Here is a 57,243-nt window from a genome sequence, read left to right on the forward strand (position 1 = left end):
TGAGCAACAGGTCGCCGACATGGTGGCCGAAGGCATCGTTGACGGGCTTGAAGCCGTCCAGGTCGATGAACATCAGCGCGAAGCAGCCGCCCTGCTCCGCCACGCGGCCGACGGCCTGGTCGATACGGTCGGCCAGCAGCGTGCGGTTGGGCAGCCCGGTCAGGGTGTCGTGCAGGGCCAGCTGGGTCAGTTCCTGGTTGGCCAGGGTCAGCGAGCGCGCCAATTCCGCCGTGCGCGCCTCCAGCCGGGCGTCGAGCACCGAAGTGAGCAAAGCCACCGCCAGCACCGCCAGGGTGGTGATCAGCACCAGGTAATCCAGGCCGTCGCCCGCGAGCCCCGTGGCCAGTGCGCCGCAGAAGCTGCCCGCCGGGAAGTTGGCCGCCGCCATGCCGGTGTAGTGCATGCCGACGATGGCGATCCCCATCACCACCGCCGCCACGCCACGGATCTGCCGTACATAGGGCGTGTGCTGGCGCAGGCGGAAGGCTATCCATAGCGCCGCCGCCGAAGCCCCCACCGCAATGGCCAGGGAGGCGCCGAACAGCGTCGGGTCGTAGTCGATGCCCGGTTGCATGCGCAGCGCGGCCATGCCCATGTAGTGCATGCAGGCGATGCCGGTGCCCATGATCAAGGCACCGAAGGCCAATTGCAGCCAAGGTAGCTTCGGCTGGCTCACCAGCCACAGGGCGAAACCCGACGAAGCCACCGCGATCAGCAGCGACAGGCCGGTCAGCGCAGTGTCGTAACCCAGCTCGATGGGCAGGCTGAACGCCAGCATGCCGATGAAGTGCATCGACCAGATGCCGATGCCCATGGCCAATGCCCCGCCGCCCATCCACAGGTACACCGCCCGGCCCTTGGCCGTGGCGATGCGCCCGGTCAAGTCCAGGGCCGTGTAAGAGGCAAGGATGGCCACGCACAGCGAGATCAACACCAGCGAGGAGGAGTAGCTACCGATCAGCATTCGCACTTCCAGGAACGAACCGGGGAGGCCCGGGAAAAGCCGATGATTGTACTCAAGCTTTGCTGAAACGCACGGGGTTTTCGCGCTTCTCGATGGATCCAAAAGCTGCTCGCAAGCCCCGCAGTGAAGGGGTTAGAGCCTTTGCGCGAGTAGCTGAAGGCATAATGCCACTTGTCGTTTGCTTCTGCTCATGGCGTTGATCACGGGCAAACCCCTCGATCAGGCATCCCTGACCATGAGAAACACCAAGCCAAGCGAAGCGACTCCGGCTAAGCTCAACACACCACCACGCCGTTCTCGGAGCCTGCAATGGCCACCCTGCCCCGGCATGCAGTGCCGCTCGCCCTGCTCGCCATCACTCTGTCCTTCTCGACCGGTTGTTCGAACAAGCACGCCAGCACCCGCTACGCCGCCCAAGGCTCCAACTGCTATGCCAAGGCGCTGCCCAGCAGCGGCGAAGGCGGCCTGGCATTCGGTCCGACACTGGCCATGGCGAGCAGGAAGTCGCTGGACAGTTGCATGCGCTACGCCGGCAGGTCCGGGGGCACGCCGCGGACCTGCCAGGTCGTCGTGGCCAAGTGCAAGAGCTGAAGCTGAACTAGCCCAGTGCCTCCTCGATCAACGCAGCAACCTCCCGTGCCCGCGAAGCCAGCGACGCATGGCTGGCATCCAGGGTGATGACCTTGCGCGCCTGCAAGCGCGCCGACATCATCTGCTGGTTGGCCGGGGCGATCATGTGGTCCTGGCTGGAAATCTGGTACCAGGCGGGCTTGTGCTTCCAGGCCGGGTCGCTGATGGTGTCGCCAAAGGTGCTCGCCAGCGGCGCCTTCTGCGTCACCGCCATGACCCATGCCTCATCCGCCGACAGATCCTGGCAAAAGCTTTCGTGGAACTTGTCGGCCTTGATCCATAGATAACCATCGCTGTCCGGGGCAAGGTTCGCTGCCGCGACAGGCGGATGCTGCTGCGTCAGCCCACCTGGGCTTTCGCCCGCGTCGGGGGCAAAGGCCGCGATAAAGACCAGCCCCTTCACGTTCGCGGCGTTGCCGGCCTCGGTGATTACCGCCCCACCGTAAGAGTGTCCTACCAGCAGCACCTCGCCTGGCACCTGCGCCACCATCTTGCGGGTGCGCTCGGCATCGTCAGCCAAGGAGGTCAGTGGCAGCTCCACGGCGCGCACGTCTTTGATGCCCTTGCGCGCCAGTTCGACAATCACCTTTCCCCAGTGGGCGGCCCCGCCCCAAAAACCGTGTACAAGCACGACAGTAGGCTTGCTCATGAGAATACCTTCGCGAGAAAACAAGGGTGTGGTTTCGCCCCAACAGCATAGGTGCAGGTAGATGCGGCCTTAGATCAAAGGGATCGGGCGAGGCGCGGGCTAATGCCGCGAACGATTCACTTGCCGGCCTGCTGACGCTGCCAGCGCTCCAGGTTTTCGGCCACCAGTTGTTCGGGCAAGGGCCCTGCCACCAGCTCCCGCATCTTGCGCGCCAGTTGTTCGCGCAGTGCCGGCTGGTTGCAACCCGACTTGTGCGACAGCGCCAGGTACAGCCCTTCGCTGGAGACCGGCGGTTCAAGTACTTCGAGCTCATTTTCCTTGCCCAGCGTGCGCGCCAGGGCCATACCGGGATACTGCTCGAAGATTACGTAGTCGCTGCGCTTGAGCAGCAGCTTCTGGAAGGCCTGGGTAACGCTGGGCACCGCTTCGAGGTCGAGCTGCGCCCGGGCGTAGTCATCGAACGCCTGGCCATGGCTGTTGTTGACCAGCGTCCCGCCACGTCGCCCTTTCAGGTCGGACCAGTCGCTGTAGGCGAAGCCTTCACCCTTGCGCACCCAGACCACGCTGGAATTGAACAGGAAGGGCGGGCTGATGAAGTCGGTCAGCAGTTCGCGCGCCTGGGTGCGAAAGTAGCCGGCGAGCATGTCGATGCGCCCGCTGCTCACTTCCTCCTGCGCCCTGGACCACGGCCCGACATACACCACATCCACCACCAGGCCGAGGTCCTTGGCCACCTGCTTCAGCAGGTCGGCATTGGCGCCGATCAGTTGCGCGGGGTTATGCGGGTCGCGCCAGAGATAAGGTGGGTATTCCGGGTTGCCGGTGGCGGTGAGGTGCTGGCAGTTGTCCGCGGCAGAACCGTGCAGCGGAACCACGGCCAGCAGGCACGACAACCACACAGACAGGCCCAGACAACGTCCGCTCATGGCGTTCCTCGTGCAATGGATTACGCCACCGATAACGTGGCCTTACACAGTTTGCACGAGAAATGGCCGAACGCCACGTGCCATGTGGCGATCTGTGATGCGGTGCAGCGTCACGGGCAAAGACGCCAACAGCAGGTCACTGCTCGGCCAACTCCGTGCGAGCGTCCCAGCCACCGCCAAGTGCCGCGATCAACTGCACGCTCGCCACCAGCCGCCCCTGCAATAGCGTCAACACGCTGCGTTCGCTGCTAAGCGCCGTGGTCTGCACGTTCACCACGTCCAGGTAACCGATCAACCCGGCCTTGTACTGGTTCTCGGTCAAGCGCAACGACTCCCGCGCCGCCTCGAGCGCTTCCTGCCGGACAACGGCTTCGTCGCCGTACACCTTGAGCTGCACCAGGTAGTTCTCCACCTCCTTGAACCCATCGAGCACCGTCTGCCGGTACTGCGCCACGGTCTGGTCGTACACCGCCACGGTGCGGTCGACCTCGGCGCTGCGCTTGCCGGCATCGAACAGCGTCAACGCCAACTGCGGGCCGACGGACCAATAGCGGTTGGGCAGCTCGATCCAGTTGTTGAAGCTGCTGCTGGAATACCCGCCATTCATGCTCAGGGACAGGTCGGGGAAATACGCCGCCCGGGAGACGCCGATATTGGAGTTGGCCGCCATGACCTTGCGCTCGGCCGAGGCGATATCGGGCCTGCGCTCGAGCAACTGCGAAGGCAGCGACACCGGCACCGGCGGCAACGCCGGAATGTCGCGGCTCGCGGCCAAGGCGAAGTCGGCCGGCGCCTTGCCCATCAGCACGGCAATGGCGTTCTCGTACTGCGCGCGTTGCCACGCCAGGTCGATCAGGTCGGCCTGGGTACTCTTGAGCTGGGTACGCGCCTGGGCTACGGCATCCGGCCCGGCAACCCCGGCGCGGTACTGGTTCTCGTTCATCTGCAACGAGCGCTCGTAGGCCGCTACCGTGGCCTCGAGCAGGCGCTTCTGCGCGTCGATCACCCGCAGTTGCAGGTAGTTCTGCACCAGCTCCGACTGCTGGCTCAGGCGAATGGCCGCCATATCGGCGAGGCTCGCCTCGGCACTGGCCTCGTTGGCGTTCATGGCTTCACGCAGCTTGCCCCACAGGTCGATCTCCCAGCTCACACCGAGTTGCGCGTTGTAGGTGTTGCGGATGCCGCTGCTGTTGTTCGACAGGCTCGAGCTGGAGCTCCCGGTGCCCTGGGCCGAACGGTTCTTGCCAGCGGTGAGGTTCAACGAGGGGAACAGCGCGGCGCGGCTGCTGCGCACCAGCGCCTGGGCCTGGCGGTACTGCGCCTCGTACTGCGCCACCGTCTGGTTGCTGCGGTTGAGCTCTTCCACCAGGGCGTCGAGCTGCTTGTCGCCATACAGCTCCCACCATGCCCCGCGGGCGATGGCATCGGACGGGTTGGCCTGGGTCCAGCCCTCGGCCTGCTTGAACTGCGCCGGGGTGCTGATCTCCGGGCGGTGATAGTCCGGGCTCAAGGTACAGGCGCTGAGCATGGCCACGCACAACCCGGCGCTGACCAGGCGCGAGCCGCGCCCTTGGGTCAGCAGCCTGAGGGCACGATGGATTCGGGTGTGGGCAAAGTTCATAGCGGGGTATCCAGGGCAGCGTCGGTGCGCACGCCGCGCCAGCGGTTGAACCGGTGGCGCAGGCGATCGAGGTACAGGTAGACCACAGGCGTGGTGTAGAGGGTGAGGATCTGGCTGAAGACCAGGCCGCCGATGATGGTCAGGCCCAGCGGCTGGCGCATCTCGGCGCCCTCGGCGCGGCTGAGCAGCAGCGGCAGCGCGCCGAGGATCGCGGCCAGGGTGGTCATCAGGATCGGCCGCAGGCGCAGCAGGCAGGCACGGCGGATCGACTCCTCCGGCGACAGGCCTTCATGGCGCTCCAACTGCAGGGCCAGGTCGATCATCAGGATGGCGTTCTTCTTCACCACGCCGATCAGCAGGAACAGCCCGAGCAACGAGATCAGGCTGAATTCGCCACCGGTCAGGTACAGCGCCAGCAAGGCGCCGACCCCGGCCGAAGGCAATGTGGAGAGGATCGTCAGCGGGTGGATGTAGCTCTCGTAGAGGATGCCCAGCACCAGGTACACCAGCACCAGGGCGCCGAGGATCATGAACGGCTGGCCTTCGGCGGTCTTGGTGAAGGCGTCGGCATCGCCACCGAGCTTGGCGATCACCGATTCGGGCAGGCCAAGCTTGGCCACCGCCCGCTCCAGCGCGGCCAGGGCCTGGTCGGGGCTGTAGCCTTCGGCGACATCGAACGAGATGTCCTCGGAGGCGAACTGCCCTTCGTGGCTGACGCGGTCGTTGGCCAGGCTGTTCTCGTAGCGGGCGAAGGTGGACAACGGCACCCGGGCGCCGTCGGCGGTGATCACCTGCACCTGCTCCAGGGTACTTGGGTCCCAAGCGTATTTCGGGTTGATCTCCAGCACCACCTGGTACTGGTTGAGGCTGTCGTAGATGGTCGAGATCTGCCGCTGGCTGTAGGCGTTGTTGAGCACCGCGGTGACCATGTCCATGTCGATACCCAGGCGCTTGGCCTGGTCACGGTCGACCACCAGGGTCACTTGCTGGGTGCCGGCGCCGTCGTGGGCGTCGATGGCGGTCAACTCGGGCAACTTGCGCAGCTCTGCGGTGACCTTCGGGAACCACTCGCGCAAAGCAGCCAGGTCGCCGCTCTGCAGGGTGTAGAGGTACTGCGAGGTGGTCTGGTCGCGGCCGCCGCCACCGAGTTGCAGGTCCTGGTCGGCCATCAGGTACAGGCGCCCGCCGGGGATTTTCGGCAGGTCCTTGCGTAGGCGGTCGATGACCTTCTGCGCGTTTTCCTTGCGCTCGGCGATCGGCTTCAGGCGCACCAGCACGAAGGCGTTGTTGGTACCGCTGTTGCCGCCGATGAAGCCGGCAACACTTTCCACCGCCGGGTCCGCGAGCAGGGCGCGGCGGTAGATCTCCATCTTCGGCTGCATCACCGTGAACGACAGGCCGTCGTCGCCACGGATGAAGCCTTGCAGCTGGCCGGTGTCCTGTTGCGGCATCAGGGTCTTGGGCACCACCACGTACAACGCGATGTTGAGCACGATGGTGGCCAGCAGGCTGAGCAGGGTCAGGCGCCTGTGGCGCAGCGCCCAGCCCAGGCTCTTGTCGTAGCCGGCGACCATGCGCTGGTGGATGCGGTCGCTCCAGCGTTGCAGGCGGGTCTGCTGCTGCGGGCCATGGACCTTGAGCCAGCGCGAGCAAAGCATCGGCGTCAGGGTCAGCGATACCACCAGCGAGACGATGATCGCCGCCGCCAGGGTGATCGAGAACTCCTTGAACAACCCGCGCACTATACCGCCCATGAACAGGATGGAGACGAACACCGCCACCAGCGAGACGTTCATCGACAGCAGGGTGAAACCGACCTCCTGCGCGCCCTTGTAAGCGGCCCGCATCGGGCTCTCGCCCTTCTCGATATGCCGGGAGATGTTCTCCAGCACCACGATGGCATCGTCCACCACCAGGCCGGTGGCGAGGATCAGCGCCATCAGCGACAGGTTGTTCAGCGAGAACCCGCACAGGTACATCACCGCAAAGGTGCCCACCAGCGACACCGGCACCGCCAGGCTGGGGATCAGCGAGGCGCGGAAATTGCCGAGGAACAGGTACACCACCAGGATCACCAGCACCACGGCGATCAGCAAGGTGTGCTCGGCCTCCTTCAGGGTGGCCTTGATCACCGGCGAGCGGTCCATGGCCACGTTGAGCTTGACGCTGGCCGGCAGCAGTGACTGCAACGCCGGCAGCTCGGCCTTGATCTGCTCGACGGTCTGGATGATGTTGGCGTTGGTCTGGCGGTTGACCACCAGCAGCACCGCGCTCTCGTCATTGAAGAAGCCGCTGTTGTAGCGGTTCTCGACGCCATCGCTGACCTTGGCCACGTCCGACAGGCGCAGGATCGAGCCGTTCTGCTGGCGGATGACGATGGGCTTGTAGTCCTCGGCCTTTTCCAGCTGGTCGTTGGCGCGCACCTGCCAGTTGCGTTCGCTGTCCTCGACGAAGCCCATCGGCCGGCGCTGGTTGGCGTTGGCCACCGCAGTGCGCACGTCGTCCAGGGACAGGCCGTACTGGTTGAGCAACTGCGGCTCGAGCTCGATACGCACCGCCGGCAGCGAACTGCCACCGATCTGCACTTCCCCTACCCCGCTGACCTGCGACAGGCTCTGGGACAGAATGGTGTCGGCCAGGTCATACAGCTTGCCCTTGGACAGCACCTGGGAGGTCAGCGACAGCACCATGATCGGCGCCTGGGACGGGTTGATCTTCTTGTAGGTGGGCATGCTGCGCATGCCGCTGGGCAGCAGGTTGCGGGTGGCGTTGATGGCCGCCTGCACCTCGCGTGCCGCGCCATCGATGTCGCGGCCTAGCTCGAAGCCGATGATGACCCGGGTCGAGCCCTGGTTGGAACTGCTGGTCAGGGTGGTAACGCCGGCAATGGCGCCGAGCTTGCGCTCCAGCGGCGTGGCCACGGTGGACGCCATGACCTCGGGGCTGGCCCCGGGCAGGCTGGCCTGCACCACGATCACCGGGAAATCCATCTGCGGCAGCGGCGACACCGGCAGCAGGCCGAAACTCACCCCACCCAGCAGCATGATCGCCAGGCTCAGCAGCATGGTAGCCACCGGCCGGCGAATGAACGGTCCGGACAGGTTCATGCTTCGGCCTGCCGCGCATCGTCAAGCGGGCGCCAGCGACGTGCCAGGCGGTCGAAGTACAGGTAGATGACCGGCGTGGTGAACAGCGTCAGTACCTGGCTCACCAGCAGGCCGCCGACCATCACCAGGCCCAGCGGCTGGCGCAGCTCGGCGCCGGAACCGGTGGCGAGCATCAGCGGCACCGCGCCGAACAGCGCAGCCAGGGTGGTCATCAGGATCGGCCGGAAGCGCAGCAGCGCAGCCTGGTAGATCGCATCACTCGGGCTCATGCCCTGATGACGCTCGGCCTCGAGGGCGAAGTCGATCATCATGATCGCGTTCTTCTTGACGATGCCGATCAGCAGGATGATGCCGATAATGGCGATCATGCCCAGGTCGTTGCCGCTCAGCAGCAACGCCAGCAACGCCCCCACCGCCGCCGAAGGCAACGTCGAGAGGATGGTTACCGGGTGGACGTAGCTCTCGTAGAGCACGCCGAGCACGATGTACATGGTCACCACGGCGGCAAGGATCAGCAGCAAGGTACTCGACAGCGAAGCCTGGAACGCCTCGGCGGCGCCCTGGAAGCGGGTCTGCACGCCGATCGGCATGCCGATCTCCTGCTGCACTTGCTCGATCACCTTGACCGCCTCGCCCAGGGACGCGCCATGGGCCAGGTTGAACGACATCATCACCGCCGGGAACTGGCCAATGTGCGAGATGGCCAGCTGGGCCTGGCGCTGCTCGATGCGCGCCAGGGCCGACAGGCGCACCTGGCCACCGTCGGCGGCCTTGACGTGGACCGCCTCCAGGGCCTGCGGGCCGAGGCTGGCCGCGGTCTGCGACTGCAGCACCACGCGGTACTGGCTGGCCTGGGTGTAGATGGTCGAGATCTGCCGCTGGCCGAAGGCGTCGTACAGGGCGTTGGTGATCTGCGCCACGGTGATGCCGAGGCGGCTGGCCATGTCGCGGTCGATCACCAGGTACACCTGCAGGCCCTTGTCCTGCAGGTCGCTGGCTACGTCCTGCAGCTCCGGACGGTCCTTCAGTGCCTGCACCAGCTTGCCGCTCCACTCGGCAAGCATGTCGGCATCCGGCGAGCTGAGGCTGAACTGGTACTGGGTGCGGCTGACCCGATCCTCGATGCTCAGGTCCTGCACCGGCTGCATGAACAGGCGGATGCCGACCAGCTTGTCGAGCTGCGGCTGCAACCGGCTGATCACCTCGGCTGCCGTCACGTCGCGCTCACCATGGGGCTTGAGGTTGATCAGCAGGCGGCCGCTGTTGAGAGTGGCGTTGTCACCATCCACGCCAATATACGAAGACAGGCTCTGCACCGCCGGGTCCTGCAGAATCACCTCGGTCAGGGCCTGCTGGCGTTGACTCATGGCGGCGAACGAGGTCGACTGCGGTGCCTCGGAAATACCCTGGATCACCCCGGTGTCCTGGGCCGGGAAGAAGCCCTTGGGCACCATCAGGTAGAGCACCACAGTCAGCGCCAGGGTGGCCACGGCCACCAGCAGCGTCAACGGCTGGCGCTTGAGCACCCAGGTCAGGGCACTGGCGTAGTGCTTGATCAGCCAGTCGATCCAGGCGCCGCTGGCACGGTAGAAGCGGCCCTGCTCCTCCTCCTTGGGCTCGCGCTTGAGCAGCCGGGCGCACATCATCGGCGTCAAGGTCAGCGACACCACCAGGGAAATCAGGATGGCCACCGCCAGGGTGATGGCGAACTCGCGGAACAGCCGCCCGACCACGTCGGCCATGAACAGCAGCGGGATCAATACCGCGATCAGCGAGAAGGTCAGCGAGATCAGGGTGAAACCGATCTGTTTCGCGCCCTTGAGCGCGGCCTGCAGCGGTGTCTCGCCCTCTTCTATATGCCGGGAGATGTTCTCCAGCATGACGATGGCATCGTCCACCACGAAGCCGGTGGCGATGGTCAGGGCCATCAGCGTGAGGTTGTTGACCGAGAAGCCGGCCAGGTACATCACCCCGAAGGTGCCGATCAGCGACAGCGGCACGGCGATCGACGGGATGATCGTGGCCGAGACCCGGCGCAGGAACAGGAAGGTCACCATCACCACCAGAGCAATGGCGAACAGCAACTCGTGCTGCACGTCGCGCACGGCGGCGCGGATGGTCTGGGTGCGGTCGGTGAGGACGCTGACATCCAGGCCCGCCGGCAGGTTGTCGGTGATCGACGGCAGCAGCTCCTTGATCCGGTCGACCACCTCGATGACGTTGGCGCCGGGCTGGCGCTGGATATTCAGGAGCACCGCCTCATTCTGGTTGGCCCAGGCGGCCAGGCGCTCGTTCTCGGCGCCGTCGACGATTTCGGCGACGTCCTTCAGGCGCAGCGGCGCGCCATTGTTGTACTTGAGGATGAGGTTGGCGTACTCGGCCGGCGAGCGCAGCTGATCGTTGGCGTCGAGCATCGACACCCGGGTCGGGCCATCGAAGTTGCCCTTGGGCTGGTTGACGTTGGAGGCGCCGATCAGGGTGCGCACGTCGTCCAGATTGAGGCCGTTGGCCGCCAGGGCATCGACGTTGACCTTGATCCGCACCGCCTGGCGCTGGCCGCCGGCGATGCTGACCATGCCGACGCCGCTGATCTGGGCGATCTTCTGCGCCACGCGCGTGTCGACCAGGTCGTTGAGCTTGGGCAGCGGCATGGTCTTGGACGAGATGGCCAGGGTCAGCACCGGCGTGTCGGCCGGGTTGACCTTGTTGTACACCGGTGGCGCCGGCAGGTCGCTGGGCAGCAGGTTGCTGGCGGCGTTGATCGCGGCCTGTACCTGCTGCTCGGCGACATCCATGTTCATGTCGAGGTTGAAGCGCAGGGTCAGCACCGAGGCGCCGCCGGAGCTGGTCGAGGCCATCTGCTCGAGGCCCGGCATCTGGCCGAACTGGCGTTCCAGTGGCGCGGTGACGGCGCTGGTCATCACCTGGGGGCTGGCGCCGGGGTACAGGGTCATGACGCGAATGGTCGGGTAATCGACCTGGGGCAAGGCCGCCACCGGCAGCAGCTTGTAGGCGATCAGGCCGGCCAGGACGATGGCCAGCATGCTCAGCGTGGTGGCGACCGGCCGCAGGATGAACAGGCGCGAGAGGTTCATGCGCCCGCCTTGGAGCCTGGTTCACCGGTCTGCGCCGAGCCCTTGGCGCCCTGCCCCTGCAGGTGCTGGCCTGGGGTGGTCGGCACTTGCGAGCTGTCTTCGACCACCTCGACCTTGGAGCCTTCGCGCAGGCGGTCGGTGCCTTCCAGCACCAGGCGGTCACCGGCGGCCAGGCCCTTGAGGATCACGCTGTTCTCGCCATCGCTGGCTCCGACCTTGAGCGGGCGGATGTTGATCGTGCTCTCGGCGTTGACCACATAGGCGAAGGTGCCGTCATTGCCGAACTGGATGGCCGCGGCCGGGGCCAGTACCACCTGCTTCAGAGTGTCGGCCAGCAGGCGCACATTGACGAACTGGTTGGGGAACAGCGCATGGTCGGTGTTCTGGAAGGTGCCCTTGAACTTCAGGGTGCCGGTGGCGGTGTCGATCTGGTTGTCGAGGCTGCCAAGCACGCCAGTGGACTGCAGCTTCTGATCGCCACGGTCCCAGGCCTCGACCGGCAGGCTGGCGCCGCTGCGGTAGCGGGCGAGCACGGTGTCGAGCTGGGTTTCCGGCAAGGTGAAGGCGACGCTGATCGGCTCGGTCTGGGTGATGATCACCAGCGCCGTGGTGTCGTTGGCGGCGACCAGGTTGCCCAGGTCCAGCTGGCGCAGGCCCAGGCGACCGCTGATCGGCGCACGGATCTGGGTGAACTCCAGGTTCAGGCGGGCATCGTTGACCTGCGCCTGGTTGGTCTTGACCAGCCCCTGGAATTGCCCGACCTGTGCCTCGGCGGTGTCCAGGGTCTGCTTGGCGATGCTGTCTTCGGCATACAGGCCTTTATAACGGGCCAGGTCGACCTGGGCGTTCTTCAGTTGCGCCTGGTTCTGCGCCAGGGTGCCCTCGGCCTGCTGCAGGGCGATGCGGTAGCTGCGCGGGTCGATCTCGGCGAGCAGGTCGCCGGCCTTGACCTGCTGGCCTTCCTTGAAGTGGATCTTGACCAGCTCGCCGGCCACCCGGCTGCGCACGTTGACCGTGTTGGTCGCGGTCACGGTGCCAAGGGCCTTGTAGTACAGCGGGAAGTCACCCACCCGCGCAGGCTCGACGCGCACCGGCACCGCTTCGGTGGAGGCGCCGAAACCCGGCCGCCCGCCCATGCCTTTGCCCGGGCGATGCCCGCCACCCTCATTATGGGCGGTCGTTGCGGGCCACAGCCACCAGGCCAGCAGGGCCACCAGCAGCAGGATCAGCAGGCCGAACAGCCAGCGACGAGGGGAACGGGAATTGGAGGCTTGCATGGGTCGAACGAACCTTGTTCAGAGAATGACGGCGTGGAGAGCGTGAACGATAAGCACTGGCATCGTTTTAGCAAAGGGGCTTTACCAGTGCTTTACCTTCGGCTGACGTTGGCAAAGGCGTGAACTTTAAATGAAAACGGCCTGGAACAGGGTCCAGGCCGTTACCGGGTGTTACCTGGCTCGCCGGCAAGCCGGCGAACACTTACTTCAAGACAGCCAGCGCCGCCTCGTAGTTCGGCTCGTCGGCGATTTCGCCAACCAGCTCGCTGTGCAGCACCTTGTCGTTTTCGTCCAGCACCACCACGGCGCGGGCGGCCAGGCCGGCCAGCGGGCCATCGGCGATGGCCACGCCGTAGTTTTCCAGGAACTCGCGGCCACGCAGGGTCGACAGGTTCTTCACGTTCTCCAGGCCTTCAGCGCCGCAGAAGCGCGCCTGAGCGAACGGCAGGTCGGCGGAGATGCACAGCACCACGGTGTTGGCCACGTCATTGGCCTGGGCGTTGAACTTGCGCACCGAGGTGGCGCAGGTCGGGGTGTCGACGCTTGGGAAGATGTTCAGCACCTTGCGCTTGCCGGCGAAGTCGGCAAGCGACTTGTTCGACAGATCGCCAGCAACCAGGGAGAAGGCAGGTGCCGCGGCGCCTTGCTTCGGCAGTTCACCGCTGACTTGAACCGGGTTGCCTTTGAGAGTCACTTGAGCCATGGCGGAAATCCTTATGCAGGTTTGGAAAAAGACCTCGAGTTAAGCATGAAGCCGCGCAAGTGCCTATAACCAAACATGAAATTGTTGCATTGCCAGACAATTCTTGTGGACAAAAAAATGCCCGGATCGCGACAAGCCATCCGGGCACACTGCTTTCAGCGACGCATCAGGCCAACAGGCCGTACACCACCGAGGTCAAGGCCACCAGGCCGACCACCACCACGAACACGTTGGACAGCGCACCACTGTACTTGCGCATCGACGGCACGCGGCGGATGGCGTACATCGGCATCAGGAACAGCAGGACCGCGATGATCGGGCCGCCGAGGGATTCGATCATGCCCAGGATGCTCGGGTTGAGGGTGGCGACGATCCAGCACACCACCAGCATCAGCGCGGCAACGATGCGGTCCAGGGCCTTGGCGCCCGGACGCATGCCGGTCTTGACGATCATGCCCTTGAGGCCTTCGCTGGCACCGATGTAGTGGCCCAGGAACGACTTGGCGATGGCGATGAAGGCGATCAGCGGCGCGGCGAAGGCGATGGCCGGCTGCTCGAAGTGGTTGGCCAGGTAGGACAGGATCGACAGGTTCTGCGCCTTTGCTTCAGCCAGCTGGGCGCTGCTCAGGGTCAGCACGCAGCTGAACACGAAGAACAGCACCATCAGCACCATCAGCAGATGGGCACGGCGCAGGATCTGGCCGCTGCGCTCATCGGCGTGCTCGGCGTAGCGGCGCTTCTGATCAACGGCAAAGGCCGAGATGATCGGCGAGTGGTTGAACGAGAACACCATCACCGGAATGGCCAGCCACACGGTGTGCAGGAAGGCCGAGCCGGACGGCACCTGGGTAGCGGTGTCGAGGATGCCGCCGGTCCAGTGTGGCACCAGGTACAGGGCCAGCAACGCCAGGGCGACGATGAACGGATACACCAGCAGGCTCATGACCTTGACCGTGGCCTGTTCGCCGCAGCGCACGATGGCCAGCAGGCCGAGGATCAGCACGAACGACAGGATCGCCCGCGGCGGCGGCGCGATATGCAGCTGGTGCTCCATGAAGCTGCTGACGGTGTTGGTCAGCGCCACGCTGTAGATCAGCAGGATCGGGAAGATGGCGAAGAAGTACAGGACGGTGATCAGCGCGCCGGCGGTGATGCCGAAATGCTCCTCGACCACGTCGGTGATATCGCCGCCCTTGCTGCCCGAGAGTACGAAACGGGTCAGCCCGCGGTGGGCGAAGTAGGTCATGGGGAAGGCCAGCAAGGCCAGGACCAGCAGCGGCCAGAAACCGCCAAGGCCGGCGTTGATGGGCAGGAACAGGGTTCCGGCGCCGATGGCCGTGCCGAACAGGCCCAGCATCCAGGTGGTGTCTTGACGCGACCAGCTGCCGAGGGTGGCGGGGGTCGATTCTACAAAGCGTTGTTCAACGCTTGGGGCCTGCTCATTCATTCCGGGTGACGCTCCACTCGCAAGACTGCAACAGGCTGAGAATGGCGAAATAGACGATTCGCCCAACTCAACCGGGGAAGAGGGGCGCGATTGTGCATGCAAAGGTTGCACTTGGGGAAGCCCCGCCCGAGGGACGGTTGCACTTGTCTGTACAAGAAAGCGGGTTTTCGGGTTGCTAAAACTATCGCGGGGCAAGTCGCATCGGCGCACCGATGCGACTTGCCCCGCGCCAAAGCCAGTTCGGCCAGCGCCGATGTCAGCCCTTCTGCACGGCGGCAAATGCCTCGGCCACCTGGCGCAGGTTGGCCGGACGCAGCCCGGACATGCACACCCGACCACTGTCGATCAGGTACACACCGAACTCGTCACGCAGACGGCGCACCTGTTCTACGCTGAAGCCGGTATAGCTGAACATGCCGCGCTGGCGCAGGAAGAACTGGAAGTCCTGGCCTGGCAGCAGCTCGCCGAGCAGGTCGACCAGGCCCTGGCGCATGTCGAGGATGCGCTTGCGCATTACCTCCACTTCCGCGGCCCATTGCGCGTTGAGCGCAGCGTCACCCAGCACGCCGGCCACCAGCTGGGCGCCGAAAGCGGGCGGGCTGGAGTAGTTGCGGCGCACGGTGGCCTTGAGCTGGCCAAGCACGCTGGAAGCGGTGGCGGCATCGTCGCAGACCACCGACAAGCCCCCTACCCGCTCGCCGTACAGCGAGAAGATCTTCGAGAACGAGTTGCTGACCAGGCAAGGCACGCCGGCACGGGCCATTTCGCGGATCGCATAGGCGTCTTCGACCAGGCCTTCACCGAAGCCCTGGTAGGCGATATCGAGGAACGGGATCAACTGGCGCGCCTTGACCACTTCGACCACCTGTTGCCACTGCTGCTGGTCCAGGTCGACGCCGGTGGGGTTGTGGCAGCAGGGATGCAGCAGGACCACGCTGTTCTGCGGCAAGGCCTGCAGGCTGGCCAGCATGCCGGCGAAGTCGACGCCGCGGGTGTCCGGGTCGAAGTACGGGTAGGTGTGCACCTTGAAGCCCGCGCCTTCGAAGATCGCCCGGTGATTGTCCCAGGTCGGGTTGCTCACCCACACCTCGGAGCCTGGGAAGTAACGCTTGAGGAAGTCGGCACCGACTTTCAGCGCGCCCGAGCCACCGACGGTCTGTACGGTGGCCACGCGGCCATCGCTCACTGCCGGGTGGTCGGCGCCGAACAGCAGCGCCTGGATCGCCTGGCGGTAGGCGGCCAGGCCTTCCATCGGCAGGTACAGCGAGGCTTCATGGGGCTGGCCGGCCAGGCGTTTCTCCACCTCGGCCACCGCCGCCAGTTGCGGCACCACGCCGGCTTCGTCGTAGTACAGGCCGATACTCAGGTTGACCTTGGCAGCCCGCGGGTCAGCCTTGAAGGTTTCCATCAACGAGAGGATCGGGTCGCCGGCATAGGCATCGACATGTTTGAACACAGCGTGCAGCTCCTTGGAAATCAGGACAGTTCAGGAAAGGCTCAGCCGAGGATACCCGCAGAGCGCCACAAGGAACATCACCGATGTGCAAGGAAACCCTGCAGGTTTGCAAGACCGAACCCGCAGCCCACGGATTTTGCCAAGCGCCGCCGCCCGACGGCTCGATACCAACCCTGGACCGCACCCTGATCGTTGCAATTGCCACCTGCCTGCCCCAAGCTCTGCCGTACCGCCACCCCGGACCACGAGATGCCCAGACGTCGCCCTCTCCTGATCGCCCTGTTGCTGCTACTCGTGCTGCCCGCGTCGATCGGTTACCTGTGGCGTGACCGCCAGCCCGCACCGCCCAGCCTGCCGCCCCACAGCTACGCCAAGGCCTTGCGCCAGGCACACGATGGCCTGCCGGGCGCCGCGCGGGTGCTGTACCAGCAGTTGCAGCGTGACGACCTACCGCCCATCCGCCGCGCCGCGCTACATGCCGAACTACCCAATTACCCCTCGCCACAGGCGTTGAAACTGGCCAGCCAGGACCTCGAGCACGCCGACCCATTGGTACGCCGCGCCGCCATCACCAGCATCCGCCGGCTGCTGCCGGCCGCCCAGCGCAGCCTGGTGCTGGGCCCATTGCTGGAAGATGACGAGCAAAGCGTGCGCTTCGCCGCGGTGGACGCTCTGCTGGGTCTCGACCCCGACGCCATCGGCCTGTACTTCGGCCCCTTGCAGGATGCCCTGGAGCAGTACGAGCAGACCCTGGAACAACAGCCCGACGACGCCGCCGCCCAGCTGCACCTGGCCCGACTATACATGCATGAACAAGCCTACGACGCAGCCTCCAGGGCCCTGCGCCGCAGCCTGGCCGTGGCCCCTGAAGGTCTGGACGCGTTGGCCACCCAGGTCCGCCTGCTGGAGCAACAGGGCCAGCACGACGCCTCCCGCGAGGTGCTCGCGAAAGCCCTGGCGCTACGCCCGGACTCCGCGTTCCTGCAATACGAACTGGGCCTGTGGCTGACCCGCCATGAGCAGCAGGAATACGCCCTGCTCGCCCTCTCGCGGGCTGTCGAGCTGGAACCGGAAAACAACGATTATCGCTACACCCTGGCCATCACCCTGCACCAGCTGGAACAGCTCGATGCCGCGCAAAAGCAGTTGGAGACCGTGCTCAACCGCCAGCCGGCCAATCGCCGGGTGCGGGTTCTGCTGATCGAGTACTGGAAGGAAACCGGCCAATTGCAGAATGTCCAGGTCCTGCTCGCCGAGCTGGAACGGCAGAACCCGGACGACCCATTCCTGCAGCAAGGGCTGTGAAGCCCGGCCTCAGGCCTGCAGCATGCGCTGTATCTGCACCACCAGCATCTGCAGCGAGAACGGCTTGAACATCAAGGCCGTGCCGGGCTCGTCGAGCAGGGCCTGCTCCACCGGATCGGTGGTGAAGCCGGTGATGAACAGGATCTTCTGCTCGGGCTCGATCATGCGCAGCGCCTTGGCCACCTGGCGGCCGCTGAAGCCTCCCGGCAGGCCAATATCGGTGATCACCAGATCAAACGGCCCTGCATGCCGGAACTGCCCCAACGCGCTGTTGGCATCGGGCACATCACACACCTCGAATCCGCAATCGAGCAGCGCCTCCTTCATCAGGCCGCGCAGGTTTTCTTCATCATCGACCAGCAGCAACCGTTCACCCTGGATCTGCCGCGGCAGGACATCCGGAGCGGGGCTCTCCGGCAACGTCCCCTGGTAGCGCGGAAACATCATCACGACCCGTGTGCCTTGGTCGATCGTCGACTCGATCCATATCTGGCCGCCCGACTGCTGCACGAAGCCATGCACCATGGGCAGCCCCAGGCCCGCCCCCTGCCCCAGCGGCTTGGTGGTGAAGAACGGTTCAAATACCCGAGCCAGGTCCTCGCGACTCATGCCATGGCCATCGTCCTCGACCTGCAGCGTGACATAGTCCCCCGGCGGCAAGGCTGCCGCGCCCTCGCTCGGCTGCGCCAGCCGTTCGTTGGCGGTGCGGATCGTCAACATGCCCTTGCCCAGGCAGGCATCGCGGGCGTTGCTGCACAGATGCAAAAGGGCGTTGCGCAACGTATCCGGGTCGACCTGCAATGGCCAGGGCGCCACATCCAGCTGCATGTTCAGGCTTATCTCGGCGCCCAGGGTCTGACGCAGCATCGGCTCCGCGTCCTGCAGCAGGTAGTTGATGTTCAGTGGGTTGGGCGACAAGGGTTGGCTACGGGCAAAGGCCAACAGGTTCTGGGTCAGGCCGATGGCTCGCTGAGCGCATTCCCGGGCCATCCGCACATACTCTTCCACGCGCTCCATCCGCCCTTGGGCGAGGCGTCGTTCGAGCAATTCCAGGCTGCTGCCGACGCCGGACAGTACGTTGTTCATTTCGTGCGCCAGCCCACCCGCCACCTTTACAGCGCCCTCCATGCGCTGGCTGTCGCGCACCGCCGCCTCGGCCAGGCGCTGGACCGCATTGCGGTCCTCGGTGATGTCCCTCCCCACCAACGTCGGCAATGCCTGGTTGGCGCTGCCGGTCCAGCGGAACCAGCAGTAATGGCCGTCGCTATGGCGAACCCGCCCCTCGAAGGGCGGCGCGGCGTGGCCCTGTACAAGCGCCATCAGCGCCAGCTGCGCTTCGGTACGGTCCGCGGGATGGAACAGCTCGGGCAGGGCCACTTGCAACTGCGTTGCCTCACCCCAGCCCAGAAGCCGATGCCAGGCAGGGTTGGCTGTACGTACGCTTAGATCGGCCTCAAGCATCAGCATCACATCGGGCGACAACTGCCAGGTATGGTCTGGATCGGCCAGGTACTGCGTCAGGCGCGTTTCGAAGGACTGCGCCAGCTCGCGCCATTCGTGACTGGCCCCGACACTGGCAGTGGTCTCGATCAGCGCGTGGAGGAACCCGGCAATCGCACCCTGGTCGTCGCGAATGGGCGAGAAGCAGCCAGTGACCCACGCCGTCGCCGCGATACCCTCTCGATGCACCGGTAATGGGGCATCCTCGATCAGGCTACCCTGCCCCTGCAACACCTTGAATACGGTTGGCCCCATGCTCTCCCAGGATTGCTCCCAGAGCGCGTCGAAAGTACACCCCTGGTGGTCGACAGAACCGCCCAGCAGGGCCTGGTAGGCGTCGTTGTGTATGACCGTCAGGGCCGCCCCCCAGACCAACGCACAGGGAAACGGTGACATCAAGACCATGTCGACGGCGATGCGCAGGGTGGGCGGCCAGGAGGTCAACGCCCCCAACGGCGTTGCGCTCCAGTCGAAGCCAGCGATGGGCATGCCCACCTCGGCCAGAGAAGATGACGGCGGTGCCAGATGAATGACCTGGATCTCTGCCCCCCGTGTGTCCAGGTCAGTGGCCAATATCTTCGTTCCACAGCTCTGGGTTGGCTTCGATGAACTGACGCATCAGCGCCTTGCAGGTCTCATCGTCATGCACTTCAAGACGCACGCCGCGGTCGCCGAGCAACTGCTCTTCGCCCATGAAGGTGACGTTCTCGCCGATGATCACGTGCTGGATGCCATACAGCAGGATTGCGCCACTGCACATGGCGCAGGGCGACAAGGTGGTATAGAGGGTGGACTCGCGGTACACCTGGGCCGGTTGCCGGCCTGCATTCTCCAGGGCATCCATCTCGCCATGCAGGATGGCGCTGTGCCGTTGCACACGGCGATTGTGGCCACGGCCGATGATCTCGCCCTTGTGCACCAGCACCGAGCCGATCGGAATGCCGCCTTCCTCGAGCCCCTTGCGGGCCTCGTCGATAGCGGCCTGCATAAATCTGGAAGTGTCCTGGTCCATGGCGTCTCCCGGTAGCGCGTCGACTTTTGCAGCAGCCTAGCACAGCGCCCGTGCCCATGGCGCATTGCGTGGCGGGGGCTATGCTCAAAAGGCTTTTGATCTTGCTGGCCAAACGTTTTCCCATGGATTCGACGGGCATGCGCACATGAACAAGAAGCTCCTGGTCGTGCTGACCAATACCGCCAAGTATCCCGATATCAAGCGCGCCACAGGATTGTGGCTGGGCGAGGCCGTGCACTTTGTCGACGCAGTGCAAAAAGCGGGTTTTACCGTCGACTATGTCAGCCCGGCGGGCGGCTATGTACCGATCGACCCCCACAGCCTGCAGATGGCGCCAGACCTGGACTGGCAATGGTACAACGACAAGGCGTTCATGAACCGCCTTGGCGCCACCTTGAGCCCCGGCCAGGTCAAGGCCGACCAGTACAGCGCGATCTACTACACCGGTGGCCACGGCGTGATGTGGGACTTTCCCGACAACCAGCCATTGCAGGAACTGGCACGGCGCATCCATGAGCGCGGCGGCGCGGTCGCCGCGGTGTGCCATGGGGTGGTGGGCCTGCTCAATATCAAGCTCAGCGACAACAGCTTGCTGCTCAAGGGGCGCAGGGTCACCGGCTTTTCCAATACCGAGGAAAAGCTGGTTGAGCTGGACAAGGTGGTGCCGTTCCTCACCGAGAACGAACTGGGCGCTCGCGGTGGGGAGTACAGCAAGGCGGACGACCCGTGGGCGGCTTATGTGGTGGAGGACGGCAGTTTGATCACCGGACAGAATCCGGCCTCCAGCGCCAAGGTCGCCGAAGCAGTGATCGGCTACCTGCGCAGGCAGCAGTAAGGGTTCGCCACAACGCAGCGCGGGGCAAGCCCGCTCCCGCGACCTTCCGGCGTGGGAGCGGGCTTGCCCCGCGAGTGTGTGCTCGACCGATTACTCGGTGCTCAACACGCCACGACGCACCTGGTCACGCTCGATCGACTCGAACAGCGCCTTGAAGTTGCCTTCGCCGAAGCCGTCGTCACCCTTGCGCTGGATGAACTCGAAGAACACCGGGCCCAACAGGGTCTCCGAAAAGATCTGCAGCAGCAGGCGTTTGTCGCCAGCCTCAGAGGCACCGTCCAGCAGGATGCCGCGGGCCTGCAGCTGGTCGACCGGCTCGCCATGCCCTGGCAGGCGCTCCTCGAGCATCTCGTAGTAGGTTTGCGGCGGCGCGGTCATGAAGCGCATGCCGAAGCCCTTGAGCGCGTCCCAGGTCTTGAGCAGGTCGTCGGTGAGGAAGGCCACGTGCTGGATGCCCTCGCCGTTGAACTGCATCAGGAACTCTTCGATCTGCCCCGCCCCTTTGGACGACTCCTCGTTGAGCGGGATGCGGATCATGCCGTCTGGCGCGGTCATGGCCTTGGAGGTCAGGCCGGTGTACTCGCCCTTGATGTCGAAGTAACGAATCTCGCGGAAGTTGAACAGCTTCTCGTAGAAGCCGGCCCAGTAGGCCATGCGCCCGCGATAGACGTTGTGGGTGAGGTGGTCGATGATCTTCAGGCCCGCGCCGACCGGATTGCGGTCCACGCCTTCGATGAACTTGAAGTCGATGTCGTAGATCGAGCTGCCTTCTTCATAACGGTCGATCAGGTACAGCGGCGCGCCACCGATACCCTTGATCGCCGGCAGGCGCAGCTCCATCGGGCCGGTCTCGATTTCCACCGGCTGGGCACCCAGTTCCAGGGCTCGGGCATAGGCTTCATGGGCGTTGCGCACGCGGAAGGCCATGCCGCACACCGAAGGACCATGCTCGGCGGCGAAGTAAGAGGCGGCGCTCTTGGGTTCGTTGTTCAGGATCAGGTTGATGCCACCCTGGCGATACAGGTGCACATTCTTGGAGCGGTGGGTAGCCACCTTGGTGAAACCGAGAATCTGGAATACCGGCTCCAGCACGCCGGGGGTCGGCGAGGCGAGCTCGATGAATTCGAAGCCTTCCAGGCCCATCGGGTTTTCGAAGATATCTGCCATGTTCTTTTCCTCATCTGCAGCGAAAAACGGTTGATTACAGGCTTTCGATGTGGAGATGGCGTGGTGGTGAACACGGGATCCCGCGCACGCTGCGGGCCAGGAAGTCACCAATGATCAGCTTGAACCCATGGTATGTCATATGGACCCATTCTCGGCGGGCTTGATTCCCCGGGAGGCGGAGAACCTTATTGTTGTATTCGTAACCCGATTCTACAGTGCGTAAATTTGTTTGTCGCGCTTTAGTTCGCAGGTTGTTCCGACAAACGGCTATTCTCTGCATCACCTACCGCCTCGCAGAAGGTCCACCCGCGCATGCCCTTGAACACCAAACGCCCTGCCCGCTGGAGCTGGCGCGCGCTGCTGCCCTGGCTGATCGGTGTCTTGCCGCTGCTGTGCGGGCTGGTGGTGATGCGCTGGCAGATCGACCAGGAGCTGGACGCCGACAGTCGAGTCACGGCTCGCGAAGTGGTGGTCCATATAGAAGCGGTACTCGACAGCCTGTCCAGCACGGCCCACCACCTGCTGCCCAAGGCCGGCCAGCCCTGCGAACAGGCGCAATTGGCGTTGCGCATAGAAGTCACGCGCAATGCCTTCGTGCGTTCCACCAACCTGTTCGATCGTGACTCCCTGTATTGCACCTCGTTGTTTGGTGATTTCGACGAGCCGGTCGACGCCAGCAATTATACCGACGGTCAGTTGTGGCTGATGGACGGCAACTCCGTCACACCAGGCCAACCACTGCTGGCCTACCGCGCCAGCCAGGGCGACAAGGGGGCGATCGCCACGGTCGATGGCCGCCACCTGCTCACGGCCCTGCGCCTGATCGGTAAGGACGGCCAGTTGCAAGTGCAGGTCGGCAACCACTGGATGGGCGCCGACGGCCGGGTGCGGGCCGGCACGCCGCCAGTTGCGGCCAGCGCGCCGGTGACGTTCTCTTCCACGCACTACCCGTTCAGCGTGCACGGCGGCTTTGGTCCCGACAAGCCCGGCGAGCTGATGCGCTCACGCTACCCTGCGCTGTTGAGCCTGTTGCTGGTGCTTGGGGCGGTAGCCGGGGGCGCCTGTCGCTGGCAGATCCGCCGTGCCAGCTCGCCCCGCGCCGAACTGGCCAGGGCATTGGAGGCCGGCGAGTTCCTGCCGTACTTCCAGCCGGTGGTGCGCAAGGGCGATTACCGCTGGGCCGGGGTCGAAGTACTGATGCGCTGGCAGCACCCCCGCGAAGGCCTGGTGCGCCCCGACCTGTTCATCCCCTACGCCGAGCACAGCGGCCAGATCGTCGCCATGACCCGCGGCTTGATGCTGCGCACGGCCCAAGCCCTGGCGCCACACGCGGCGTTGCTCGAGGACGGTTTTCACATCGGCATCAACATCACTGCCGACCACTGCCGCGACCTGGGCCTGCTCGATGACTGCCAGACCTTCCTCCAGCACTTCCCGCCCGGGCGGGTGGTGCTGACATTGGAGCTGACCGAGCGCAAGCTGATCGAGCCCACCCCGGTAACTCTCGACCTGTTCGAGAAATTGCACGCCATGGGCGTGATGATCGCCCTGGACGACTTCGGCACCGGCCAATCCAGCCTCAACTACCTGCGCCAGTTCAACGTCGACTACCTCAAGATCGACCAGAGCTTCGTCGCCATGATCGGCGGTGACGCCCTGTCGCAGCACATTCTCGACACCATCATCGAACTGTCGGCCAAGCTGGCCCTGGGCATTGTCGCCGAAGGCGTGGAAACCGAGGTGCAGCGCGACTACCTGGCGCGCCATGGCGTGGACTTCCAGCAGGGTTACCTGTTCGCCCGCCCCATGCCCGCCAGCGAGCTGCTGCTGGCCCTGGCCGTCCGCCCGGGCAGCCCGCAGTTGCCGCAAGGCGGTGCCCCTGAGATCATGCGCGGCTGATCCACCCGCTCACTTCCCGTTTTCCGAGGCATTCGTGTCAAAAGGCATTGTTTCGTCGGTCATGGCGTCCTGTCTGTTCGCTGTGATGTACTTCTATACCTCCTTCCTCAAGCCCCTGGACGGCGAGGAAATCTTCGGCTGGCGGACCCTGCTGACCCTGCCCTGCCTGACGCTGTTCATGCTGGCATCCAGGGACTGGAAGCGGGTCGGCGAGCTGCTCGGGCGGGTGCGCCGCACGCCGCTGCTGTTGCTCGGCATGGTCGGCACCTCGTGGTTGATGGGCGTGCAGTTGTGGCTGTTCCTCTGGGCGCCGCTGCACGGGCGCAGCCTGGAGGTATCGATGGGCTACTTCCTGTTGCCGCTGGCCATGGTGCTGACCGGGCGCGTGGTCTATGGCGAGCGCCTGTCGCGCCTGCAGAAGGTCGCGGTGAGCTTTGCCGCGCTGGGGGTTGGCCACGAACTGTACCAGCACGGCAGCTTTGCCTGGGAAACCGTGGTGGTGATGATCGGCTACCCGATCTACTTCGTCCTGCGCCGGCGTTGTCGCACCGACCACCTGGGCGGCCTGTGGTGCGACATGTGCCTGTTGCTGCCCTGGGCACTGTACTTCGTCATCCAGGGCCCGCTGTCGGCAACCGACCTGGCCGAGCATCCAGGCTTGTACGGCCTGATCCCGTTGCTCGGGGCGATCAGCGCCTGCGCCCTGATCGCCTACGTGCTGGCCAGCCGCCTGCTGCCGTTCAGCCTGTTCGGCCTGCTCAGCTACGTCGAGCCGGTGTTGCTGGTGGGCGTGGCCCTGCTACTGGGCGAGACCATCGGCCCCGACCAGTGGCTCACCTACCTGCCGATCTGGGCCGCCGTGCTGGTGCTGGTGCTCGAAGGCTTCAAGCACCTGCTGCGCCAGCGTCGGCGTTCGGTGTAAGGCGTACCTGGCGGACCCGGCGCTCCTCCACCGCCACCACGGTCATGGTCCAGCCATTCCAGGCCAGGTGATCGCCCACTACCGGCAAGCGGTCCAGCAGGCTCATCACCAGGCCTGCCAGGGTCTGGTAATCCTCGGTGGCACGGGCGGCAAAACCGGTGCGCGCCTGGACCTGGGCCAGGTTCAAGGCACCGCTGACGACGAAACCACCCGCCTCCTCGACCACGCCAGGCCCCTCCACCTCGCTTGCGTCCGGCAGCTCGCCGGCAATCGACTCGAGAATGTCGGTCATGGTCAACACACCGGTGAAGTCACCGAACTCGTTGACCACGAAGGCGATGTGCGTCGACTGCCCGCGCATCTGCTCCAGGGCGTTGAGGATGCTGAAGCTCTCCAGCAGATTCAGCGGCGCACGGGCCAGGGCTTCCAGGTCGGGCTGGCTGCCGGACAGCAGTTCCTTGAGCAGTTCCTTCTTGTGCACGAAGCCCAGCGGTTCCTCGATACGACCGTCACGGATCAGCGGCAGGCGCGAGTACGGCGAGTTGACCAGCGCCTGGGTGATGGTTTCGGCCGGCTGCGACAGGTCGATGGCATCGACCTTGGCCCGCGCCGTCATCACCGTGCGGATCGGCCGTTCGGCCAGGTTCAGCACACCACTGATCATCACCCGCTCACGGCGGTCGAACACCACCTGTTCTTCGCCACCCTCGACCAGGTCGGCGATTTCCTCGCCCACCTCGTCAGCCTCCACCCGGCGCCCGCCCATCAGGCGCAGCACGGCATGGGCGGTACGCTCACGCAGCGGCCGGTGCTGCTGCACACTGCGCTTGCGGCGGGCACGGGCCAGCTGGTTGAACAGCTCGATCAGCAACGAGAAGCCGATGGCCGCGTACAGGTAGCCTTTGGGGATATGGAAGCCCAGGCCTTCGGCGGTGAGGCTGAAGCCGATCATCATCAGGAAGCCCAGGCACAGCATGATCACTGTCGGGTGGGCGTTGACGAAACGGGTCAAGGGCTTGCTGGCGACGATCATGATGCCGATGGAGAAGATCACCGCGATCATCATCACCGACAGATGCTCGACCATGCCCACGGCGGTGATCACCGCATCCAGCGAGAACACCGCATCCAGCACGACGATCTGCGCCACGATCGGCCAGAACGCGGCATGGCGGGTCACGCCGCCGCTCTGGGCAACATGGCCCTCGAGGCGTTCGTGCAGTTCCATGGTCGCCTTGAACAAAAGGAACACACCACCGAACAGCATGATCAGGTCACGACCGGAGAAGGTCTTGCCGAACACCTCGATCAGCGGCGCGGTGAGGGTCACCATCCACGAGATGCTGGCCAGCAGGCCAAGGCGCATGATCAGCGCCAGCGACAGGCCGATTACCCGGGCGCGGTCGCGCTGGTGCGGCGGCAGCTTGTCGGCAAGGATGGCGATGAACACCAGGTTGTCGATACCCAGTACCAGCTCGAGGACGATAAGCGTCAACAGGCCCAGCCAGGCCGTGGGGTCGGCTAGCCATTCCATTAGCGGGTACTCACAGGGGATGCGTCACGAGGACGGGGGAAGGAAGGCCGGGATGGCCAGGGACTGGGGGGCTCCGCGAAGGCGCTCATAGGGACCTTGATAACAATTAGGGACGACGATCCTACAATCGAAGCAGAAGTTTCCGATAGCGCAAAACTATTACAAAAGCTGTAAGGGGTTTGACTCAGGCTTCAGGCCCCTGTGGCAAGGCTTCGGCCTGCGCAGTTCTGGCCTTGGCCGGTGGCGTCAGGCGCAGCACCCGGTCGCGGCCGCCCTCGGCGAGCAGGTATCCGCCTTTGCCATCCGGGACGATGGCCTGCGGTGCCTTCAGGTAGCTGAGAACCGTGTGGCGCGTGCCATCGCCATCGATACGCAACAACCGCGCACGGTGGGTCGAATCCTCGCTGATCCACAGCCCACGCTGGTCGCAGAGCAGAAAGGTCGGGTTGCGCAGACCTTCGATCACCACCGGGTCATTCCCGCCTTCGCTCAGCGCACGAATCTTGCCGGTGGCCTTTTCGGTATACAGCAGGCGCCCGTCGGCACAACGGGTCAGGCCCTCGGTTTCGGTAAGCCCCGAGCGCAACACGTCGAGCTCGCCGCTCTGCCAGTCATATCGCATCAACCGGCCATCCCCCTTGCGGTCCTCGATGGCGTAAAGGTGCTGGCCATCGTTGTACAACCCCTGCACGTTGTTGCCGTCGAACAGCTGACTGACCTGGCCATCGCGCGACACGCTGACCGGCGCCCCGCCGACCTCCTGGCTGAACGCCCAGCCACCGTCGACGGCGACCATGCCGTCCGGCTTGGACAGGCCTTCGAGCACCACCACCCGGTCCCCTTGCGCGGTAATACGCAGGATGCTGCCTTTGCCACCGTTGAGCTCGCGACTGACCAGCAGGCTGCCGTCGGCCTGAGGCAGCAGCGAAGCGGCCCGGGTCACCGAGTTGTGCAGCACCTGCACGCTCCAACCCTCGGCGGCCTGCACCGGGTAGAAGCTCTGCCAGGCAAAAAAGCCCAAGGTACAGGCCGCCAGGCCCGTGGTGGCCGCCAGGGCGAGGCGGACACCGCGTTTGCGTAGCACATGGATCATCAAGTCGGCTCCTGGAAAGTGCGGGCGATGCTAGCAAGGTGATGTGAAAAAAATGTCGACGCCACGATTTCCAGGCGTTTTCCTACACACATCATTCAGTAAATGGATACCGAGTATTTCAACATTTAATTTGTGGATGACAGCGCCCGCCCCCTATGCTGTCCCGGCATCCCCTGCACGCACCGGCCGGTGTGGTCCAAGGCATGGGGAGAGAACAACAAAGTCGAGACCGTTCATGTCGAAATCTTCCTACTTCGCCCCCCACGGTGGGCACCCGGCTCAGACCGAGCTGCTGACTGACCGTGCCATGTTCACCGAAGCCTATGCCGTAATCCCCAAGGGCGTGATGCGTGACATCGTCACCAGCCACCTGCCGTTCTGGGACAAGATGCGCATGTGGGTCATCGCCCGCCCGCTGACCGGTTTCGCCGAGACCTTCTCGCAGTACATCGTCGAAGTCGCTCCCGAGGGCGGCAGCGAGCGTCCTGAACTGGACCCGAACGCCGAAGCGGTGCTGTTCGTGGTCGAAGGCGAGATCGACGTCACCGTCGAAGGCAAGCACCACACCCTCGTGCCGGGCGGCTATGCCTTCCTCGCCCCCGGCGCCGACTGGAGCCTGCGCAACAACAGCAAGGCCAACGTCACCTTCCACTGGCTGCGCAAGCACTACCAGAAGGTCGAGGGCCTGCCGGTTCCCGAGTCGTTCGTCACCCATCGCGATAACGCCACCGTCATCGAGATGCCGGGCACCGATGGCGCCTGGAAGACCACCCGTTTCGTCGACATGGCCGACATGCGCCACGACATGCACGTGAACATCGTGACCTTCCAGCCCGGCGGCGTGATCCCGTTCGCCGAGACCCACGTCATGGAACACGGCCTGTACGTCCTGGAAGGCAAGGCGGTGTACCGCCTGAACCAGGACTGGGTCGAGGTCGAGGCCGGTGACTTCATGTGGCTGCGCGCCTTCTGCCCACAAGCTTGCTACTCCGGCGGCCCGGGCCCGTTCAGCTACCTGCTGTACAAGGACGTCAACCGTCACGTGCACCTGACGCTCAACCCGCAGCGTTGATGACCTTGCAGGAGCGGCAACCCGCCGCTCCTGCAGTCTTGAGCCATACTGAGCGGACAGCCCCTTCCCGGCCTCCCGCCATGACTTTCCATCGCCTTCTACTTGCCCTGTTGCTCCTGCTGCCGGGCGCGTTGCCGTGGGCAGACGACTGGCAACTCGCGCACCAGGAAGACGGCATCGATGTTTACCTGGCCAGCGTCGACGGTTCGGCGTACCAGCAATTTCGCGGCGTCACCCGGATCAAGGCCAGCGTCCGTACCCTGAGCGACCTGCAGGAAAACCTGCGCGTGGCCTGCAAATGGCTGTACGCCTGCGCCGACATGCGCCTGCTGGAAGTGGACGGCGATACCACCTGGGTCTACCTGACCACCGCCCTGCCCTGGCCGGCCAAGCCCAGGGACATGGTGCTCAAGGTGCGTACCGAGCGCCTGGACGACGACTCCCTGGTGCGCCACCTGAGCGCCGAGCCCGGGCGGGTGCCTACCGAGCCAGGGCTGATCCGCGTGCGCCGGCTCAGCGGCGAATGGATCATGCGCCCTTTGGGCGAGCGCGAGACCGAGGTTACCTACCAGCTGCGTGCCGACCCGGCCGGTGATGTGCCGGGTTGGCTGGCCAACCGCTTCGTGGTGGATGCACCGATGGTCACCCTGCGCACCTTGCGCGCCGTGGCCGAACGTCAACCGTGAAACTCAGCGGCTACGCAGCAGCAGCGACGCCGCGGCGCAGGCCAGCAGCGCCACGCACGACAGGTAGAACGCATCCGAATAGGCCATCAGGTACGCCTGCTCACGCACGCTCTGGTCGATCAACGCCAGTGTCTGCATGACCTGCGGCGACTGCGGGTCGACCATGCCACCCGGCAGGCGCTGTTGCAGCGCGCCGTCGAACAGCGTCAGCCCTTCGCCGACCCGCACCGAATGAAAACGCTCGCGCTGCGACACCAGTTGCGTCAGCAACGCCGTGCCCAGCGCGCCGCCGAGGTTGCGCAGCATCGAGATCAGCGCCGAGGCCGAGCCGGCCTGGGCCTTGTCCAGGCCCTTCACCGCCAGCACCGACAGCGCCACCATGATCAACGGCTGGCCGATGCCACGCACCACGGTCGAGGGGATGATCACGTTGCTGCCCGAGTCCACTGTCAGCGTCGATCCCAGCCAACAGCCCAGGGCCATGATGGCGAAGCCGCTGGCCACCAGCAGCTTGGCGTTGAGCCAGCGCATCAGCCGGGGCAGCAGCGGCGCCAGCAGTAGCTGGACCATGCCGTAGGCGATCAGGCTCTTGCCGATCTCGCTGGCGCTGTAGCCCTGCACCAGCGACAGGTAGTTGGGCACCAGGAACACCAGGCCGAAGGTGGCCGCGCCGAACACCGCCATGGCCAGGCTGGACACGCCGAAGTTGTAGCTGCCCAGCAGCCGCAGGTTGATGAACGGCCGCTCCCCCCACAACTGGCGCTGGATGAACAGGGCCAAGGCGATCACTGCAACGATGCTGAAAGCGACGATGAAGCGCGATTCGAACCAATCCTTGCGCCCCCCTTCCTCCAGCACCACCTGTAATGCCCCCAGCCCCAGCGCCATGGCCGCAATGCCCAGCCAATCGGCCCGGCGCAGGGCGCCGCGGTCACCGGCCTGGCCCTTGATCGACCAGGCCACCGCCGCCAGTAGCGCCACCCCCGGCGGCAACTGCAGCAGGAAGATCCAGCGCCAGGAATACATGTCGGTGAGCCAGCCACCGATCGACGGGCCGGCGGCCTGGGCCACGCTGTTGGACAGGCTGAACAGCGCCATCCCCAGCGCCAGGCGGCTGGCCGGCAGCTCGGTGATGATCAGTTGCATCGACAACGGGATCAGCACCGCGCCCGAAGCGCCCTGGATCACCCGCAAGGCGATCATCGCTTCCAGGCTGCCGGCCATGGCGCAGCTCACCGAGCTGACCAGGAACACCGCCGAGCCCACCAGCATCACCCGGCGCAGCGAGAACACCTGCACCAGCCAGGCGGTCAGCGGAATCATGCTGATCTCGGCCACCAGGTAGGCGGTGGAAATCCAGGACCCTTCCTCGAAGCTGGCCCCCAGCGCGCCCTCGATCTCGGGCAAGGCAGCGCTGGTGACATGCACGTTCATGCCAGCCATGAAGCAGCCGAACAAGCCGCCGATCACCGCCACCCAGGCCCGCAGGGAGACTTTGTCCTCAGCGCTCATGGCGGGCCTGCCGGGTGTCGACGGTAGCGATCACCGACATGCCGGGCAGCAACCGTGGGCTGTCATCGCCCTCTGGGTCGAGGTGGATACGCACGGGGAAGCGCTGGACGATCTTGGTGAAGTTGCCGGTGGCGTTGTCCGGCGGCAGCAAGGCGAACACGGCGCCGGAGCCTGGCGAGACGCTGTCCACGGTGCCGCGCCAGTGTTGGCCGAAGGTGTCCACTTCCAGTGTCACCGCCTGGCCGGGATGCATATGCGCCAGCTGGGTTTCCTTGAAGTTGGCGACCACGTACGCCTGCTCCACCGGCACCACTGCCAGCAGCGGCAGGCCGGGGGTGACGTACTGCTGCTGGCGTACCTTGCGCTGGCCGACCACACCATCGAAGGGCGCGCGGATTTCGGTGTCGGCCAGGGCGCTGCGGGCCAGATCGGCCTCGGCAGCAGCCTGGTCGAGGTCGGCCTGGCGCTGCAGCAACTCGGCTTCCAGCTGCTTGCCCTGCTGCTCCAGCATCGCCTTGCGTGCGTGCTGGCGGGCCAGTTCGGCATCGGCGGCGCGCTGCAGCGCCTGAGACTGGATGCGGGTGGCGCGGGCCTGCTCCATCCGCTGCACACTGACCGCCTGCCATTGCGCCAGGTGCTGGTAACGCTGCCAGTCGGCCTCGGCCCGCTGCGCCTCGCCTCGGCTACCGCCGCGTTCGGCATCGGCGCGGGCAATGGCGTGGGTCTGCTCGTCTTGCTCGGCGACGAAGGCGTGCAGGCGCATACGCTGCACCTGCAACGCCGCCTCGCTGACCGCCAGGTGCGCCTCGGCCTTGCGCAGGCGGTCGCGGAAATCGCGCGCGTCCAGGCGCACCAGCAGGTCGCCGGCCTTGACCGTGGCGTTGTCAGCCACTGCAACCTCGGCCACGTAGCCACTGACCCGGGCACTGATCGGCGCCCAGTCGGCACGCACGTAGGCGTCGTCGGTCTGTTCCAGGAAACGCCCGTCGAGCCACCAGTAGGCGCCATAGGCCGCCACCAGCAAACCCAGGCCCCCGGCCAGGCCGAAGCGCAGCAGGCGCTGGCGGCGCCGGGCGCGGATTTGCTCAAGGGTTTGCTGGGGATCTGGGCTGACCGCCTGGTTCATGCTGGGCTCCATCCGGTGGGGGGGAGCGCCAGATTACGGAATCTGAGATTGTCGTTCGCTCGCGAACAGGCCTTCAATCGTCGCAAAATGGACAGCAGATCAGTCTTGCGAGCGGACCACTTTCAATGCTGCAGGAAAGCCACCACCTGCTCTGTGGCCGTTATCGGATCTTCCTGCATGAAGCAGTGCCCACCCGCTACCTGCTGCGCGCTCACCTGGCCATTGAGCGCCACCAGGCGCTGCACCGAGTGCGGCACGAACGGATAGGTCTGCTCGCCGTACAAGATCCGCGTCGGCGTCTGGATACGGCTCAGTTGCTGCCACATGCGTTCAGGGAACGAGCTGAAGATTTCCACCTCGCGGCTGGGCCGGCACTTGAGCACCACCCCCTCCCCGCAATCGCCGATGGCATGCTCCACATAGGCCTGCAAGGCCGCATCGGTCCAGCCCTTGAAGATACCGCGCCCCTGCAGCGAGGCCTGGGCCGCCTCACGGTCTGGCCAATGACTGCGGCGGGTGGCCGCCTTGCGCGCCAGGGCATGGCGGCGGTGCAGGCCGACCATGGCGGCGGCGCCCATCACCCCGATCATGCGCCGGCTGAACAGGACCGGATCGAGCAACACCGCACGCTGGAACAGCTGCGGCTCGGCAGCCAGGATCAAGCCGGTGAGCACGCCGCCGAAACTGTGGCCCAAGGCAAAGCGCGGCACGTCGCCGTATTCGCCACGCCCGGCCTCGAAGGCCTCCACCGCCAGTGCTGCGGTGCGGTTCCAGCCAAGGAACACGCCACCATGGTCGCTGTCGCCGTGGCCCTGGACATCGCTCAGCCACAGGTCGAACTGTTCACCCAGGCGCATCAGCATGGGCTGGTAGGCCAGGCTGCAGAAGCCGTTGCCATGCAGAAAATGCAACAGCGGCCTACCGCTGGCGGGGGTTCGCCATCCGCGCAGGGTGAAGCCTTCGGCGCATTCATGGGACCAGGGAATCAACTCCATCGACTGCACTCATCGGCTCTAGGAAAACGCCGATTCTACAAACAGCAGCGGATACAGTGAAATCACCAGCAGCACGGCCATCAGGACATTGAACAGCACCACCGCGCGCGGATTGCGCAACAGGTTGCGCAAGGCACTGCCGAACATCACCCAGATGCCGACGCTGGGCAGGTTCACCAGGGCGAACACTGCTGCGATGACGATCACGTTGAACACGTAGCCCTGGGCCGGGGTGTAGGTGGTGATCGCCCCGATCGCCATCACCCAGGCCTTCGGGTTGACCCACTGGAACGCCGCGGCCCCCCAGAACCCGAGCGGCTTGCGGCTGCCATTGGTGTCGCCGGACATCGGCCCGGAGGTGGCGATCTTCCAGGCCAGGTACAACAGGTAGGCCGCGCCCGCGTAGCGCAGGATGCTGTACAACGGTGGCCAGGCCTTGAACACCTCACCGAGCCCCAGGCCAACCGCCAGCACCATAACCATGAAGCCGACGCTGATCCCCAGCGCGTGGGGAATCGTGCGGCGCACGCCGAAGTTGACCCCCGAGGCCAGCAGCATGGTGTTGTTCGGACCGGGGGTGATGGAAGAGACAAAGGCGAACAGGACGAACGCGCTGAGCAGATCGAGCGAGGCAAGCATGGCGGCAGTTTCCGGCTTTTCTGATTATCGAAATGCCACGGTAGCGGAGGCTTGTAGGAAATGACCGGTACAGTTACGCGAAATTGAATGAATACACATTTCTGTTTCACTCAATTGCGTGCCTCCACGCCATCGTCGCAGCAAAGCGCGGCAAATCTTCCGCCAGACACCTGGCGGCCTCCCCTCGTCCTACCTGACACTACTGAAGCCTTCGCACCCTATCCCGCACAAGGAAGCCCCATCATGCCCGTGACCATCCGCCCCGCAGCCCTGGCCGACGCCGCCCAGATCCTGGCCTTCATCACCGAGCTGGCCGACTACGAACGCGCTCGCCACGAAGTGGTGGCAACCCTCGCCGACATCGAGCACAGCCTGTTCGACGCAGGCAGCACGGTGCGTAGCCTGATTTGCGAGCGCGACGGCCAGGCCATCGGGTTCGCCGTGTATTTCTACAGCTACTCCACCTGGCTGGGGCGCAACGGTATCTACCTCGAGGATCTCTACGTCACCCCGCAGCAGCGCGGTGACGGCGCGGGGCGCAAGCTGCTGCGGCATATTGCCCGCGAAGCTGTCGAAAACGGCTGTGGGCGAATGGAGTGGAGCGTGCTGGACTGGAACGAGCCGGCCATCGGTTTCTACCAGTCGTTGGGCGCCGAGCCGCAGGACGAGTGGATCCGCTATCGTCTCGACGGCGAGCGCCTGCGTCAGTTCGCCGAAGGCTGAGGCGCCTCGCCCCAGAACGACGCCTGGGCCAGTACCGGCACCTCGACGCGGCTGCGCTGGCCGCCGCGCTCGATCACCAGGCCGCGCCCCTCGATGGCCACCAGGCGCACTCCGCGGGCCAGTTCCTCGCCACTGCGCACGGCGCGTGCCGGGCCGCCGTCGAGGCTGACGATGGCCACGGCGCCTTGGCTGCCGGCCATCACCCCGCTGACCTGGATCTGCACCTGCAGGGGAATATCGGCAAACCATCGCCCGGCCGCTGTTTCGGCCACTACCGGGGCGTCGGCAGCCCGGGCCGTGGCCTGCCCCGCTGCTGGCGGCCACAACAGCTGGACCCAGGTCGCCAGCCCGGCCGTGGCGACCAGCAGCCCCAGCGCCTGCAACAACAGCCCGAGTGACAAGTTTGGACGAACGATACGCATGGTCACGCGCTCCTTGTGTGCCTGCGCCCAAGCATACCGGTTGATTCTCACGGTTTTGTTTCACACGCCGATCATCTTGCTCGGGCAAGCTGCCTTGCCAGGACAAGGAGCACCCCGTGAAAGGACAACGTGGTTTCACCCTGATAGAACTGATGGTGGTGCTGGTGATCGTCGGCATCGCCAGCGCCGCCATCAGCCTGAACATCCGCCCCGATCCGGGCAAGCAGTTGCGCGCAGACGGCGAACGCCTGGCGCGCTTGCTGGAGTTGGCGCAAAGCGAAGCCCAGGCCGACGGTCAGCCGCTGCGCTGGCAGAGCGACCGCGACGGCTACCGCTTCGTGCGCGCCGATGGCCAGGTGCTGGCCGAGGGACCGCTCAAGCCGCGTCGCTGGCAGGCCGAGACGGTGAAGGTGCAGGCCGAGCCCCGTGGCGCGGTGTGGCTCAATGGCGAATGGATCGGCGCGCCCCTGACCCTGCGCCTGCACAGCGGCACGCTGCGCCTGGAACTGGCGCGCAACGCCGCCGGGCAGGTACGGGTGAGCCAGCCATGACCCGCCAACGCGGTTTTACCTTGATCGAAGTGATGATCGCCATCCTGCTGATGGCGGTGGTCAGCCTGATCGCCTGGCGTGGCCTGGACAGCGTCAGCCGCGCCGACCAGCACCTGCGCCAGGCCAGCGATGAGCATCAGGCGGTGATGCGTGTGCTGCAGCAGCTGGAGCGCGACCTGGCCTTGCGTGCCACGGTGGAACTGGTCGAGCCGGTGTTGCCCGGCCACGAGCCGCCGGGCAAGCCCTTGCTACCCGCCATGCGTGCCCGCGCCGAGCGCCTGGAGCTGGTGCGCGCCGGTGCCGTGTCTGGCAGCGGCCTGCAGCGGGTGCGTTGGTATGTGCGCGGCAGCACCTTGTACCGCGCAGCCGCGCCACTGCGCGAAGGCTTCCCATTGCCCGCGCCGAAAGCCGCAGTGGCGGTGCTGGACAACGTCAGCGCATTCAGCCTGCGCACCTGGCAGGCCAAGGGCGGCTGGCGCTCCCCGGCCAGCGAGGCCGACGACAACCCCGTCGGGCTCGAGGTGCGCCTGAACCGGCGCGGTCCCCAGGGCGAGGAACACTACCGCCAGGTGCTGGGGCCATTCAACTGACCAGCACCACTCCGCCGGGCAGTTCCAGGCAGCGCGCGCCATAGGCGACGCGGATCAGTTCGGCGGCCTGGCGCAACTGATCGAAACTGAACCGCGCCTGCACCCGGCGGCGCCCCAGTGACGGATTGAGCAGTACCAGGCGCCCGGGGCGGTAACGGTTGATCTCGTCGATTACCTGGGCCAATGGCGCATCACGGAACACCAGCATGCGCTCGCGCCAGGCCGTCACCTGGCCAATGTCGAAGGCCTCGGGCACGCCGACGCCTTGCGCGCCATAACGTAACTGGCGGCCGGCCGGCAGCGCCTCGAGCCGGCCCTGGGCAAAGATGCGCAGCTCGCCACTCAGGCAGGTGACGCAGACGCCATCGTCGTCCTCGCGCACATTGAATCGGGCGTGGTCAGTACTGATCACCCCCTCCTGCGCCCGCACCTGCATGGGCTGGCGGGCCTGCACTTCGATCTCGCCCGCCAGCAGGGCGATACCCTGTGCCTCGCGGCTGACGCGCGTGCGCACGTTCAGTTCCAGCTTGATCCCTGGCGCCAGCTCCACCCGTTGCTGCTCATCCACCTGGGTGGCGAACGTCGCAGGCGGCGCCATGGCCTCGTCCAGCCAGCCGCCACGCCAGGCAACCACCGCCAGCGACGCGGCCAGCGCCCCGCCCAGCAGCGCCCGACGCCCGAGCAGCGGCGCCGATGGCGCCTGGCTGGCCTGCTGCGCCGCAGGCCCGAGCAAACACCAGAGCTGACGCGCCTGGGCGAACGCCTCGGCGTGCGCGGGGCTGCGCGCGCACCACTGGTGCAGGGCCCGGGCATCGGCCTGGGTGGCCTGGCCGGAGGTCAGCCGCAACAGCCAGCCCTGGGCCTGGCGCTGCAAGTCGGGATCGGGCGGAATCTGGGGCATGGTGCTCACATGAAGAGGTCGACTATCGTTCAAGACGGTTTTCCCGCGCCAGGACCGAAGCGCTGAAACACTTTTCTGTCCAGACGCATCGCGCAATGCCCCAGTGCCGCCTTGAGTTCCTTTTCCACGGTGCGTGTGGAAATGCCGAAACGCTGGGAAATTTCCTGGTGCGAGGCCTCCTCCAGCCGCGCGGCGATGAAGATCCGCCGGCGCCGGGCCGGCAGCTCGTAGAGCGCGCCCAGCAGGCTCTGGATCTCGCGCTGGCCGCCGACGATGCGAGCCGGGTCCTGGTCTTCGGCCACCTGTAGCAGCGTTTCGATCTCGGCGCCAGTGAGCAGCCGGGCATCGGCCTCGCGGCGGTCGGCGGCAACGTTCAAGGCCATGCGGTACAGGTAGGCACCGGGTTTGTGCAGGTCGTGCGCGGCGTCCATTCGATCCACCCGCAGGTAGGTTTCCTGCAGCACGTCGTTGGCCAGGTCATCCGAGCCAAGCCGGCGCCTCAGGCGGACCCTGAAGGTGTCGTAGGAGGTCAGAAACAGCTTGACCAGCGCACTGTCCCGAGGTTTGTTCATGCCGCCGCAGCTCCTTGCGAAAGAGGGCAATCCATAGGTTCCGGGCGCAGCAACAGGGTCAGCGGCTGTGCCAGTGAAGTCGGCGGCGCCTGCTCCAGGCGTACCGACCGCAAGCGCTCGACCAGCGCGGCATCACGGGTGAAGTCGCCGGTGGAGGCCAGCAGCCGGCTCTGCACCAACTGCCCGCTGGCATCGATCCAGACCTGCACGGCCGCCCGGTAGCTGCCCGGGCGGGTCGACGGCCAAGCGCACAGGGCGCGCTCCACCGCGTGTTGCAATGCCACCGCATAACTGCCCGACGCCGGGCCTTCACTTCGTCGACGCCCGGGCGATGTGCGCAGGCGCAACGGTTGCAGGGTGAATCCACCGCTGCCGTGACGCGCCTGCAGGCCGGTTCCTTGCAACAAGCGCTGCAAACCCTCGCGCGCCGTGTAGCGGCCGCGCAGCGGGCTGGAGCGCTGGCCGGCGAGCAACGCCTGGTCGACCAGCACCGCCAGGCCACTCTGCCGGCCGAAGCTGTCCAGCGCCCGATCCAGCGCCTGCGCCGGTATGTCGAAGGTCAGTAACGGCTGGCCACGCGCCCCTGGCGCCGCCGCCAACCAGGACAGTATCAGCGCGCCGACCACAAGCAATGCACGCACGGGAGATCAGGCCTCCTTGCTGGCCGCCGTCGCCGGGGAAACGTCATCCTGGGGCCTGTGTATGACGCTGTGGTGACAGGCCGCGGCAATCAAAGCTTCACCCCGTCCCATGCCGGCAGCGGATAGACTGGCGCAAGGAATGACTGCACGGAGAAGCATCATGGCCCGACTGTCGCTGATCACTTTGCCACTGCTGCTGGCCTGCGCCCTGCCGGCGCTGGCCGAACCGCCCAAGGGCTGCATCGACGTGCAGGTCGGGCAGTCGCGGGCGCTGGCCTACGACTGTCTGACCCGACAGCTGCAAGGGGCCGATCCGCGCGCCGCCAAGGGCCTGCGCGATCAGCTCGATCCGGTCAGGCAGATGCAGCGCAGGGCACCAAACCAGATGGGTTTGGCGACACCGGCAGCGACCTCGACGCGCATGGGCAACAGCTTTGGCAGTTCGGTGGTGCCACAGCGGCCTTGAAGTGCCTGACAGGCGTTTCAAATCACCTGCCCAGGGTTACTCTTCACGACGCAGCAGATAGGTATCCATGATCCACCCCTTGCGCCGCCGCGCCTCATCGCGCAACTGAAGGATGCGCGCCTTCACCGCCTGCAACGGCCCGCTCACCAGCAGCTCGTCCGGCGTGCCCAGGTAGGCGCCCCAGTAGATCACCAGTTGCGGATCATCCAGGGCGGCGAACGCGCACTGGCCGTCGAGCATCACCAGCACATTGTCGATCCGCGACTGTTCGCCCAGGCGTCGGCCCGGCAGCACGGTCAGCGGCTCGCCGATACGGTTGAGCGGGATCTGGTGACGGGCGGCCAGCACCTGGATGCTGCTGATACCGGGAATCACCTGCAAGGCCAGCGCCAGGCCGCGTTCGCGGACCAGGTCGAGAATTCGCAGGGTGCTGTCGTACAGCGCCGGCTCGCCCCAGAGCAGGAACGCGCCGACATCATCGCTGCCCAGCTCATCCTCGATCAGCCGGGCGTACAATGCGGCGCGCTGGGCGTGCCAGTCCTGCACGGCGCCGACATAATCCGGCGCCTGGCCGTCCCGGCGCGGGTCCTCGACCTGCACCAGGCGGTAACCGCCCTCGGGCAGGTAACGCTCGAGGATGGCCCGGCGCAGGCGCACCAGTTCGTCCTTGTCGCTGCCCTTGTCGAGGACGAAGAACACCGTGGCGCGCCGCAGCGCCTCCACCGCCTCGTAGGTGACCTGGCGAGGATCGCCCGGTCCGATGCCGATCAGTAGAAGCTGTTTCATCGCCTGCCCTGCCTGGTTGCCGGTGGTCATTGTCGACCGACCACCGGCCGTTTGGCAAAGCGGGTCAGAAGATCGAGAAGTTGTAGCTGACAATGACCCGGGTTTCGTCCATGTCACGCGCCCACTTCTCGTAGTTGCTGCGGTAGGTGGAGTTGCGCAGGCGCACGCTGACATCCTTGAAGGTGCCGCTCTGCACCTGGTACTTCAGCTCGCTGTCGCGTTCCCATTCCTTGCCTTCGGCGTTGCTGCCAGGAACCTTCACATTGTCGCCATTGATGTAGCGGGTGAAGAAGGTCAGGCCGGGCACGCCCAGCGCCTTGAAATCATAGTCGTAGCGCACCTGCCAGGAGCGCTCCTGGGCGGCGGCGAAGTCGTTGACCTGGGCATAGTTGACCAGGTAGGGGTTGGTGCCGTCGAGGTACGGCATGGCGCTGTCGCCGTACATGCGCTGCCAGCCGGCGCTGAGCTTGTGCCCACCCAGGCTGTAGCCAAGCATGCCGCTGAAGGCGCGGTGGTCGATGCGCCCGGCACGGGCATTGCCGATGTCGTCGCTCTTGATCACCCGCAGGTCTGCCGACAGCGTGCCGACTTCCAGTGGCTGGCTGGCGACCAGCCCGAGGAAGTGCTGGCGGTAGATGTTTTCCAGCTTGGACACCTGGTACTGCGCGCTGACGCGGTCGTTGAAGCGGTAGTCGACGCCAGCCAGGTCGAAATGATCGGCCTCGATATCGCAGGCATAGCGCTTGTTCTTGCAATGCACGCGGATGTCCTGGCGGTCGGTGGAGTCCCGCGCGGTGTACTGGTTCAGGCGCGCCAGGGTGAACTTGAGGTCGCGCACTTCCTCGGAGGTCAACCAGGCGCCATGGAACATGGTCGGCAGCAGGCGCCCGTCGTTGTACTTGAGCAGCGGCACGTCCGGCATCATCGAGCCGTACTTGAATACCGTCCTGGACACCTTCACCTTGCCGGCGACGCCCATCTTGGCGTACTGGTCGGCGGAGTGACGAGGGTCATGCCCGGACGACGGCAACAGGCCGCTATTGCTGTCGGCGGGGCTGGAGTCGAGCTTGAAACCAACCATCCCCAGCGCATCCACGCCGAACCCGACCGGTCCCTGGGTATAACCGGACTGAACATTGAGAATAAAGCCCTGCGCCCACTCTTCGCGCTTCGACGCGCCTTGCTTGGAACTGGTGTGGCCGTCACGGAAGTCCCGGTTGAAATAGACATTGCGTGCTTCGACCTTGGCACTGCTGTCTTCAAGAAAACCGGCAGCCTGGGCGTTGACACCGGCACACAGGAAGAACAAGCCGGCAACTCGGCGCCCGGGGGCGAGGGGGAAAGGGGCAAACATGCGAAGGAACATCCAGAAGAAAGACGAAAAACCATCCGGGCAGTCATCTGCACCGGCACTACGCGATGAACGAATACACTTCGACCATCATCCATAATTTTCCGCCAAGGGCTCTAGCCTAAGCCATGGGACCATGGTCTAAGGTGCTTGGCTGGGTCTTTTCGAATAACGCGTAAAAAATCGGCAAAGTTCCCGGCTAATTGATAGAAAGTTTGCTGTTTACCCACTCGCAAGCGACTACTACACTCTCGCTTAGCGAACAGCTTTACCCATCCACGTGGCCGGCGTTCAGTCTGGTTTCATGTTCGTCACGTCCCGCCACGGCAGACTTACAGGAGTGAAGACAGTGTCCAGACTTGCAGAGTTTCGTGCTGCCGAAAAAGCGCTCAAGGAACAGATGGCACAACTGGAAGCGCTGAAAAAGGATGCCGGCCTTAAACGCGAAATCGAATTCGAGCAGAAACTAGTCGGCCTGATGAAAAGCTATGACAAGAGCCTGCGCGATATCATCGCCATTCTCGACCCGAAAGCCGTGACCCGCGCCCCGGCCGCGGTCAAGCAGCAACGCCGCCCGCGGGTGGTGAAGGTTTACGCGAACCCGCATACCGGCGAGCGGATCGAGACCAAGGGCGGCAACCACCGCGGGCTGAAAGCCTGGAAGGAACAGTACGGGGCGCAGACGGTGGAAAGTTGGGTGCGCTGATGAAACCTCGACACCCGCTTCACACTTTTTTCACACCCGCAGGCTCAGTATCGAACCAGCTAAAGGACTAGCGACCCCATCACGCGCCCGCACATGCGGGCCTCTAATTCCGGCGCCCCGCACTCGTGCGGGGCGCTTTCATTTGCGCTGCTGGTTGACTTCCGTATCATGGCAAACCTATTCAAGGCCCTGATTCCGGAGTACCCATGAGCCTGCACGATCTGCAAACCCTCCCCGGCGTTACCGCCCAACCAGACACCGCCACCGCCCAATTCGTCTTCAACCACACCATGCTGCGGGTCAAGGACATCGAGAAGTCCCTGGACTTCTACACCCGCGTCCTGGGCTTCCGCCTGGTGGACAAGCGCGACTTCCCGGAAGCGGCTTTCAGCCTGTATTTCCTGGCCCTGGTCGACCCGGCGCAGATTCCTGCCGATGATGCCGAGCGCCATCAGTGGATGAAATCGATCCCCGGCGTACTCGAGCTGACCCACAACCACGGCACCGAGAACGACCCCGAGTTCGCCTACCACAATGGCAACACCGACCCACGCGGTTTCGGCCACATCTGCATTTCGGTACCGGACGTACGTGTTGCCTGCGCCCGCTTCGAGGCGCTGGACGTCCCGTTCCAGAAGCGCCTGCAGGATGGCCGCATGAACCACCTGGCCTTCGTCAAGGACCCGGACGGCTACTGGGTCGAAGTCATCCAGCCGACCGACCTCAAGGGCTGATAGCCACCGGTCGCGCTCGTCGGGCCGGGAACTCCCGGCCCCTCGCTGTGGTATATGGAAGTAACTCCTGTTCCAAGCCACAGCGAGGTAAGGACGATGCAAACCCTTCACTGTGAATACCGCGACCACACCATCACCGCCAGCGTGATGCCCCACCCCGACTCTCCCCTGCCCTATGCTGCAGGCTGCGTGATCACCGACCCTGCCGGCCACAGCAGCAGGCGACTATCGATGCCGATGAAGTTCTTCGCCGACCTGGAGAATGCCCAGCACGTGTCCCTGGCCCATGGCCGGGCGCTGGTTGACCAGCAGCTGGATGACAAGGATCAGCGGGTGTTCTGATAACCCCACGCCAGCAGCCAGCGCTCACAGAGATTGCGCTTCGACGCGATCAGTGTGGGAGCCGGCTTGCCGGCGATGCGGCGCGCAGCGGCGCCCTACTACAGACAATCAACCTTCACGGGCATAAGCCACGGCCGCCGCCACCTGCTCGGCTGTCGGTCGAACCCCGGTGTACAACACGAACTGCTCCAGCGCCTGAAGCGCGATGACATCGAGGCCGGTGATCACCGGCTTGCCCAGCGCCTCGGCAGCGCGGATCAGCGGTGTGCGTGCCGGCAGGGCAACCACATCGAATACCCGCTCGGCCGCCGCGATTGCGGTTTCGCTGAAGGCCAGCTGGTCGGCATCCGGACCCCCGGCCATGCCGATCGGCGTGACGTTGATCAGCATCGGCGGGCAACGGTCCTGCAGTTCAGGCAGCCAGCGATAGCCGCAGACATCCGCCAATTGCCGCCCGGCCTGCTCGTTGCGGGCGACGATGATGCCGTCGTCAAAGCCTGCGTCGCGCAGCGCGCTGGCCACCGCCTTGGCCATGCCACCGCTGCCGCGCAGGGCGAAGCCGGTCGCCGGATCGACCCGCCGCTCGGCCAGCAGTTGCCGTACCGCCAGGTAGTCGGTGTTGTAGGCCTTCAGATGGCCTGCGGTATTGACCAGGGTGTTCACCGAGTCGATGGCCGCCGCCGAGGGGTCGACCTCGTCCACCAGGGCCAGGCAGGCTTCCTTGTAGGGCATCGATACGCCACAACCGCGAATACCCAAGGCGCGGATGCCGGCCACGGCGGCCGGCAGATCCTGGGTGGTCATGGCCTTGTAGTAATAGTCCAGGCCCAACTGCTGATACAGATGGTTGTGAAAGCGCACGCCGAACGTACCGGGGCGCCCGGCCAGGGAAATGCACAACACGGTGTCCCTGCTCGGTGAATGGCTCATCGCGGTTCCTCTGTCATGGCTGAATCGATTGCGCCAGCGTACCAGACCCCGCCGCCGGTCGCCCCTTACACAACCTTTACCCTTTGCCAGTGCGCAGTTGACCGAGGCTGCGGTCATAGTAGACAGACCCCGAACGTGGGGTTGTCTTGCGAGGTGTCACCATGAAGCGTTTCATCCCCGGAATCGCCCTGTTGGTCGGCGCGCTGGCCATCAGCGGCCAAGCCTCGGCCCATGGTGGCGGCTGGTACGGCCCGGGGCCGGTGATCGGCGCGGCCGTGGTGGGCGCGGTGGTCGGGGCGGCCGTATCGGGCGGCCACGACCGCACTGTCTACGTCGAACGCCAGCCGGCCTACTATCCACCGCCACCGGTCTATGTACAGGCGCCGCCACCGCCGGTGTATTACCAGCCCTACGTGGTCGAGCGCTATGTGCCCGCCCCGCCCCCGGTCTACCGCCGCTATTACGGCCCGCCGCCGGTGTACTACGGCCCGCCGCGCTGGTAAGCGGCATAGTTGATAAAAGCAATGACCACTATCGAGGACATTGATTTCAAACCCCGAAGGCGCCTGGGTAAGGTAGGGCCATGTTCGAGAGGAGATCCACCATGGCCCCGATCCAGATCATGTCCGTTGTCGGCAGCGCAGTCCCCAGCAGCCTGCGCCAACAAGGTCTTTTGGCCTGCTGGTACCTGCTGCGCGACGGTGAAGCCATCAGTGGCCCGTTGACCAGCCGCCGCTGCGCCGAGACCCTGGCCGGCCGCTTGCTCGACCAGACCTTGGTCGCCTGACCCCGAATTTGTTGTGTGTTGCTCCCTAAGCCCTTGTAGCCCGCCACCCGGCGGGCTTTTTTTTGCTCGCCGACCAGCCGCCTACAAGTGCCCCGCCCACACGGCAAGTGGCAGTGGCGGTTGCTGGTCGAGGATACGACGCCAGATCAAGCCCAGTCGCTCGCCATCGAACAGGGAGGCGGCACCGCCACCAACCCAGCCCCTGGGCTGGATCACCGCCCATTGCCCCGCGGCGTCACGTCGGGCCATCTCGAAACGGAAACTGTAGTTGCCCGGCATGCCCATGCGCAGGTCGGTGACCACCAGCGAGTCGCCAATGACGTCGTAGCGCAGCCAGTCATCGGTGAACCAGCGCAGACGCTCGTACAGCGGTGCACCCGCAAGCACCTTGGCTGCCTGCAGATTGCGCGACTGCTTCAGCATCTCCGGAGGTTCGCGATCGAACCCGCTGCTCACGCCCTCGTAGTAGTCGCCGTCCGGGGTTTTCGCCAGCACCCGCCAGATCAGGCTGTTGAAGGCGATGGGCACCGCGCGGACCTCACTGGGCTCGACTCCCTGCGCCTGCAAGGCCAGGTGGAAACGTTGCTCGGCGGCCATGCGCCCGGCCAGGCCAAAACCCAGATACAGCGTGCTGAACCCCAGTGCCAGGCACAGCATCGCGGTCGCCCTGCCCTTCAGGCCCCTGATCGCCGCATAGCCCACCGCCAGCAGCAACGGCACGGTATACACCGGGTCGATGATGAACACCGCCGCCCAGCTCTCCGGCGTCAGGTGCAAAGGCCAGAACAGCTGGGTGCCATAGACGGTGAAGGCGTCGAGCACCGGGTGGGTGACCAGCGCCAGCCAGAAGGCGAGGAACAGCCTGCCAGGGGTATAGCCTCGGCCAGGCCACCGCCAGGCGACCAGCCAGGCCAGCAACAGGGCCAGGCCGGTCAGGACGAAGATCGAATGGGAAAAGCCACGGTGGAAGGTCATCTGCGACACCGGATCGGCATAGCGGATCACCACATCCAAGTCGGGCAGTGTCCCCAGGGCGGCGCCATAGATCAGCGAACGGCGGCCCTGGATACGGCCCAGGACGGTGCCTTGCAGTGCCGCGCCGAGCACGGCTTGGGTGATTGAGTCCACGGCAAACGTCTCGTGCAGGGTCTATCAGATGGCGTGACGCAACATCGCCAGTACCTGCGCATGCAACGCCGGATCGCCACAAGCCACCACGCAGCCCCCGTCCTGGGCCGAGCCGCCATCCCAGGACGTAATGACTCCACCCGCGCCTTCGATGATCGGCATCAACGCCTGCACATCGTAGGGCTGCAGGCTGGCCTCGACGATCACATCGACGAATCCGGACGCCAGCATGCAGTAGGCATAGCAATCACCGCCATAGCGCATCAGCCGGGCCTTGCCGGCGACCGCCTCGAACGCCGCCTTGCGCGCCGGGGTGTCGAACATGTCAGGGGTGGTGCACATCAGCGTGGCCGACGCCAGGTCGGCGCAGGCGCGGGTCTTCAGCGGTGTGTCATTGCGCCAGGCGCCGTGCGGGGTGCCGATGAAGCGTTCGCCGGTGAACGGCTGGTTCATCACCCCGAGCACCGGGCGAGTGCCGTCGTTGAGGGCGATCAGCGTGCCCCACAGCGGCAGGCCGGTGATGAAGGCGCGGGTGCCATCGATCGGGTCGAGCACCCAGGTCAGCGGGCTGCTGCCCAGTGCCGCGCCCTGCTCTTCACCCAGTATGCCGTGGGTGGGATAGCGGGCCTGGATCAGCGCGCGCATCGCCTCTTCGGCGGCCTTGTCGGCGATGGTCACCGGGTCGTACAGGCGCCCCCCCTTGTCCTCGACATCCAGGCTGGCACGAAAGTACGGCTGGATCGCCGCCGCGGCGGCATCGGCCAGTTGCTCGGAGAAAGAGCGGAATTCGCCGATCTGTTCAGCGCTCAGGGACATGGGCGGTCTCGTTGTTGGATGGGATGCGCATCATACCCGAGTCGTGCCTGGACATACCTCTGGCGTCAACGATGATATTGTTATGCCATTATTACCGCTTCATTTAACCGTCACTGATTCGTTGTACTAGGATAGCTAGCAGCCCAATGGCCCGGCCGACAGTCAAGGATGCTGGTTGCTGGCGCAAGGGCCTCCGTTCCACCGCCTATCATGGATGACACGATGAATTCGCACCTGCTCTTTCCGCAGATCGGCAAAGTCATAGCCAGTACCGGCAGCCGCCATTTCCCCCGGCACCTGCACGACCTGATCCAGACCCACCTGACCATCGATGCCACGCATATCCGCCAACTGCGCATCAACCCGTCTTGCGCCAGCCAGCCAGACGCGACCTTGGTCAGCGAGACGGTATTCAGCGCCGGCGATACGGGCGACGGCTTCGACGACCCGGCGCGCCTGCACCTGGCCCGGCGCAAGGATGGTTTCCGCTACGAAATCACGGTATTGCGGGCCGACACCCGCGTTGGCTTCTCAGCTACCGATCGCAGCCGGCTGGAGGACATTTCGCCCTTGCTGCTGCCCATGCTGGAAAAACACATCAATGCCCTGCAGCCTGCCGCGCCGGTACCCGCGGACCCCGACAGCCTCGAACAGCGCTTTCTCGAGCGCCTGCGTCAGACCGGCATCCGCCTGTCCGAACGCGAAATGCAGGTGTGCGAAGGCTTGCTGGCCGGGCGCACCGCGCCGCAGCAGGCCGAGCATCTGCGGCTCAAGGTCAATACGGTGGAAAGTTACCTGCGCCGGGCGGCGATCAAGCTGGGCATCAGCGGACGCCACTCGCTGATGCGCTGGATGTATGCCGAAATCTAGTCCCCTGCAGGACACCTGGGAGCGAGCGCCATGCATATAGCGCTCGCTTTCAGGCCTAATCCCGCGCCAATGCCTCGATAGGGTCCAGCCGCGCCGCGTTGCGCGCCGGCACGAAGCCGAACACGATGCCGATCAAGGTCGAGCAGACGAACGCCGTGACCACCGACCCCAGTGAAAACACCATCTCCCACTGCTTGACGAAAAGCGCGAACAGATAGCCGATCCCGTACGACAACCCGATCCCGATTACGCCGCCGATCAGGCAGACCATCACCGCCTCCACCAGGAACTGCTGGCGGATATCCGACTGCCGTGCCCCCACCGCCATGCGGATGCCGATCTCGCGGGTGCGCTCGGTGACCGACACCAGCATGATGTTCATCACCCCGATCCCCCCCACCACCAACGAAATCACTGCGATCAGCGACAGCAGCAAGGTCAGCGACCGGCTGGTCTTCTGCACGGTCTGCATGATGCTGTCGAGGTTGTTGGTGAAGAAATCCTTGGTTCCGTGGCGCTGCAGCATCAGTTTGTTGACCTCCTCCTCCACTCGCTTGCTCGGCAAGCCGTCCTTGATCCGCACGCTGATGCTGTCCAGGTGGCGCTGGCCGAGCACGCGCCCGGCGGCAGTCTCGTAGGGCATCCACACGTTCAACGTGTTGCCGGCGACGAACAGGTTCTTGTTCTCGGCGGTCACGCCGATTACCGTGCACGGCAGCTTGCCGACCAGGATCACCTGCCCCAGCGGGTTGACGCCGTCGCCGAACAGGCGCTTGCGCGTATTGTGGTCGATCACCACCACCTGGGCCTGGCGCCGGGCATCATCGGCGCTGAACACGATCCCCGCGGCCAGGGGGATGTTGCGCACCTGGAAGTACTGCTCGCTGACGCCGTTGAGCTGCACGTCGGCGTCGATGTTGCGGTAACGCACCAGCGAACTCTGGCCGATCACCGGGGTGGCGCTGTCGACGTAATAGAGCTCGTTGAGCGCGGTCACGTCGGCCGGCACCAGGGTCTCGATGGCCTTGGCCCGACTGTCGCCGAAACTGCTGCCGGAGTAGATGTCGATGGTGTTGCTGCCGATCGCCTGGATATCCTTGAGCACGTAGCCCTTGGCGCCCTCGCCGATGGCCGAGATCGACACCACGGAAGTGATGCCGATGATGATCCCGAGCATGGTCAGCAGGGTGCGCATGCGGTGCGAGACCAGGGCGATCCAGGCCATCTTGAAGGCCTCGCGGAACAACCCGAGGCTGGCCACCAGCCGTCGCGGCGCCTGCTCGCGGACCGGTGCGGCGTCGGCGGACGGCGCGAGAGGCTCGGCGCGGGTGCGCCGGTCACTGACGATCTGCCCGTCGCTGACCTCGATGATCCGCTCGGCATGGGCGGCAACCTTGGGGTCGTGGGTCACCAGGATCACCGTGTGCCCGGCGCCGTGCAGTTCCAGCAGGATGTTCATCACTTCCTTGCCGCTGGCGGTATCGAGGGCTCCGGTGGGCTCGTCGGCAAGGATCACCTCGCCGCCGTTCATCAGCGCCCGACAGATACTGACCCGCTGCTGCTGCCCCCCCGACAGCTGGTTGGGCCGGTGCGCCAGGTGTCCGCCCAGGCCCAGGCGGCCCAACAGCTCCCGCGCCCGGGCATGCCGCCCGGCCTGCGCCACGCCGGCGTACACCGCCGGGATCTCGACATTGCGCAGGGCATCCAGGTGCGGCAACAGGTGGTAGCGCTGGAAGATGAAACCGAAGTGGTCCCGCCGCAGCGCGGCCAGGGCGTCGTCGTCGAGATCGCGGGTTTCCTGGCCGCTGACCTGGTAGCTGCCGGCGCTGGCATGGTCCAGGCAACCGAGGATGTTCATCAGCGTCGACTTGCCCGAACCCGAGGCGCCCATGATCGCCACCAGCTCGCCGGCATGGATCTCCAGATCGATGCCCTTGAGCGCCAGGAACTCGCGGTCCCCGGCCATGAAGCTGCGGCTGACCCCGTCCAGGCGCAGCAGCGGCTGGTCCTCGAGCGCCGACACCGCCCGTGCCGGCGACAGTTCCACGTTCATGTTCATGCTCACGCCCCCGCCTCGCCCGACACCGGCTCGCCGATCACCACGCGGTCGCCTTCGGCCAGGCCGTCCTTGACCTGCACCTTGACGTTGTTGTTGATCCCCGCCTGGACCTTGCGCACCTGGGCGAAGCCCTTGCCGTCGATCACCCGCACCGGGAAGCTGCCGTCGGCGTCGCGCGGCCCCAGCGCCGCCACCGGCACGGTGAGCACGCCCAGGGCGGTGTCGAGGACGATACGCACCTGGGCGGTCATCGAAATGCGCAGGCGGTGCTCGGGGTTGGGCACCTCGAACAGCGCGTTGTAGAACACCGCGCTGGCCTGCTTGGCGGCGGCGCCGCTCTTGTCGCTGCTTTCCAGGTAGTTCTGCGGTGCGGGCTCGGTGCCGCGCAGCTTGGCGTAGTAACGTTTGTCGTCACCGAGGATGGTGAAGTACACCTGCTGGCCGGGGCTGATATGAATCACGTCGGCTTCGGACACCTGGGCCTTGATGGTCATGGTGTCGAGGTCGGCGAGCTTGAGGATTACCGGCGCCAGCTGGTTGGAGATCACCGTCTGCCCTTCCTGGGTGACGATACCCACCACATGGCCATCGATCGGCGCGACGATACGGGTGTAGCCGAGGTTGACCCGGGCCGTGTCGATCTGCACCTGGGCGCTCTTGATCTGCGCGTCCAGCGAGCGCAGGTTGGCCTGCTGCACCTCGAACTCGGACTCGGCGTTCTCGAAGTCCTGGCGCGAGATCGACTCGTCGGCCTGGAGCACGTCGTAGCGTTCGTAGACCCGCTTGGCCTGCTTGAGCTTGGCCTGCACCGAGCGCCGCTCGGCCTGCAGTTTCTCGGCGTCGACCTCGGCCTGACGCAGCGAGTTGCGCGGCACCAGCGGGTCGATTTCGGCCAGCCACTGGCCTTCGGCGACCTTGTCGCCAAGCTTGACCTTGAGCGACTTGAGCTGCCCCGAAACCTGGGCGCCGACGTCGACCTGGCGGATACCTTCCAGGGTGCCGGTGGCCAGCACCGCGTTTTCGATATCGCCACGCTCGACCGTGGCGGTGATGTACTGCGGCGGCTTGGCTGGGGCCTGTACCGCGTAGAGCACGATGCCGGCGACCAGGGCCACGGCGACGCCGAGGGTGATCTTGCGAAACTTCGTCTTTTCCATAAAACCCGTTCTTCCTGAAGCTGATGAGGTCCCGTGGGAGCGGGCTTGCCCCGCGATAACGCCACTCCAAGGTGACGCCATTGCTTTGCAAGCCCGCTCTCACGACGGTGTTACTGCTTCACCCTGCTGTGATACAGGGCCTGCCCGTCATGCCACCACGCCGCCAGGCTGAACACATCCGGCACCTTGAGGATGCTGAAATGGTTGCCTGGCCCCTGCCACACCTCCAGCTGCGGCAGCCATTCACGCCAGCCGTCTTCCATGGTCTGTTGCTCGCCCTGGTTGCCGACGGCGTCCAGGCTCGGATCGGCCACCAGCACCAGCCGCACCAAACCGTTGAATCCCCCCTCGGGGCGATACACCGTGCGCAGCGCCGTGGCGAAGGTGCGCACCACGCCTTCGAGCGCCTGCGGCGAAGAGCGCGACGGCATCAGGCCGACCCGTACCATCGCCGCATGTAACTGGCGCAGCTGTTCCTGATCATCAGCTTCGGCGAAGGCCACAGGTTCGATGCCCAACGTCTTGCCGGTGGACAGTTGCAACGACTCGATAAGCCGCTGCAAGGCCTCGGTAAAGGTGTACGGCTTGCCGCAACTACCCCCCGCGCCCGGCGCTTCGCTGTCGATCAGGGTCAGGGAACGCACTTCGCGCCCCTTGGCCTGCAAGCGTGCCGCCATGGCATGGGCCACCCAGCCTCCGAACGAATGCCCGATCAGATTCAGCGGGCCTTCGGGGTACAACGCCTCGATGGCCTGGACATGGCAGTCGGCAGCCGCCTCCACGGTGCTGTGCGGCATCTCGCCTGCGGCCAGGCCCCGGGCCTGCAGGCCATGCACCGGCCAGTCCGGGCCCAGCGCCTCGGCCAGGCCGATGAAGCTGGTCACGCTGTCGCCGGCCCCCGGCACGCAGAACACCGGAACATGGGACGGCGTGCCGCTCTGGATTGCCAGCAGCGGCTGGTGCGCCGGCGGCACAAGGCCAGGGGCGGCCTGCAACGCCTGCGCCATAGCCTGGCCCAGCACCGCCGCCTGCGGGTCCTGCACCATGCTCTGGTGATCACCCGGCACGCTCAGGCACTGCAGCGCCTGCCCCGGCAAGGTCTCGGCCCAGCCCAGGGTCGGGCTGTCGGTGACGATACCGGCGCTGCGCTGCTCGGCCACGAACAGGTGCAGCGGCACCGGCAACGGTGCCAGACGGTAGTGGGCCAGGGCATGCCCATGGGCCAGGTGACGCTCGAAGAAGTGGCGCAATTGCCCATCGCTGGCCTGGACCAGGCTGGGCACCAGCAGTTGCCGCTCACGGCAGTGGGTGAGCAGCGCGTCGAACGCCAGCGCCCCGGGCTGCAAGGCCTCGATCTCGGCCAGTTGCGCGGCCCCCGCCTCGCCCTGCGCCTGCCAGTGCACCCGGCAATGCAGCAACAGCTGCCCTTGCAACAGGTGCGGCCCTTGCCAGCGCGCCTTGCCCTGGTCACTCAAGCTTGGCACGTAGGTGTCGATCAGGCCGATGAAGGCCACCGGCTCGTCCGCGCCCAGCAACTGCGCGGCCACCTCGTAGGCCAGCACACCGCCGAACGACCAGCCCGCCAGCCGATACGGCCCGTGTGGCTGCACGGCGCGAATCTGCCGCACCAGGCGCGCGGCCAGGCACTCCATGGTGTTCAGTTGCGCCTCGCCAAAGGCAACGCCAGCCAGGCCGTAGATGGGGAAGTCCCCTTCGATGTGTCGCCCCAGGACCGGGAAGTACAGGTCCAGGCCACTGAACTCGTGGATCAGGAACAGTGCAGGCTGGCTGCCTGTGGCGCGCACCGTGACCAGGCCTTCGTCCTCGTCCGCACCCTCGCCCAGGCGCGGAGCCAGGGTGGCGATGGTCGGGTGCTGGAACAGCTCGGCCAGGGTCGTGTGCAGGCCAGCCTGGCGCATCTCGCCCACCAGGCGGATCGCCGACAGCGAATGCCCGCCCAGTTCGAAGAAGCTGTCGTGCCGCCCCACCCGCTCGACCTCCAGCACCTGCGCCCACAGCGCGGCCAACGCCTGTTCCGCCGGTGTTGCAGCGGCCTCGAACACTGCCACGGCCAGGTCCTGCGCGCCCGGCAGCGGCAGCGCCCGCCGGTCGACCTTGCCATTGTTGGTCAACGGCAACGCCTCGAGCACAACGAACGCCGCCGGCAGCATGTACTCCGGCAGCCGTTCGCGCAGGAAGCCGCGCAGCGCCACGCCGTCGAGGGCCGCGTCGGTGCGGGTGTACCAGGCCACCAGGCGCAGCGGGCCCTGCTCCAGGCGCAAGGCCATGACCACGACTTCATCCACGCCCGGGCACTGGGCCAGGTGCTGCTCGATCTCGCCCAGCTCGATGCGGAAACCACGGATCTTCACCTGGTCGTCGCTGCGTCCCAGGCACTCCAGCTGGCCATCCTCGCGCCAACGGGCCAGGTCGCCGGTGCGGTACAGCCTGGCGCCGGGCCCGGTGCCGAACGGGCCGTCAAGGAAGCGCTCGGCCGTCAGCTGCGGGCGATTCAGGTAGCCTAGCGCGACGCCATCGCCGCCAATGTACAGCTCACCGGTCACGCCTTGGGGCAGCAGGCGCCCATACGCGTCCAGGACATAGGCCGTGGTGTTGCCGATCGGGCCGCCGATCGGCACATGCTCAGCGCCGTCGTCCACGGCCCGCACGGTGCAGGCGGTGGCGAAGGTGGTGGTCTCGGTGGGCCCGTAGCAGTGCACCAGGCGCAGGTTCGGCGCCCGCGCCAGCAACGCCCGGAAGCTGGCGGGCTCGCCGCGCTCGCCGCCGCACAGCAGGATGCGCAGCCCGGCCAGGGCTTCGGGGATCAGCTGCACATACTGGTTGAACAGCGCCGTGGTGACGAACATCACGCTGGCGCCGCCCTGGCGCAACGCAGTGGCGAACTGCGTCGGCTCGACCAGGGTCTGGTGGTCGATCACCAGTACCTGGCCACCGTTGAGCAGGCCACCCCATACATCCAGGGTGGCGGCGTCGAACGCCGGGTTGGAGACGAAGGCGAAACAGTCGCTGGCGTCGAAGTCGGCATAACCGTTGTTCAGCACCAGCCGGGTGATGCCGCGGTGGGTCACGCGCACCCCCTTCGGCGTGCCGGTGGAGCCCGAGGTGTACATCACGTAGGCCACCGCGTCGGCGTCCTGCGCGAGGTTCGGGTTGTGCGTCGGCTGATCGTCGAGCGCCAGGCAGTCCAGATCGATGCGCCGCACCTCGCACTCCGTCGCCAGACTACCGAGAGTCAACAGCGCCACGGCCTGGCAGTCCTGGATCATGAACGCCTGGCGTTCGGCCGGGGCGTTGATGTCCAGCGGCACATAGATGGCCGCGCACTTGAGCACGGCCAACTGCGCTACCAGCAGGGGCAACGAGCGCGGCAGCAGGATCGCCACCGGGTCGCCTGCCGCCACGCCCTCGCCGATCAGCCAGTGGGCAAGGCGATTGGCCTGCTCGTTCAGCTCGCCGTAGGTGAGCTGGCGTTCATCATGGCGCGCCGCCAGTGCCAGCGGGTGCCGCGCCACCTGCTGCTCGAACAGACGCTGCACGGGCAACTCTCGCGGGTAATCGCGTTGCGTGGCGTTAAAGCCCACCAGCAACCGCTGGCGTTCCCCGGCCGGCACGATATCCAGCCGCTCCAGGCCTCGCTCGGGATCCTGCGCCAAGGCCTCGACCAGGTTTTCCAGGGCCTGCTGCAGATAACCGCACAGGCGCCGCGCATCCAGGCCCGGCGCACACTGTGCAGTCAGCCCGAAGCCTTCGCCCAAGTCGTCGATACTCAGGGCCAACGGGTAATTGCTGCGTTCCTCGGCATGCAGCAGCTCGATGCCTTCCCAGGCGCGCCCGGCCGCGCTGTCGCGGACCATCGCCGTGGCGCTGTGGCGGTAGTTGAGCAAGGCGCTGAACAGCGGCGCGCCAGGTGGCAACGCGCTGCAACGCTGGGCCAGGGCCAATTGCGCATGCTCGTGCACCAGCAACCCGGTGAGCCGGCGGTGGGTGTCGAGCAGTGCCTCGCGCACCGGCAGGCGGCCGACCTCAAGGCGCAGTGGCAAGGTGTTGATGAACACGCCCAGGGCGCGCTCCACACCTTCGCCACCCTGCAGACGACCGAGCAGCACAGTGCCGAACACCACGCTGTCGCGCCCCGACAACTGCCCCAGCACCAGGCCCCAGGCCAGGTGCATCAGGCTGGCGGCACCGACACCCAGCATCCGCGCCTGCTCGCGCAGCCGCCGCGCCAGCCCGTCGTCCAGCAATATTCGGGCTTCGGCCTCAGCACCCAGGTGGACCAACGGATGCGGGCCATAGGGCAAGGTCGGCTCGTCGATGTCGCCCAGCTGTTCGCGGAAGAACGCCTCGTGCTCGGCCTCGCCCGCGCCCTGCAGCACCTGGGCGATGTAGTTGCGGTAAGGCACCGGCGCGGGCAACTGGCACTGCTCGCCGAGCAGGCAGGCCTGCAGTTCGGCGCGCAGTACATCCTGGGCCACATGGTCCATGACCAGGTGGTGGAACAGCAAGGTCGCGGTGATGCGCCCGCTGGCCGGGTCCTCACTGTGCAGAAGGCGCATCAGCGGTGCGCGGGTCAGATCAAGGCGCAAGGTCAGCGGTGCCTGCGGTGCCATCTCCTGCACCGGCAGCGATGCCTGGCGCCACACCACCTGCACCGGCTGCGCCAGACCGTCCCAGTACAGCGAGGAGCGCAGGATGTCGTGACGGGCGATGACCTGGTCCAAGGCCCGCTGCAGCGCCTCCAGCCGCGCGCGGTCGGCCACGGCGAAACGCGCCTGCAACAGGTACGGGTCGTCACCCTCGCTGGCCAGGTGGTGATAGAGAATCCCCGCCTGCAACGGCCCCAGCGGGTAGATGTCCTGCACGTTGGCGGCGCCGCCCGGCACCTGGGCAACGATTCGCTCGATGGCCGCTTGCTCCAGCGCCACCAACGGCAGCAGGTCCGGGGTGATGCGCCGACAGTCGGCGCAAATACGGTTGACCGGTACCCTGGGCCCACCATGCTGGCCCAGGGTCGCAGCCAGCGCAGCCAGGGTTGGCTCGGCGAACAGCACGCGAATGTCTGCTTCCAGGCCCTCGGCACGCAGGCGGGCGATCAAGGTCACCGCCAGCAGCGAGTGGCCACCCAGTTCGAAGAAGTGGTCCTGGCGCCCTACTCTCGGCACGTTCAGCAATTCGGCCCAGAGTGCCGCCAGATGGGTTTCGGCCTCCCCTTGCGGCGCCTCGTAGGCACGGCTGAGCACGGACTCGGCGCCGGGCTCGGGCAGCGCCTGGCGGTCGAGCTTGCCGTTGGCGGTCAGTGGCATGGTCGGCAGCGCCACATAGGCCGACGGCACCATGTAGTCCGGCAGCTGCGCCAGGATGTGCCGGCGCAGTGCCTCGATCCCTGGCGCGGCATCGTGGGCGGTGAACCAGGCGACCAGCCGCTCGCCACGCAGCAGCACCGCCACTTCACGAATAGCCGGATGGCTGGCCAGGCAGGCCTCGATCTCGCCCAGTTCGATGCGCAGGCCGTGCAGCTTGACCTGGAAGTCGTCACGGCCGAGGAATTCCAGCTCGCCGTCGGCGCGGCGGCGTACCAGGTCACCGCTGCGGTACAGGCGCTCACCGACCACGAACGGGCTGTCACCGAAACGCTCGGCGTCCAGCTCCGGCAGGCCGAGGTAGCCTCGGGCCACGCCGACACCGCCAATGTGCAACTCGCCCACCACGCCACGGGGTACCGGCAGGCCGTTGCGGTCGAGCACGTACAACCGAGTGTTGGCGATCGGCCGGCCGATCGGTGGCGCGTTTTCAGGCAGTGCTTGCCCGGGTTCCAGGGTCCAGACACTGCAATCGACGGTGGCTTCGGTCGGACCATAGACGTTGTGCAGGCGTACCTGCGGCAGGCGCTCGCGCACCTGTTGCAGCAACGCCGTGGTCAGCTCGCCGCCGCCACAGACGATATCGGAGAGGCTGTCACAGGCCGCGCTGGCCTCCACAGCCAGGAACTGCTGCAGCAGCGCCGGCACGAACTGCACCACGCTGACCCGTTGGCGCTGGATCAGCGCCGCCAGGTAGTCCGGATCGCGCTGGCCATCCGGGCGTGCCAGCACCAGGCGCAGCCCGGCGCACAGCGGCCAGAACAATTCCCACACCGAGGCGTCGAAACTCACCGGGGTCTTGTGCAGCAGCGCGCCCTCGACTGTCGGGGCAATCAGCCGCGAACTCCAGTGCACCAGGTTGCACAGGCTGCGGTGCTCGACCATCACCCCTTTCGGCGTGCCGGTGGAGCCGGAGGTGTAGATTACATAGGCCAGATGACGGGCCCCCAGGCCCGGGACCTGTGGATTGTCCGGCGACTGCCCGGCCCAGCTCGGCTGGTCGAGGTCCAGGCGCGGTACCGCGCTGTCGACGAAACGCCCGCGGCTGCCAGTGTCCACCAGCAACGCCACGGGTACGCTGTCGGCGAGCATGTAGGCCAAGCGCTCGTCGGGGTAGCCCGGATCCAGCGGCACGTAGGCACCGCCGGCCTTGAGCACCGCCAGCAGCCCGACCAGCAGTTGCGGGCCACGGGCCAGGCACACCGCGACGCGGCTGTCGGCGACCACGCCCTGTGCGATCAGTTGATGGGCCAGGCGGTTGGCCGCCTCGTTCAGTTGCAGGTAGCTGAGCTGGCCATCTTCGGCCTGTACGGCGATGGCCTGCGGCGTACGCGCCACCTGCGCCTCGAACAACGCCTGCAGCGGTTGCTGCAGACCACCGACCAGTTCACTCGCATTGCAGGTCACCAGTTCCTGGCGGCGCTCGGCGGCGCCCAGCAGCTCGACCTTCGCCAGAACCGCCTGGTCGCTGCCGGCCATCGCCCATAGCAACTGTTCCAGGTAGCCGACATGGCGCTCGATGGTCGCCCGGTCGAACAACGCCGTGGCGAACTCCAGAGCGCCGCCGTAGCCGTCGGCGGTCTCGCCCAGGCTCAGGGTCAGGTCGAACTTGGCGAACACCTGCGCGCTGCCCAGCGCCTGCAGTTGCAGACCGCTCAGCCGCAAGGCCTCGCCCGGGACGCCGTTCCAGGCCAGCGATACTTGGTACAACGGGGTATGGGCCAGGCTGCGCGGCGGGTGCAGCAGCTCCACCACCTGTTCGAAGGGCAGGTCCTGATGGTCCTGGGCCTGGCTGACGCAGGCCTTGACCCGGGCCAGCAGCGCGCCGACATCGGGCAGTCCGGCGGTATCGATGCGCAGGGCCAGGGAGTTGACGAACAGCCCGATCAGCCCTTCGACCTCGGCCTGCCGACGGTTGGCCACCGGCGTGCCGACCACCACCTCGGCCTGACCGGACAGGCGCGCCAACAGCACCGCCCAGGCGGCGCCGAACAGCATGAACGGGGTGACCCCGTGGCGCAGGCACAACGCCTTGAGGTCTTCGCTCAGACGCCGGTCCAAACATATCTCGACCCGGTCACCGTGGTAATCCTGGCGGGCCGGCCGCGGCCGGTCGGTGGGCAGGGTCAGCAGCACCGGCGCGCCGGCCAGGGCCTGT

At 65.8% G+C, this 57,243-nt stretch carries 48 protein-coding genes (2 of these 48 cut by a window edge); 17 read left to right on the plus strand and 31 right to left on the minus strand.

The genetic code is table 11. The features are described from left to right. Positions 1-964: the 5' portion of a putative bifunctional diguanylate cyclase/phosphodiesterase gene (locus tag AAHK21_RS23985; protein WP_367858559.1), read on the minus strand. Its footprint begins 1,124 nt before the window's first position; 964 of the gene's 2,088 nt are visible here — the first part of the coding sequence; the start codon lies at positions 962-964; its stop codon lies beyond the left edge, outside the window. 309 nt (positions 965-1,273) lie between these two features. On the opposite strand from AAHK21_RS23985, the gene AAHK21_RS23990 reads away from it, so the two are divergent. Next, on the plus strand, positions 1,274-1,555 hold the full coding sequence (locus tag AAHK21_RS23990; protein WP_046855739.1) for a hypothetical protein: 282 nt from the start codon (positions 1,274-1,276) through the stop codon (positions 1,553-1,555). A 7-nt stretch (positions 1,556-1,562) separates the two neighbouring features. On the opposite strand, the gene AAHK21_RS23995 is transcribed toward AAHK21_RS23990, so the two are convergent. The 9 genes from AAHK21_RS23995 to AAHK21_RS24035 form a co-directional block, all read right to left on the minus strand. Beyond that, on the minus strand, positions 1,563-2,243 hold the full coding sequence (locus AAHK21_RS23995) for an alpha/beta hydrolase (protein ID WP_046855740.1): 681 nt from the start codon (positions 2,241-2,243) through the stop codon (positions 1,563-1,565). A gap of 116 nt (positions 2,244-2,359) precedes the next feature. Further along, complete coding sequence (locus tag AAHK21_RS24000) at positions 2,360-3,169, minus strand: substrate-binding periplasmic protein (RefSeq protein WP_367858560.1); 810 nt, start codon at positions 3,167-3,169, stop codon at positions 2,360-2,362. A 136-nt stretch (positions 3,170-3,305) separates the two neighbouring features. Then, the gene (locus AAHK21_RS24005; RefSeq protein WP_046855742.1) at positions 3,306-4,790 is read right to left on the minus strand and encodes an efflux transporter outer membrane subunit; all 1,485 of its coding nucleotides are present in this window, start codon (positions 4,788-4,790) and stop codon (positions 3,306-3,308) included. Beyond that, positions 4,787-7,897, minus strand: a complete 3,111-nt coding sequence (locus tag AAHK21_RS24010; RefSeq protein WP_367858561.1) for a multidrug efflux RND transporter permease subunit — start codon at positions 7,895-7,897, stop codon at positions 4,787-4,789. Before AAHK21_RS24010 ends, AAHK21_RS24005 begins: the two co-directional genes overlap by 4 nt. Continuing rightward, positions 7,894-10,992, minus strand: a complete 3,099-nt coding sequence (locus tag AAHK21_RS24015) for an MdtB/MuxB family multidrug efflux RND transporter permease subunit (protein WP_367858562.1) — start codon at positions 10,990-10,992, stop codon at positions 7,894-7,896. The genes AAHK21_RS24010 and AAHK21_RS24015 overlap by 4 nt, the downstream gene beginning before the upstream one ends. After that, positions 10,989-12,269: an MdtA/MuxA family multidrug efflux RND transporter periplasmic adaptor subunit gene (locus tag AAHK21_RS24020; protein WP_367858563.1), complete on the minus strand. Its 1,281-nt coding sequence runs from the start codon at positions 12,267-12,269 to the stop codon at positions 10,989-10,991. Before AAHK21_RS24020 ends, AAHK21_RS24015 begins: the two co-directional genes overlap by 4 nt. A gap of 202 nt (positions 12,270-12,471) precedes the next feature. Continuing rightward, positions 12,472-12,972: a thiol peroxidase gene (gene tpx / locus AAHK21_RS24025; RefSeq protein WP_028692156.1), complete on the minus strand. Its 501-nt coding sequence runs from the start codon at positions 12,970-12,972 to the stop codon at positions 12,472-12,474. Positions 12,973-13,138: 166 nt separating this feature from the next. After that, positions 13,139-14,419, minus strand: coding sequence for a serine/threonine transporter (locus AAHK21_RS24030; RefSeq protein WP_023631759.1), 1,281 nt, complete (start codon positions 14,417-14,419; stop codon positions 13,139-13,141). A gap of 256 nt (positions 14,420-14,675) precedes the next feature. After that, positions 14,676-15,875: an amino acid aminotransferase gene (locus AAHK21_RS24035; RefSeq protein WP_367858564.1), complete on the minus strand. Its 1,200-nt coding sequence runs from the start codon at positions 15,873-15,875 to the stop codon at positions 14,676-14,678. 249 nt (positions 15,876-16,124) lie between these two features. Between AAHK21_RS24035 and AAHK21_RS24040 the strand changes: the two genes are divergently transcribed. Continuing rightward, on the plus strand, positions 16,125-17,180 hold the full coding sequence (locus tag AAHK21_RS24040; RefSeq protein WP_046855748.1) for a HEAT repeat domain-containing protein: 1,056 nt from the start codon (positions 16,125-16,127) through the stop codon (positions 17,178-17,180). A gap of 9 nt (positions 17,181-17,189) precedes the next feature. Here AAHK21_RS24040 and AAHK21_RS24045 read toward each other — a convergent pair whose 3' ends face one another. Together AAHK21_RS24045 and AAHK21_RS24050 are read right to left on the minus strand one after the other, a co-directional pair. Continuing rightward, positions 17,190-19,253 carry an ATP-binding protein gene (locus AAHK21_RS24045; protein ID WP_367858565.1) on the minus strand — a complete coding sequence of 688 codons (2,064 nt, stop codon included), beginning with the start codon at positions 19,251-19,253 and terminating at the stop codon, positions 17,190-17,192. Next, positions 19,243-19,692: a nucleoside deaminase gene (locus AAHK21_RS24050; RefSeq protein ID WP_367858566.1), complete on the minus strand. Its 450-nt coding sequence runs from the start codon at positions 19,690-19,692 to the stop codon at positions 19,243-19,245. Before AAHK21_RS24050 ends, AAHK21_RS24045 begins: the two co-directional genes overlap by 11 nt. 145 nt (positions 19,693-19,837) lie before the next feature. Between AAHK21_RS24050 and AAHK21_RS24055 the strand changes: the two genes are divergently transcribed. After that, the gene (locus AAHK21_RS24055) at positions 19,838-20,527 is read left to right on the plus strand and encodes a type 1 glutamine amidotransferase domain-containing protein (protein ID WP_367858567.1); all 690 of its coding nucleotides are present in this window, start codon (positions 19,838-19,840) and stop codon (positions 20,525-20,527) included. Between the two features lie 90 nt (positions 20,528-20,617). Here the strand turns inward: AAHK21_RS24055 and hppD are convergent, their stop codons facing one another. Further along, on the minus strand, positions 20,618-21,694 hold the full coding sequence (gene hppD / locus AAHK21_RS24060) for a 4-hydroxyphenylpyruvate dioxygenase (protein ID WP_023629687.1): 1,077 nt from the start codon (positions 21,692-21,694) through the stop codon (positions 20,618-20,620). A gap of 312 nt (positions 21,695-22,006) precedes the next feature. Between hppD and AAHK21_RS24065 the strand changes: the two genes are divergently transcribed. Together AAHK21_RS24065 and rarD are read left to right on the plus strand one after the other, a co-directional pair. Next, complete coding sequence (locus AAHK21_RS24065) at positions 22,007-23,593, plus strand: EAL domain-containing protein (protein ID WP_367858568.1); 1,587 nt, start codon at positions 22,007-22,009, stop codon at positions 23,591-23,593. Between the two features lie 34 nt (positions 23,594-23,627). Further along, positions 23,628-24,515: an EamA family transporter RarD gene (rarD, locus tag AAHK21_RS24070; protein ID WP_367858569.1), complete on the plus strand. Its 888-nt coding sequence runs from the start codon at positions 23,628-23,630 to the stop codon at positions 24,513-24,515. Here the strand turns inward: rarD and AAHK21_RS24075 are convergent. Beyond that, positions 24,478-26,049: a TerC family protein gene (locus tag AAHK21_RS24075; protein WP_367858570.1), complete on the minus strand. Its 1,572-nt coding sequence runs from the start codon at positions 26,047-26,049 to the stop codon at positions 24,478-24,480. The genes rarD and AAHK21_RS24075 overlap by 38 nt on opposite strands. A 184-nt stretch (positions 26,050-26,233) precedes the next feature. Next, a complete protein-coding gene (locus AAHK21_RS24080; protein ID WP_367858571.1) occupies positions 26,234-27,142 on the minus strand; it encodes a hypothetical protein in 909 nt (302 codons plus the stop codon). A 235-nt stretch (positions 27,143-27,377) separates the two neighbouring features. On the opposite strand from AAHK21_RS24080, the gene AAHK21_RS24085 reads away from it, so the two are divergent. After that, on the plus strand, positions 27,378-28,214 hold the full coding sequence (locus AAHK21_RS24085; protein WP_046855442.1) for a bifunctional allantoicase/(S)-ureidoglycine aminohydrolase: 837 nt from the start codon (positions 27,378-27,380) through the stop codon (positions 28,212-28,214). 80 nt (positions 28,215-28,294) lie between these two features. Continuing rightward, a complete protein-coding gene (locus AAHK21_RS24090) occupies positions 28,295-28,900 on the plus strand; it encodes an START domain-containing protein (protein ID WP_313650804.1) in 606 nt (201 codons plus the stop codon). Between the two features lie 3 nt (positions 28,901-28,903). On the opposite strand, the gene AAHK21_RS24095 is transcribed toward AAHK21_RS24090, so the two are convergent. The 4 genes from AAHK21_RS24095 to AAHK21_RS24110 form a co-directional block, all read right to left on the minus strand. After that, on the minus strand, positions 28,904-30,412 hold the full coding sequence (locus AAHK21_RS24095) for an MDR family MFS transporter (protein ID WP_046855440.1): 1,509 nt from the start codon (positions 30,410-30,412) through the stop codon (positions 28,904-28,906). Continuing rightward, a complete protein-coding gene (locus AAHK21_RS24100) occupies positions 30,402-31,538 on the minus strand; it encodes an HlyD family efflux transporter periplasmic adaptor subunit (protein ID WP_367858572.1) in 1,137 nt (378 codons plus the stop codon). Before AAHK21_RS24100 ends, AAHK21_RS24095 begins: the two co-directional genes overlap by 11 nt. A 122-nt stretch (positions 31,539-31,660) precedes the next feature. After that, entirely contained in the window at positions 31,661-32,533 is an 873-nt protein-coding gene (locus AAHK21_RS24105) for an alpha/beta fold hydrolase (RefSeq protein WP_367858573.1), read from the minus strand. 18 nt (positions 32,534-32,551) lie between these two features. Further along, positions 32,552-33,172 carry a LysE family translocator gene (locus tag AAHK21_RS24110; RefSeq protein WP_046855437.1) on the minus strand — a complete coding sequence of 207 codons (621 nt, stop codon included), beginning with the start codon at positions 33,170-33,172 and terminating at the stop codon, positions 32,552-32,554. 243 nt (positions 33,173-33,415) lie between these two features. On the opposite strand from AAHK21_RS24110, the gene AAHK21_RS24115 reads away from it, so the two are divergent. Then, positions 33,416-33,895 (plus strand): N-acetyltransferase family protein, encoded by a 480-nt coding sequence (locus AAHK21_RS24115; RefSeq protein ID WP_367858574.1) that lies wholly within the window; start codon positions 33,416-33,418, stop codon positions 33,893-33,895. Here AAHK21_RS24115 and AAHK21_RS24120 read toward each other — a convergent pair. After that, positions 33,877-34,317, minus strand: coding sequence for a type II secretion system protein N (locus AAHK21_RS24120; protein WP_367858575.1), 441 nt, complete (start codon positions 34,315-34,317; stop codon positions 33,877-33,879). The two genes, AAHK21_RS24115 and AAHK21_RS24120, sit on opposite strands and share 19 nt — an antisense overlap. Before the next feature lie 116 nt (positions 34,318-34,433). Between AAHK21_RS24120 and AAHK21_RS24125 the strand changes: the two genes are divergently transcribed. Further along, entirely contained in the window at positions 34,434-34,868 is a 435-nt protein-coding gene (locus AAHK21_RS24125) for a GspH/FimT family pseudopilin (protein ID WP_367858576.1), read from the plus strand. Further along, positions 34,865-35,458 (plus strand): type II secretion system protein GspJ, encoded by a 594-nt coding sequence (locus AAHK21_RS24130; RefSeq protein WP_046855434.1) that lies wholly within the window; start codon positions 34,865-34,867, stop codon positions 35,456-35,458. The genes AAHK21_RS24125 and AAHK21_RS24130 overlap by 4 nt, the downstream gene beginning before the upstream one ends. Here AAHK21_RS24130 and AAHK21_RS24135 read toward each other — a convergent pair. From AAHK21_RS24135 to AAHK21_RS24145, 3 genes are read right to left on the minus strand one after another with little or no spacing between them, the layout of a single operon-like run. Then, positions 35,451-36,359: a DUF4880 domain-containing protein gene (locus AAHK21_RS24135; RefSeq protein WP_367858577.1), complete on the minus strand. Its 909-nt coding sequence runs from the start codon at positions 36,357-36,359 to the stop codon at positions 35,451-35,453. The genes AAHK21_RS24130 and AAHK21_RS24135 overlap by 8 nt on opposite strands. 29 nt (positions 36,360-36,388) lie before the next feature. After that, positions 36,389-36,931, minus strand: coding sequence for an RNA polymerase sigma factor (locus tag AAHK21_RS24140; protein ID WP_102683893.1), 543 nt, complete (start codon positions 36,929-36,931; stop codon positions 36,389-36,391). Next, entirely contained in the window at positions 36,928-37,572 is a 645-nt protein-coding gene (locus AAHK21_RS24145; protein WP_367858578.1) for a secretin and TonB N-terminal domain-containing protein, read from the minus strand. Before AAHK21_RS24145 ends, AAHK21_RS24140 begins: the two co-directional genes overlap by 4 nt. A gap of 160 nt (positions 37,573-37,732) precedes the next feature. Between AAHK21_RS24145 and AAHK21_RS24150 the strand changes: the two genes are divergently transcribed. Beyond that, positions 37,733-38,038 carry a hypothetical protein gene (locus AAHK21_RS24150; protein WP_367858579.1) on the plus strand — a complete coding sequence of 102 codons (306 nt, stop codon included), beginning with the start codon at positions 37,733-37,735 and terminating at the stop codon, positions 38,036-38,038. Between the two features lie 36 nt (positions 38,039-38,074). On the opposite strand, the gene cobF is transcribed toward AAHK21_RS24150, so the two are convergent. Then, complete coding sequence (gene cobF / locus AAHK21_RS24155; protein WP_367858580.1) at positions 38,075-38,824, minus strand: precorrin-6A synthase (deacetylating); 750 nt, start codon at positions 38,822-38,824, stop codon at positions 38,075-38,077. A gap of 64 nt (positions 38,825-38,888) precedes the next feature. Further along, positions 38,889-40,178, minus strand: coding sequence for an OprD family porin (locus tag AAHK21_RS24160; protein ID WP_046855430.1), 1,290 nt, complete (start codon positions 40,176-40,178; stop codon positions 38,889-38,891). A 346-nt stretch (positions 40,179-40,524) separates the two neighbouring features. Between AAHK21_RS24160 and AAHK21_RS24165 the strand changes: the two genes are divergently transcribed. From AAHK21_RS24165 to AAHK21_RS24175, 3 genes are all read left to right on the plus strand, one after another. Beyond that, the gene (locus AAHK21_RS24165) at positions 40,525-40,881 is read left to right on the plus strand and encodes a histone-like nucleoid-structuring protein, MvaT/MvaU family (RefSeq protein ID WP_046855429.1); all 357 of its coding nucleotides are present in this window, start codon (positions 40,525-40,527) and stop codon (positions 40,879-40,881) included. Between the two features lie 206 nt (positions 40,882-41,087). After that, the gene (gloA, locus tag AAHK21_RS24170) at positions 41,088-41,615 is read left to right on the plus strand and encodes a lactoylglutathione lyase (RefSeq protein WP_367858581.1); all 528 of its coding nucleotides are present in this window, start codon (positions 41,088-41,090) and stop codon (positions 41,613-41,615) included. Between the two features lie 96 nt (positions 41,616-41,711). Then, positions 41,712-41,957 (plus strand): hypothetical protein, encoded by a 246-nt coding sequence (locus tag AAHK21_RS24175; protein ID WP_023630255.1) that lies wholly within the window; start codon positions 41,712-41,714, stop codon positions 41,955-41,957. A gap of 108 nt (positions 41,958-42,065) precedes the next feature. Here AAHK21_RS24175 and AAHK21_RS24180 read toward each other — a convergent pair whose 3' ends face one another. Further along, positions 42,066-42,887 carry a shikimate 5-dehydrogenase gene (locus tag AAHK21_RS24180; RefSeq protein ID WP_367858582.1) on the minus strand — a complete coding sequence of 274 codons (822 nt, stop codon included), beginning with the start codon at positions 42,885-42,887 and terminating at the stop codon, positions 42,066-42,068. 161 nt (positions 42,888-43,048) lie between these two features. Here AAHK21_RS24180 and AAHK21_RS24185 point away from each other — a divergent pair, with 161 nt between their 5' ends. Both AAHK21_RS24185 and AAHK21_RS24190 read left to right on the plus strand, forming a co-directional pair. After that, the gene (locus AAHK21_RS24185; protein ID WP_038706052.1) at positions 43,049-43,390 is read left to right on the plus strand and encodes a hypothetical protein; all 342 of its coding nucleotides are present in this window, start codon (positions 43,049-43,051) and stop codon (positions 43,388-43,390) included. 101 nt (positions 43,391-43,491) lie between these two features. Beyond that, positions 43,492-43,674, plus strand: a complete 183-nt coding sequence (locus AAHK21_RS24190) for a hypothetical protein (RefSeq protein WP_023632068.1) — start codon at positions 43,492-43,494, stop codon at positions 43,672-43,674. An 81-nt stretch (positions 43,675-43,755) separates the two neighbouring features. Here AAHK21_RS24190 and AAHK21_RS24195 read toward each other — a convergent pair whose 3' ends face one another. Further along, positions 43,756-44,802, minus strand: coding sequence for a metal-dependent hydrolase (locus AAHK21_RS24195; protein ID WP_367858583.1), 1,047 nt, complete (start codon positions 44,800-44,802; stop codon positions 43,756-43,758). A gap of 24 nt (positions 44,803-44,826) precedes the next feature. Continuing rightward, a complete protein-coding gene (gene hisN / locus AAHK21_RS24200) occupies positions 44,827-45,618 on the minus strand; it encodes a histidinol-phosphatase (RefSeq protein WP_367858584.1) in 792 nt (263 codons plus the stop codon). A 222-nt stretch (positions 45,619-45,840) separates the two neighbouring features. Between hisN and AAHK21_RS24205 the strand changes: the two genes are divergently transcribed. Continuing rightward, the gene (locus tag AAHK21_RS24205; RefSeq protein ID WP_367858585.1) at positions 45,841-46,488 is read left to right on the plus strand and encodes a helix-turn-helix transcriptional regulator; all 648 of its coding nucleotides are present in this window, start codon (positions 45,841-45,843) and stop codon (positions 46,486-46,488) included. 55 nt (positions 46,489-46,543) lie between these two features. Here the strand turns inward: AAHK21_RS24205 and AAHK21_RS24210 are convergent, their stop codons facing one another. The 3 genes from AAHK21_RS24210 to AAHK21_RS24220 all read right to left on the minus strand — a co-directional run. Beyond that, positions 46,544-48,547 (minus strand): MacB family efflux pump subunit, encoded by a 2,004-nt coding sequence (locus AAHK21_RS24210; RefSeq protein ID WP_367858586.1) that lies wholly within the window; start codon positions 48,545-48,547, stop codon positions 46,544-46,546. Positions 48,548-48,549: 2 nt separating this feature from the next. Beyond that, positions 48,550-49,704 (minus strand): macrolide transporter subunit MacA, encoded by a 1,155-nt coding sequence (gene macA / locus AAHK21_RS24215; protein ID WP_367858587.1) that lies wholly within the window; start codon positions 49,702-49,704, stop codon positions 48,550-48,552. Between the two features lie 110 nt (positions 49,705-49,814). Then, positions 49,815-57,243 carry the 3' portion of an amino acid adenylation domain-containing protein gene (locus AAHK21_RS24220; RefSeq protein ID WP_367858588.1) on the minus strand. 7,094 nt of this gene lie beyond the right edge of the window, so the window shows 7,429 of its 14,523 coding nt (coding positions 7,095-14,523); its start codon lies beyond the right edge, outside the window; the stop codon is at positions 49,815-49,817.

Origin of the sequence: Pseudomonas sp. TE50-2, from assembly GCF_040813665.1 — a bacterium.
Taxonomy (GTDB): domain Bacteria; phylum Pseudomonadota; class Gammaproteobacteria; order Pseudomonadales; family Pseudomonadaceae; genus Aquipseudomonas; species Aquipseudomonas soli.

What these genes read in the sequence shown, in the direction of transcription:
- AAHK21_RS23990 (WP_046855739.1), top strand. Translation starts at nt 1,274, where the DNA reads ATGGCCACCCTGCCCCGGCATGCAGTGCCGCTCGCCCTGCTCGCCATC.
- AAHK21_RS23995 (WP_046855740.1), bottom strand. Translation starts at nt 2,243, where the DNA reads ATGAGCAAGCCTACTGTCGTGCTTGTACACGGTTTTTGGGGCGGGGCC.
- AAHK21_RS24000 (WP_367858560.1), bottom strand. Translation starts at nt 3,169, where the DNA reads ATGAGCGGACGTTGTCTGGGCCTGTCTGTGTGGTTGTCGTGCCTGCTG.
- AAHK21_RS24005 (WP_046855742.1), bottom strand. Translation starts at nt 4,790, where the DNA reads ATGAACTTTGCCCACACCCGAATCCATCGTGCCCTCAGGCTGCTGACC.
- AAHK21_RS24010 (WP_367858561.1), bottom strand. Translation starts at nt 7,897, where the DNA reads ATGAACCTGTCCGGACCGTTCATTCGCCGGCCGGTGGCTACCATGCTG.
- AAHK21_RS24015 (WP_367858562.1), bottom strand. Translation starts at nt 10,992, where the DNA reads ATGAACCTCTCGCGCCTGTTCATCCTGCGGCCGGTCGCCACCACGCTG.
- AAHK21_RS24020 (WP_367858563.1), bottom strand. Translation starts at nt 12,269, where the DNA reads ATGCAAGCCTCCAATTCCCGTTCCCCTCGTCGCTGGCTGTTCGGCCTG.
- tpx (WP_028692156.1), bottom strand. Translation starts at nt 12,972, where the DNA reads ATGGCTCAAGTGACTCTCAAAGGCAACCCGGTTCAAGTCAGCGGTGAA.
- AAHK21_RS24030 (WP_023631759.1), bottom strand. Translation starts at nt 14,419, where the DNA reads ATGAATGAGCAGGCCCCAAGCGTTGAACAACGCTTTGTAGAATCGACC.
- AAHK21_RS24040 (WP_046855748.1), top strand. Translation starts at nt 16,125, where the DNA reads ATGCCCAGACGTCGCCCTCTCCTGATCGCCCTGTTGCTGCTACTCGTG.
- AAHK21_RS24050 (WP_367858566.1), bottom strand. Translation starts at nt 19,692, where the DNA reads ATGGACCAGGACACTTCCAGATTTATGCAGGCCGCTATCGACGAGGCC.
- AAHK21_RS24055 (WP_367858567.1), top strand. Translation starts at nt 19,838, where the DNA reads ATGAACAAGAAGCTCCTGGTCGTGCTGACCAATACCGCCAAGTATCCC.
- hppD (WP_023629687.1), bottom strand. Translation starts at nt 21,694, where the DNA reads ATGGCAGATATCTTCGAAAACCCGATGGGCCTGGAAGGCTTCGAATTC.
- AAHK21_RS24065 (WP_367858568.1), top strand. Translation starts at nt 22,007, where the DNA reads ATGCCCTTGAACACCAAACGCCCTGCCCGCTGGAGCTGGCGCGCGCTG.
- AAHK21_RS24075 (WP_367858570.1), bottom strand. Translation starts at nt 26,049, where the DNA reads ATGGAATGGCTAGCCGACCCCACGGCCTGGCTGGGCCTGTTGACGCTT.
- AAHK21_RS24080 (WP_367858571.1), bottom strand. Translation starts at nt 27,142, where the DNA reads ATGATCCATGTGCTACGCAAACGCGGTGTCCGCCTCGCCCTGGCGGCC.
- AAHK21_RS24085 (WP_046855442.1), top strand. Translation starts at nt 27,378, where the DNA reads ATGTCGAAATCTTCCTACTTCGCCCCCCACGGTGGGCACCCGGCTCAG.
- AAHK21_RS24090 (WP_313650804.1), top strand. Translation starts at nt 28,295, where the DNA reads ATGACTTTCCATCGCCTTCTACTTGCCCTGTTGCTCCTGCTGCCGGGC.
- AAHK21_RS24095 (WP_046855440.1), bottom strand. Translation starts at nt 30,412, where the DNA reads ATGAGCGCTGAGGACAAAGTCTCCCTGCGGGCCTGGGTGGCGGTGATC.
- AAHK21_RS24100 (WP_367858572.1), bottom strand. Translation starts at nt 31,538, where the DNA reads ATGAACCAGGCGGTCAGCCCAGATCCCCAGCAAACCCTTGAGCAAATC.
- AAHK21_RS24105 (WP_367858573.1), bottom strand. Translation starts at nt 32,533, where the DNA reads ATGGAGTTGATTCCCTGGTCCCATGAATGCGCCGAAGGCTTCACCCTG.
- AAHK21_RS24110 (WP_046855437.1), bottom strand. Translation starts at nt 33,172, where the DNA reads ATGCTTGCCTCGCTCGATCTGCTCAGCGCGTTCGTCCTGTTCGCCTTT.
- AAHK21_RS24115 (WP_367858574.1), top strand. Translation starts at nt 33,416, where the DNA reads ATGCCCGTGACCATCCGCCCCGCAGCCCTGGCCGACGCCGCCCAGATC.
- AAHK21_RS24120 (WP_367858575.1), bottom strand. Translation starts at nt 34,317, where the DNA reads ATGCGTATCGTTCGTCCAAACTTGTCACTCGGGCTGTTGTTGCAGGCG.
- AAHK21_RS24130 (WP_046855434.1), top strand. Translation starts at nt 34,865, where the DNA reads ATGACCCGCCAACGCGGTTTTACCTTGATCGAAGTGATGATCGCCATC.
- AAHK21_RS24135 (WP_367858577.1), bottom strand. Translation starts at nt 36,359, where the DNA reads ATGCCCCAGATTCCGCCCGATCCCGACTTGCAGCGCCAGGCCCAGGGC.
- AAHK21_RS24140 (WP_102683893.1), bottom strand. Translation starts at nt 36,931, where the DNA reads ATGAACAAACCTCGGGACAGTGCGCTGGTCAAGCTGTTTCTGACCTCC.
- AAHK21_RS24150 (WP_367858579.1), top strand. Translation starts at nt 37,733, where the DNA reads ATGGCCCGACTGTCGCTGATCACTTTGCCACTGCTGCTGGCCTGCGCC.
- cobF (WP_367858580.1), bottom strand. Translation starts at nt 38,824, where the DNA reads ATGAAACAGCTTCTACTGATCGGCATCGGACCGGGCGATCCTCGCCAG.
- AAHK21_RS24160 (WP_046855430.1), bottom strand. Translation starts at nt 40,178, where the DNA reads ATGTTTGCCCCTTTCCCCCTCGCCCCCGGGCGCCGAGTTGCCGGCTTG.
- gloA (WP_367858581.1), top strand. Translation starts at nt 41,088, where the DNA reads ATGAGCCTGCACGATCTGCAAACCCTCCCCGGCGTTACCGCCCAACCA.
- AAHK21_RS24175 (WP_023630255.1), top strand. Translation starts at nt 41,712, where the DNA reads ATGCAAACCCTTCACTGTGAATACCGCGACCACACCATCACCGCCAGC.
- AAHK21_RS24180 (WP_367858582.1), bottom strand. Translation starts at nt 42,887, where the DNA reads ATGAGCCATTCACCGAGCAGGGACACCGTGTTGTGCATTTCCCTGGCC.
- AAHK21_RS24185 (WP_038706052.1), top strand. Translation starts at nt 43,049, where the DNA reads ATGAAGCGTTTCATCCCCGGAATCGCCCTGTTGGTCGGCGCGCTGGCC.
- AAHK21_RS24190 (WP_023632068.1), top strand. Translation starts at nt 43,492, where the DNA reads ATGGCCCCGATCCAGATCATGTCCGTTGTCGGCAGCGCAGTCCCCAGC.
- hisN (WP_367858584.1), bottom strand. Translation starts at nt 45,618, where the DNA reads ATGTCCCTGAGCGCTGAACAGATCGGCGAATTCCGCTCTTTCTCCGAG.
- AAHK21_RS24205 (WP_367858585.1), top strand. Translation starts at nt 45,841, where the DNA reads ATGAATTCGCACCTGCTCTTTCCGCAGATCGGCAAAGTCATAGCCAGT.
- AAHK21_RS24210 (WP_367858586.1), bottom strand. Translation starts at nt 48,547, where the DNA reads ATGAACATGAACGTGGAACTGTCGCCGGCACGGGCGGTGTCGGCGCTC.
- macA (WP_367858587.1), bottom strand. Translation starts at nt 49,704, where the DNA reads ATGGAAAAGACGAAGTTTCGCAAGATCACCCTCGGCGTCGCCGTGGCC.